A 55,585-nucleotide genomic window follows, 5' to 3' on the forward strand; every position below is an offset into this window, starting at 1 on the left:
GCTGAACGTGAACGACAGTCCTCGCAGTTCGAGGCCGAACGTGCGCGTTACGCAATGGCCGCGACCGAGGACTCCCCCGGCCGACGGGCAGCGATGGCAGCTGTTCCGGATGCTGCGGAAGTCCGCCGCCGCAGACAGATCGCTGAGCGGAGAACTGCTGCTGACGCGCGCGCAGAACTGTGCGCTCGTCAGCGCGGCATCGACAACTGGTGAAAAGCTACGAATCCGCAGCAGCGCGGACCATGACCAGACCGGCGGTGGTGTGCTGGTCGAGCATCATCAATGTCGCCCGCACATTACAGGCTTTCCACTTCCCGTCGAGCTGTCTGAACCGGACGGTGCCTTGCGTTTTGCCCCGCGCCAAACCCGCAGACATCTCTAGTGCCACAGGCAAGTCCTCTGGATGCATACCAGGTTTAACCTGGTCATCCACCGATTCCCACGCCAAGTCTGGCATCGGATCGCCTACCCACCGAATGAGTTGCAGCGTCTTGAGATTGACGATCGCTCGGTACTCCCCCTCCTCCGTCGCAGCCTCGAGGACCCTGTACTCGAGAACCACAGGGGGCGGAGCCGCCGCAACGTCGATCGCGGGGCCGATGTCTTGCGTTATTCCTCGCAAAATGACTTCTGGTCTGCCTGTCACAGGATCGATTTCTTCAAGCATTCGGCAAGAGAAGTGGGCGGCGCGCAGCTCGTCGTCATCTCGCCTCACTGTCCACACCGCTTGATGAATAGTTCCGGGAGCCGAGTGGATGATCTTCGACAATGCTTCGCCCTCATCGCGATTGGTCACGAGACGGGTGAAGGCGCCGGCCATCGCTTTCTCGGTATGTCTCTCATCCTCCGGAACGCCGTACAAGTCGAGCAGATCGTTGCTTCCGCTGGCTTTGCTAGCCGTCAGGTTGAACAACCAGGCTCCGGCCGGGTCCCTGTCGGGAACGACTTCGTCCGGTCCGCCAGTCCATAGGTACATGCCATGCAGGCGTCCTGAAAACGTCACCAGGGGCTCTACAACGACACGCCGGCGTCCATCAGCCGTGACCCTATCTACGCGGTCAGGCGATGCCATGACCTCGGCAATTACGCTGTAAACCTCGTCGAGGGAATCCTTGCTTTTGAAGAATTTGTCCAACGGTGTGAACTTTCGAGGAGTGCTTCCCAGACCGATGATCGACGGTGTCGCGCCGCCAACCGATTCAATCAACAACCATTTTGTTGCCACTACGTAGTTCCTCTCCCCGCGGATGCGAACAGAGGAACACTACCCGACAAAACAGACTTAATGTTACTGTCCGTTACAGGTATTAAGTCCTTCGGCGGGCGGCGCTGACCTGGGTGTCCGCCAAAAGTGCTAGCCGGACTTGAGGGCTGGAATGATCCGCTGATAACCCGAACTGGCAACCCTAGTAAGTACGTCGACGATGCGGGCATCATTACCGATCAGCACTCGAGGTCGGCGACGTTCCACGCCACGCAAGATTGTCTTGGCAGCGTCCGCTGGATCCGTTCTTGCGATGGAACTCTCAAAGGATTCGACGACCTCTGAATGGTCGAGAGTTGTCGCCACACGCGCTGTACGTGCAATCGAGGTCTTGATTCCTCCGGGAAACACACAAGTCACAGCTACTTGGCGGTGATGAAGAAGCATCTCTTGGCGGAGCGACTCGGTGAACCCTCGGACTGCGAACTTCGCGGAGTTGTAGGCCGAGTAGCCAGGTGCGGCCATGAGGCCGAAGGCCGATGAGATGTTGACGATGGACCCACGATCCGACGCAATAATGCACGGCAAGAAGGCTTTCGACCCGTTGACTACGCCCCAGAAGTCGACATTCATCACGTGCTCGATGTCTGAGTAGTCGGAATCCTCCACGGTTCCGGAGTACAGAACGCCAGCGTTATTGAAGATCGCATCAACATGGCCGAACTGGGCCAGCGTTGCCGCGGCACACTCCCCCATTGCCTCTCGGTCCGTGACATCCCTCGCCGAGATCATCACCGAGTTGGCACTGATTCCGGCCAGTTCGACCGTCTCCTCCAGGCCACCTTGGTCGATATCGATCAGTGCGAGCTTTGCGCCTTGGGTGGCCAGTTGAATGGCTAGTTGCCGGCCGATGCCCGCGCCGGCGCCGGTAACGACCACAACGCGTCCTTTGAAATACCCCATTCCGCAAGTATTCCCTGCGAGAAGGCTGCCTCTTGGAACGCGCCTAGTTGTACCCGGCCATCAGGTTGGTGACAGCCTGGCCCGCACAGTCAACGTCGTGCAGCAAACACCGCCGCCCGGACAGATCGTCTCGGATGAAGAGCGACTCCGCGGCATGACTTACCTGTGAGTACTTGACCCCGTCGTGATGTGGGAGGCTACGACCGCCTTGACGGCCACTACCGAACCACCAACTCTGACTACGAGAGAGAGCTGTAAAAGGTGCGAGCAGATATCGAACGCGCTGCCCAGGCGGTGCGCGCGGCCGCTGAGTTCGACTGGACGTGGACCGTCCATGACCTGCCGCCGTTCTGCGGTCAGGTCGGTTGGCAGTTCAGCGGCCTCGATGAGCAGGTGCCAGCAGCCGTGACCGATCTCGAAGTCAATCGCCCTGATGTGTCGGTGTTCGTCGCGGACATATCGACAACCGAATTGTCGCGAGCGATCAATATGATCTCCTTCCGTGCCAGTGATGTGGTTCTCGGTCAGAGCGACTTGGAGCCTGAGCTGGATGAAGTTTTCGATGCACTGGTGCAGCGGATGTTCGAACTGCTCGGGCAGCGGCCCACGGATTGGTGGATCGAACCGACCCGCGGCCTGCGCTGGGACCTTCCGGGCCTGGTGGTTAGGGCCCAGATCGGCGTCTCATCGGTCTGTTTGTATCTGCTCAGTCCTGCGTACCAACAATGGTGCGACGAAATCGAGCAGAGCGCCGAAGACGAGTAGACGTGAGGTCGGTTGAGGCATGCCCATGTGGAAGAGACCGCCACCTACGCCTACGACCAACGACCGTGCACTCCCCCAGGGTCAAGCCTCACTGCACACAACAGACCGCAATCGCTGCCGACCACCAGCTCAGCCGAAGTCGAACATGAAGTGATATTTTTCGGGCCGTCACTGCGCAACGTCTCGGATACGGGCACTTGTCGAAGACATGGTGGACAGTCTTGCGTCAGTTTCCGAACGGAGTCCTCCGCGACGCAAAATGCGCGATGGGACGCAAAGTCGCCATCCAAGATGGAGCAACAACGCCAACGGAACGGGCAAACCAAGGACCGGACCCCGTCGTACTGCGGATGCCGAATGTCGAGTTCTCCCATCTCTCCACTCCCCTGCCAATCCTAGAAGTCCCTCTGAGCTGGCATTTTGCACGAATTTCATTTCGAAAAAACAGTTATACAGCTTTACGGCTAAGTGGGTAAATGGCTTCGCGGAAAACCGGAAAGCTGTAAAACTGTATAGACAGCTATCAGGCAAACCGGTATGCTGCTCTTACAGGTAGACGGCAAGCCGGTTGCCTGGCAAACCGGCTAAGTGGGTATGCAGCTAAATGGCAAGCCGGAAACCTGTTTTACAGGTAACTGTTTTTACAGCTTTTCGGAAAGCTGCAAACTGTAAAACTGGCAAGCTGTAAACGAGCGAAAGGGCGCTTCTCGATGATCATCAGTCTGGTCAACACCAAAGGCGGAACGGCCAAGACGACGAGCGCGATCTACCTTGCGCTCGCGTTTCATAATCGGGGGAGGAAGGTTGTCGTCCTCGACTTGGACAAGCAGGGTTCAGCAACCGACTGGGCCGATCGCGCTACGGAGGCCGGAGATCCGCTCCCGTTCCCTGTGCACGTCGTGAACATGAAACGCCTGGTGAAGTACGCCACCGATGGTGACGATCAGGTCGTGATCATCGACACTCCGCCTGGTGACGGGCAAGTTATCGACGCCGCAATCGGAGCGTCCCACTTCGTCATCATGCCCACTGCCGCTACTGGACTCGACACTGCACGAGTCTGGGAAACACTGCCTTCGGTGCAGGGGCGCTTGCCGTACGGCATCCTCATCACCTCCGCTCGTCTCGGAACGAACCTACTCGAAGATGCCAAGGCAGCGTTCGACAGCAACGATGCAGCCCGATTCGACACCGTCATCCCCATGCGCGAGCGCATCCGGTCGACATTCGGCACTACCCCCAAGCACGACGAAGGGTATTCCGACGTCGTCGACGAAATCACAGAGGCGCTGACAGCATGAGCATCCCCAAGGCAAAGACGACACCGACGCTCGGGCCTCGCAAGTCCGCGCCACCGATCGCAACGCCCTCAGTGACGGCCAGTTTCGTTGAACCGGACGCAGACCGCACAAAACTCACTGTTCAAATCGACGCTGAGCTGCATCGGCGCTTTAAGGCTGCCGTTGCGGGAAGCGGCAAGAAGATGCGTGACGTCGTCGAGGAAATGATCGAGCAGTGGACCGACACGAACAGTGGTCGCTCATAACCCTGTGACGCTGTTGCGCAAAAACAAAGGGAGCCTCGACGGTTGCACCCGACGAGGCTCCAGACCGGGAAACCCCTGGAAGGAAAAAACCCAGTCATGACTGACTTTAGCCTCAGAGCTGCCCGTGTTCAGCTGGGCGCATTGCTTGCTGCGCTCGCACTCGCGATCGTCATTGCGCTCGGTATCACTACCGGCGCATTCGTGCTTTCCTTCGCCGTGCAACGAGACCTTGCCAGGCAAGCACTGATCCCCGAACACCTGACCTGGATCTTCCCGGCGATCGTCGACAGCGCCATCCTCGGCGCCACCATCGCCATCGTCATCATCAGCAAGCTCAGCATGAACAAACGCGACAGAGGCTTCTACATCGCACTCGCCGTCAGCGTCGTCGTGATCAGCATCCTCGGAAACGCCTACCACGCCTATCACGCAGCAATTGCTGCACAGGAGTCGATCGACGGTGGGGGAGACCTCGGGTTCATTCCACTCGCGCCGGCCATTGCAGCGGCCATTGCGATCATTCCGCCGGCCCTGGTCTTGGCGTTCACGCACGGAATCACGATCCTGGTGAAGGCAGTCGGAATGGCCTACGCCGCTTACCGCGCGATCGTCGAAAACGCTACCGACAGCGAGGAAGCAACGAGTATTGCGTCTGACATCACCGTAGGCCGGGGACCGATCCGCGACCCTCGTTCCGGCGAAAAGATTGCCCACAATGTGGCGTACCTGGTGGAAGTGGAACGCAACGAGGACGCCACAACGGCGGACATGCAGACCGACCAGGGGGAGCTTATTGCGGACTTTGCGGAGCCGTTTTTCGTCGACGAAATGACGGATGACGGCCTCGACGACATTGACACCCAAGACACCATTGCGGAGTTCCCTCACCGCCAAGACGCCGAAGAAGCCCATGCCGATATCGACCCCGGCATAGACGACCTCATGGCGTTCATTGCCAGCTCGGATCTGGCGAAGAACGTGAAAGACACAGCGGTCCGCAAGCTGACGAACCAGAACCTCACATGGGAAACCATCGCTTTGGAGTCGAAGCCCCCCGTCGCAATATCGACTGCATGGCGCCGGTACGTGAAGTTCGATAACGCAGCACGAGAAGCGGGATTCACGAGCCCACCACTGCCCGACCTCCGGTCCGCCGAGAGCCCCGCCGACCACGAACTCACCACCGTCTGACCCACACCCACCAACAAATGGGTGGCCCCGACAGTGCTACGAACACCGTCAGGGCCGATGACCACAGAAAGCACCTGTGACCATGAACAATCATACCGACCGCTCCGAAGGCATCGACCACGGCAAAACCGGCCGACCACCTATGCAGCCACGAGCGAAAATCACCCGAGAAGCGATCCTCGAGATGTCCGCCACCCTGTTCAGCCGGACCGGGTACGCAGGCACCAGCATCAATGACATCCTGGCGATCTCCGAGACCACCAAAGGAGCGCTGTACTTCCACTTCTCGAAGAAAGAATCCATCGCGAGCGAGATGCTCCGCCGCTGGTCCGCCGCAATCTCCGAGACAGTCGAGAAAGCCGCAGCGACAGGGCAACCCGCCGATCGGCAAGTGATCATGATCTACCGCGAACTCGCCCGCCGCACCCAAACAGAAGCGATCACCCGCGCCGGCCTCATCCTGTCCGTCGACAAATCGCTCAGTGATGCGTGCGCCACCTACGAATCGTGGACCGACGCAATCACGCCGATCGTCGTCGACTCGATCCGGTCCGGCGCCCTCGACTGCGCGGAAAGCATGTCCAGGCTCGCAGACACACTCTGCGCCGGATTCGTCGGCGCTGTACAGGTTGCAGCTAGCCTCGACGAGAACCACACCATCACCAGACGAGTCGACGATCTGCTGCTGATGTGGCGCGGAACCGACCCGGCTGCCGTCCGCATGGTCGAAGGAGCATCCCTGTGAACAGCCCCAACGAACCGGTACCCACGCCGGAAAGCACTGCCACCACGCCAACCCGACCCCGGATCGGCCGCGCCGTCGGCAGCAAGAACTCAGCAATGCAGGACCGCGCAGTGCGAACACGAGAAGCGATCATCGCGGTTGCGGCCCGGCACTTCGACACCGACGGATACGGCCACACCAGCATCAACACCATCAGTGGTTCCGGAAAATTCGCCAAAGGTGCGATGTACTACCACTTCCCATCCAAAGAAGCGATCGCCGAACACCTCATCTCGGACTGGAACCACACCCTCACCGAAACCATCAGCGAAGCACTGGCGGCCAGTTCGAGCATCACAGCCGGGGAGAAGCTGACAGCGATCTTCATGTCGCTCGCACAGCGCATCGGCGAAGACACCAACCTCCGCGCCGGCATGAAACTCACCCTCGAACCCACCATCGACAACGGCGCAGCATTCGCACGCTGGGTCGACGCCATCAGCGACATCATCGAAACAGCCATCACCACCTGCGAACTCGCCGACACCCCCACAACACACCGACTCGCATGGAACCTCTGCGCCGGCACCCTCGGAGCCGCCAATGCATCAGGAACCCTACGAGAAGACATCGACCTTGCAACCCGCATCGAAGACACCGTCACGGCCCATCTGAAATCCACCACCGCATGAAGCGCGACGGAAAACTGTCACCGGACGCTGCAATACTCGAAAGCAATCGGAGCGAGCTGCACAACCACAGCACCACCAGGGGGAAGAAGACACCATGAGCCGAAAGAACGAGATCCAGATCCGACTGATCGCACTACTCGCCGCCGTCGGCCTCGCATTCGTCGCCGGAATCATGATCGGTACCGTATTCCGGCCTCAAACCGGTAGCGGGGGAATGGAAATCTCGATACCCGACTCCCTCGTCATCCCCGACTCCATCGCAACATGGCAGATAGGCCTCGCATTCGCCGCCATCCCCCTTGTAGTGGCCGGCCTCGCCGCCGCGCTACGCCCCTGGGCAAGGCACAAGTCCGAGACAAACATCCAGCGCTACAAACTGGCGCGATTCGAGGGCGAACAACGCCAGGCGAACGTGAACCCCACGCCCATCACACAAGCCCGGCGCGCAAACCGTCGCACATAACGCGAAGACGCCCACCGGACCCCGATTTGATTGAGGTCATCGGACCTCGAACGCCCTCACCAAATGTCAGACCCCCGAACTACCATCAACACCGCGACGAGCATCAGGTCGCCACACTGACCAGACCGAAGCGAAAGCCGAAGTCCTGACCTGCAACAACCCTTGCAGATCGGTCACACGTGGCGACCTGATCCTCATTCACCACCACAAACCAGAGCTACCGCGACACCACCCGTGGTCCAGCTTGCGCAGCTCCCGCACAATCACCCCGCCAGCGCACCGAGCGGGAGGTGCCCACCACCACACACACCCACCGCCGGTCACACACCAACAACCGAACGCCATCTCCGGTGCCGTTGCCGCTACGCAGCCCCGAGTGGTCAAGAAAGTCGTCGTACAAGTCGCCCCAGAACACCATGCCGGGGACCCGACCCGTCAACCCACGCTTCGCTCTACGGGGTTGACAGCCCACCCTCGACATGGTGACAGGGGAGCGACTCTACCGACTCGCAGGAAGGCATCACCATGACCGAAACATCCGCTCCCACACGCTTTGTCGTAATACCCCGCACCGAAGAACACTGCGGGCACGAAAACAAGTGCTACACCCACTACGTCCAAGACAACAGCGGCCGCTACAGCCTGCAAGGCCCATGGGTCGAAACAGACGCAGAATGGTTCGCGAACAAGATGAACACACAGTTGGGATAACCAACAGGCGAGGCCCGCACCGGATTCGGTGCGGGCCTCACTGCTGTACTCCTACGCCGGATCCGGGCGCTCCGGCATCCTCATGAAGATCGGAACCACACCTTTTTTGTATCGGTACGCCCACCTGCCACTCTTGAGGATGACGGCGCCGGCCTGCCCCACATCCGGAGCCGGACTCCACCCCTGACCCTCGCCCGGTTCTGCAGTCCCACTCATCTCACTATTGTCTCAACCTCGGAAAACCGGCCGAAACCAGTGCAAACCCGCGCACAGTAGAGCAATGAGCGCCGCCACAGGAAAGCCAGTGCCGCCGATGCTCGCCACACTCGGGCACCCACCAACCGGGGAGCGCTGGGCCTTCGAATCGAAATGGGATGGCCAAAGAGCCATCGTGACAACAGGATCCGCGCCGCCGATGCTCTGGTCGCGCAACGGTAACAACATCAGCGCATCATTCCCCGAGATTGTCGATGCACTCCGCTCTGTGCTCGACCACCGCGAAACCGTCCTCGACGGCGAAATCGTCGCACTCGGACCCGACGGTGTCCCGTCCTTCTCCTTGTTGCAACGCCGAATGCACGTCCTGCGGCCCACTGCTCAGCTCCGCAACGAGGCCGTGACCTCGTACTACGTGTTCGACGTCCTCGACGTCGACGGCGCATCGACCACCGATCTGCCCTACCTCGAACGCCGCGAAGCGCTCGCCAACCTCAGCCTCGAGCACCCGCGCATCAAAGTCCCACCGCACTGGCTCAATGTGGACGGGCCGACCATGCTCGAGGTAGCCCGCAAACACCATCTGGAAGGTATTGTCGCCAAGAATATTGTTTCGAACTACCAGCCCGGCAAGCGATCTCGTGACTGGATCAAAACGCCTCTGAGAGCTAATGCCGAGGCCGTATTGTGCGGCTTCCTTCCGGGATCGGGTGGCGCAGCTGGGGGAGTCGGATCACTGATCCTCGGCGCCAACGACGACGACGGCAACCTCGTCTATCTCGGAAACGTCGGTACGGGCCTGACCGACCGACAGCGCCGCGAACTGCGAGACAAGCTCGTCGAGCTCGAACAGTCGATCAGCCCGTTCGCCGTCGAGCCGCCGAGAGCTGTCACCCGCAATGCGACCTGGTCGAGTCCCGTCCTCGTCTGCGACGTGGAATACAGGGAGTACACCGGCGGCAGCCTTCGGCACCCGTCCTTTCGAGGGCTGCGTAACGACAAGACCGCCGATGAAGTCAAGATGCCATTATCCGATTCGGATGCAACATAGGTCCTACGTTGCGGCTGCCGTTCGCGCAGGAATCCTGAGCTGGCTGAGGCCGTGCCGAGTGCATTCGAACTGCGATCGGCGATGCCGAAGTGCAGATGCATCAATGTTGCATCCGATGCAACGTCGCATGTGGTGGGTGTGGTGTACAGATCGGTGACACCGGACGTCGCCGAAAACCAGAGACCCTGTTCGAGATGAGAGCGATGGCCTGTGGCTGTGATGTGGTTGCGTGTCAGAGCGTTTCGCCGAAAACATCCTCATACCCGTGAAGGTGTGTGGTCGAGGTGGGGTTTACGTTCGTCGTGTGAGGGATATCTGTGGAGTGCGGCGCTGGGAACACGCTCGAAAGAGATTTCGGGGAAGCCGCACAGACGACCTGCCTTCCGGCTGTCCATTCGCCGGGGGTGGGTCACCGTCGAAGGGCGGGCGTCCTGCACGGGCAGTGCATCAAATAGGGCGCACGGGTTCACCGGCGTCGGCGCTCACACCTCGACGCCGGTGAACCCCCCTTTTTTCTCAGGCGTGGGTCCCTGTCGGGTTTGCAGCTGCGGTGTTCGGGCATTCGCTTGGTGTTGACAACTGGAGATCCCCTGCTCATGTCGTTGTGCGCCGTTCGTGGTCTCTCGAACCGGGTGAGGTGTGAGATGGATGTCGTGCGAAGCGCCGGTGTCGGTGATCGGTGGTTTCCTCCGCTCGATGCTGCTGCGGAGGCGTTGCAGGATCTGTATCGGGCGTTGAACCCTGCCGAGCACATCGACAAGTATCTGAATCGGTTGTGTGAGCATGCTGTCGAGTTGATCGACGATGCGGACATGGCGGGGGTGACGATCCTTGGTGACGAAGGGACACCGTCGACGGCGGCGCGAACTTCTCGCGAGGTCGCACTGGTGGACGAGCTTCAATACAGGTCCGGAGATGGGCCGTGTATCGAGGCTGCGGAGAGTTCGGAGATCGTGGTGGCGGATCGGATCGCTGCCAGTGAGCGGTGGCCGGGTCTTGCGTCCGAGGCGCGGCGGTTCGGGGTTCAGAGTTTCTTGTCGATCCCGCTGCCGCCGCTCGAGCCCGGAGCGAGGGCAGGTGCGGTGAACGTGTACGGGAGTCGTTCGGACGGGTTCGCTCGGTCGGAGGTGGCGTTGATGAATTTGTTCACCACTGCTGCGGGGTATGCGATCGGCAGTACGGAACGTTATCGGGGTGCTCGTCAGTTGGCGTTACAGCTCGAGCAGGCGCTCGAGTCGCGGGCGGTGATCGATCAGGCGAAGGGGGTGTTGATGGCGGTGCATGGTGTCGATGCGGATGCGGCGTTCGAGATGTTGGTCGACAAGTCCCAGCGCTCCAATACGAAACTGCGGGTGGTGGCGGAACATTTGTTGGCCAGTGTGCGCATCACCGAGACCTGAGGACGGGCTCGCCGATGGAGCTAGCTGACAGGCACGCATCGCGCATTCGTCGCGGGCGGGAACTTCTGGCTTTCCGCGACTACGAGAGCGGCACTGCAAGGGAATGTTTCGCACCTTCACGCGCGGGAGGGCTGGTACTTTCGGCGGATCGGGTGCATGGTGAGAATAGTTCCGGTCTGTGCTGGCTCGGGACTGTTGTTCTGCCGGACGCCGACTCCCATCCCCGTCCGGCAGAGCCCGTTCGTAGCGTCCCCGAACCGTTCGGTGCGGGACGATTCCGAACTCGAGCGGGGCTATAGGTCGTCGTCGAGGTGCACGGGTATCGACTGTTCGATCAGGTCTGATTCGGGCGCGGGCCATGGTGTGTCGAGTTCGGCTGCGAGGGCTTCGACGTCGACGGAATCCACCGCATTGGGGTCGGCGGGGATGGTGTGGTCGATGTAGTCGGCGCCCGGTGCCGCGTCGAGCGCTGCGTGGGTGTGGTCGTATTTCATGGCGACTTTCCTTTCTCTGTCGGGCGTTGATCGTTTCTATGTGGTGTGGTCGTTTCTCTGGCGGAGGTGGGCGTTGTCTGCGCGTAGTCGGGTGTTGTCTCGGCGTAGTAGCGCTGTGCTGTCTTCGAGTTCGAGGACCCTTTTGATGCCGACGAGATTGATGCCGTCGGCGATGAGTTCGGTGATGCGGCCCAGGCGGGTGAGGTCCTCGTCGCTGTAGCGGCGTGTGCCGCCGCGGGTGCGGGTGGGGGTGATCAGTCCGTACTGTTCGTAGAGTCTCAGGGTGCCGGGGGTGAATCCGGAGAGTTCCGATGTCACCGAGATCGCGTACAGGCCAGGGGGTTCGGCGATAGCCGCTTTGCGCGCCATGGTGGTCCTCCCATCCGAGGAACGTCCGAAATCAGCTCAGAATCTGCCGGAAATTTCTCTTGATCCGATGTGTGTTTAATGATATACCAAATCTACAGCATCTACTGTAGAAGTTCGGTGGATGTGGTGGTGGTAGTCAGTGAACGGTTCCAGTGACTTTTCCTGGAGGTGACCGAAAATGTTGATGCGCACCGATCCTTTCCGTGACTTCGACCGTCTGACCCGGCAGCTGTTGGGTACTGCCTCGCAGCCGGCGGTGATGCCGATGGATGCCTGGCAGGAAGGTGAGCAGTTCGTCGTCGAGTTCGATCTTCCCGGCATGGATCCGGATTCACTCGACCTCGATGTGGATCGCAACGTGGTGACGGTGCACGCCGAGCGGCCGGTTCGGGGCGGGGAGGAGGAGATGATCGCGGCCGAGCGGCCCCGCGGGGTGTTCAGTCGTCAACTGTTTCTGGGTGAGAACCTCGACACCGAGAACATCGAGGCCGGTTACGACGCGGGGGTGCTGAGGTTGACGATCCCGCTCGCGGAGCGGGCCAAGCCTCGCAAGATCGAGATCACCGGCGCCGGAAGTAACGGGAGCAGCAAGGAGGTGGGACACAAGCTCGAGAGCAAGCAGATCGATGCGTGAACAGCAGTCCAGAGCAGCACGGTTCGAGAGGATGCAGCGAAAATGGTTCGGGTCGATGACATCGAGACCGCCCGCACCGCCGAGGGCGGGTGTGCGGTAGCCGGTGCGGGTCGGCGCGGGGACTCGGGGTGGGAGAGGCTGGGTAACTGGCCCTGGCACGAGTTGGATTATGCTGCTGTGGTGGAGGATTCGGATCGGATCCTCGCCGATGCTCTCACTCCGGCAGCGTTGGTGTTGCTCACCGGGCTCGCGGCGGGCATTCTCGAACCTGCAGCGCGGGTGCCGCCGATCGTGGTGCCCTGCTCCTCGTATCGGGTTCCGGTGATGCGGCCCCGCGCCACCCAACGCTCCCCTCCGCAGTGACAGGGAGTGTGGCGTTAGGGGGCGTGGGCGGGTTCCTCGTTGCCCGGCCCCCGACGGCGCAACAAGGGACCCTCGGACACAGCGCGTCCGGGCGCTGCCGTGCTTGTTCTGTGGTGGTTGCCGAGACGCTCACACGCTGCGGATGTTCCTTCGAGTACCCGAGCAACGTGTGGGTACAGGCCTTGGACGGCGGAAAGCGCGAAAAAGTGTGACCGGCTCGGCAATCACCCTTTTCCATGTTTGTCCGAATGCTCTGTCTACGAATTGGTTTCGACTGACGATGAGGTCGTGTCATGGAGCGGTACAAGTTCACGTTCGCGGACGGATCGAGCACCGAAGAACTTTTCGATTCGGACAACGAGGCGATCGTGGCGGCGACGGCCGCCAACGGCGGCAGCAGTGGGGGTTGTACGTCCAGCGCTACGACCATCGCGGGTCGTTGCTGCCCACGAAACTTCCTCCCGGTGGGCACCGCGGAACATGGTGCCCGAAGATCCCCGCCACGAGTGCAGTAGATCGGGTAGCGCACGTGTCCACGGTGGCCGAACCGGCTGCGGGACTGTAGGACTGCGGGGCAGTGAGGAGGACTGCGGGGCAGTGAGGAGGACTGCGGGGCAGTGAGGAGGACTGCGGGGCAGTGAGGAGGACTGCGGGGCACTGAGGCGTTTACAGGACTGCGAGCTGGGTAAAAGCTGTGCAGATGACCTGAAGGAGTAAGCGTATGGATACCGGCGACGTCGATGTGGTGGTGTGGCCCGAATCCGCCGAACGTGAAGCGTGGTGGCGTCAAGTCGTCACAGGCGGCAGCGCGGACGCGTCGCCGGCGCCGAATCGGAGTGCGCCGGACGCGCCCCCTCGTATTCTGCATGCGGCGTAGATGCGGAGAGCGCATCCGCCCCTGATGGCGGTGGCGAACCCTGTGTCCGCCGGCGGGTCGATAGTTCCCATCCGGAATCTGTCGACACCGCTGGCCGGAGTTGAGTTGTGTGTCCTTTCCTGCCGGCAAAGGGCATGCGCGGCCCGTCTGGTCGTTACTGACGAACGACCACACGGGCCATCCGCCTTTCCCGGAGCCCTCGTTTTGTCGGGCGGATCCCGAAGTCGTGGCAAGACAGTTCGTGACAATTCCCGCAACACAATTCGTGGCAATAGGCGATCGTCGCGCTAGTACGGCACGTATCGCGCACAGGGCGGAATACGCGGCGCTGACCCACCCGGAGCCCTCACCGGGTGCCCTCGTCGTTCGGCTATACCGCATTCAATCTGATCAGCGCTCTCGAAAGTCGAGGCGCGCAACAACAGCCAAAGCCGCACATAACAGAATTATGAGGATTGCAATATTGATCATCGTGATCTCCCGTCCGATAATCCTGGCGAGCTGGACTGCACGCGCAGCGCAGAGACCTCACGTAGCGGCCGGCACCATCCTGTCGAGAAGCAACTTCTTCCCGATCTCCGCACCCGTGCCTTTCTCGGTCTGGGCTGTGCTCGACAGATCGGTCACTCTACCGTCACAGATTGGAGGGTCAGGTTTCGTCGGGGCGAATCTGTTCTGGGCGTTCGATGTTCCCGCGCCAGGCGCCTGTTTCGTGTCCGCGGGACTCGATGAACTCTTTGAAGTTCTTCATGTCGTTTTTGACGCGATGGGTGAGAATTCCGAATTTGTCGGCGACGTTCTCGACGAAGCCGTCGGGGTCGATGTCCATCTGCGCTGTCACTCTGGTGTGGGAATCGTCCAATCGGTGGAAGGTGATCACGCCTGCATGGTTGGGGCCTGCGTCGGATTTCCATGCCACGCGCTCGTCGGGGTGTTGTTCGGTGATGGTGGCATCGAATTCTCTGACTTGTCCGGCTATCTCGACGGTCCAATGTGTGTGGACGTCGTCGGTTTGTCGGATTTCGCGCACTCCTGACATGAAGTGCGGGAACGACTCGAATTGGGTCCACTGGTCGTAGACGGTGCGTAGGGGGACGTTGACATCGATGGATTCGGTCACGGTACTCATGTGGTTCGGGCTACCCGCCCTGTCGGCGACTACACATCGGGTGTGGTCGCGGGCGTCCGTGCGACCCATGTTGTCGCTCGCGATGTCGACGAAGGAATGTGTCATGGGCAGAGGGGGGTCACCATCTGGTAGATGTGTTGTGCATCCGTTTCGTTGGGTTCGGTGCCGTCGTGGGAGGCCAGTGATCGGATGTCGTTGGCGAGGCGTTGTTCGTCGAGGCCGTGGGTGATGTCTTCGCACGTGCGTACTGCGATGGTTTCGATACTGGGGTCCTCGCGCTCTCGCGCCAGTTCGGGGTAGCGGGCGCGGAAGGCTGCGACGAACGCGGCGAGTTTCGCTTCGTCGAGGCGGTGCGGCTCGGTCGATGGAGCAGCGGACGTTGAAGTGGCTGCGGTCGTGGTTGTTTCGGTGATCATTCCGGTGGGCGGTGTCACGAGTCCGTTGGTGGTGTCCTGGGTGGAGGTACTGCTGCAAGCGATCAATGCGATGGCTGTACCGGTCAGGGCGGTCGCGACACAGACTTTGTTCATCTCGGGCGCTCCTTTACCTGCGTTCTTCTTTATCTGCGTTGCTGCCCGGCGGGTGGTGGCGATTGCCGCCACCGGAGGGTCAGTGGCGGATGAGGTCGTCGTGTTTCGTCGCCGGGACGTAGGCGGTTCGTTCGTGTCGGCGTTCCGTGAGACGGCGGAAACGGAGAACTCGTGTGGTGCTCTCGTTTCGGGAGCAGGCGACCCACCGCCGTGAGTGACCAGCGTGCTGGTGGGTGCCTGTTCGCGACTCACCCGAACCGTTCGCCGCGACAGGAATTTACCTCGCGGCCGACGGTCTCAAACGTCAGCGGTGCGAGCAGTACGGCGATGGAGTGACGGCCTGGCTGTGGAGGAGTGCCTTTTCGTGGGTACACCGATCCGAATGAGTGCGGATCGGAAGGGGTGTACACGATGCAGGATGTCAGACGGGCAATGAGCGATCAGGACCTGATCGAGGAACGCGACCGGCTGGCGAATCTGGGCGAGATGAGCCGATGCGAGGAGATACGACTCGAGATCGTGCAGGACGAATGGGAGCGTCGGCAGGCGCTCGTTGATCGTGAGAGTTCCGATGGCGTTAGTAGGTCCGGCAAAACGACGAAGTGACCCGACGAACCGCCGAGCGGCGCAGGATTACCAGTGGGTATCGATATGATTCGATCTCGATACATACCGGGTATGCGGTTTATAATCGAGGGCGTGTGGTCGCACGGGTAACGGACCGCGCATCGAAAGAGGGCCATCTGGGTTGTGTGCTCGACGCAGATGGCGTTGTCCAGCCCCGGCTCGACGTGCAGAGCCGGGTGCCGGGTGTGATGCTGTCGGAAACCGCCGCGATGTGACCGTTCTGCCGAGGCCCGGGTGAACTCGTGGTCGCGATGGTGTGGGTGGCTCATCGGGTGGGCGTGTGAGTGCTGCGCCGATGAGCCATGTGCCCGTACCTGACAAGGAGCGAGCACTCCGACAGTGTAGAGGTTGGTCGACGATGGTCCGCCGCGTCGACGCCGTCGAGGTGCCGGGCTGTGTTGTGCAGCCTGCGAAGTGAACGCATCGATACTTCTGCCTCGTGGAATGCTTGACCGGTGGTGCGTGCCGCGGGGTTGGTGAGGGCGTGGAGTGGACGATTCGCCGGCTGCTGGTGACGGCAGTCGGCGAATCGGGCGGATCGCCTTGTGCTCGGGTTCTGAGGGATCCGCGTAGGCCGTTGCCGGTTGGTGCTCACCGGGAAGGGCCCTGATCGGCGGCTCGTCGCCGTTGCAGCGTTCCGCCGTCATGGTGGGTTACCCGGTGGGGCAGGTACCGAAACCGGGCGTCACGATTATTGATCTACCAGGTGGTCGCAGTGATGCGCGATTGCAGGCACCGTGTAGATCCTGGCAGACGTTTGTTTCGCCTTGTGTCAGATATCGCGGTTTCTTCCCGACGTCCTGCCATCGTGTAGTGACTGTCCTGTCCGTGACGGACTGTCGATCCCTGTGGTTGTTGCCGGAAGCCGTGTCCGCCTGCAGGTCCCTGACAACGGTCGGCTCGCAGGTGGGTGATCGCCCGGACCTCCTGGTGGGGGTGATGCATTGTCGCGGACTCTTCCCCGGGTGTGTGAATGGCCCACGTGCAGTGGGTGATTCGGGAATCTATATCTGGCGGGCGGTGGATGAGACCGTCGTGTAACCCGCTTATCGTTCGTTCTATCCTGGAGATGATTCCTGAAATCGGTTGTGCCACTGGGTAAATACCCCTGGTGAACGGTGTCTGTCACGTAGGTGTCGCCCCTGAGGGAATCGGAGGAGAATGATCAATTCCGTTCCGGAGCCGCATCTCGAACCGTACGAAGTTTCGACTGCTGTGAACTCTCCGAGGAACAACACTCCGAGTTTGCTCGAGCCGGCGGCCTGACCGTAGCGATCCGGACTCTTTTTCGATCGATTCTTATCGAACCTATGTTCGAGTATCCTGGGTGTGCGGGAAGTGCGCGCGGATCCAGGAAAGCGGGGCGACGATGAACCAACAGCCCCACTCATCAGCAACGACAGTGCTGACCAAGGCAGAAAAGCTCGAACAGCTACGCCGCAAGATGGCCTCGATTCCCGCCCGCTCGGACGGCACCGAACCAGCCACGCCGTCGGTGATGCTCAAACCCGTCGGCGAGCGCGAGCCGACTCCGATCGTGGCCACCGCGCAATCAACCCTCCGGATGCTTCCCGTCCCTACTCCGATCGGTGCCCTGCTCCCACGCGGCGGGTTGGCCCGAGGAACCGTCGTCAGCGTCGACGGCGCAGCCTCGGTCCTCATCGGACTACTCGCCACCGTCACCGCCGCCGGCGGCCACGTGGCGGTGATCGGAATGCCCGGTCTCGGACTTCTCGCCTTCCACGAGCAAGGTGGCGACTTGGCGAAAGTCGCGCTGGTGGCCCAGCCGAAGGACGCTGCAATCGACTGCGCCGCAATTTTGCTGGAGGGCTTCGACGTGGTTGTCCTGGGACTCTCTGGTGGCGCTGTAACGCCCTCTCGCGGACGAGCTGTGGCCGCTCGCGCCAGGAGTAAGGGATCGCTGTTGATAGTCACAGAAGGGCAGTGGGACGGCCCGGATCTGCGGATCTCGTCGCGGGTGGCCGGATATACAGGATTATCAGCGGGGAGAGGGCGTGTGACGGGGGTTCGGCTCGACGTCGCGGCCGTCGGCAAAGGATTCCAACAACGCACCGGGAGCCTGGAGATCCGCGACGAGAGCGGAGAGCTCCGCTGGGCGGCCGTCGACGGCAACACCGTCACAGCTACGCGACCATTGAGAGCAGCACTGTGATCAACACCGACCATTGGACCGAACGATGGCCCGATCACCCCGTGATCAGGACATTCGACGAGCCGAGGGCAGTGAAAGTCGACATCGGCCGGGCGCTCCCGCTCGGACGCGGAGGGGCATCACGCGCCGATCACGTGAGCATGCGCGTGAAAACATCCGCGCTCTACATGTCCGGATACCTCGACGGGGCCTTGAAATTCTGGGCGAAAATGCACGACGGCCAATGGCTGGCCGGAGTAACCGTGCGAGTCAACGACGCCGGCGGAACCAACCTCGTCGAGATCGACATGCTGGTGACCGCCGACGCTGTCACCGAAGCGCCGACGTGAATGCCTTCTGGGTACACATGCATTTCGGTTGGGAATGTCGGCCCTGACGCAGGGCCTGGGGCTCACCGACAAAGCGAGACTGTGAGCGCACTGTCGGTGAGCCGTGCGCACCGAACCGTTGCAGTCTGACAGTGCGCAGTTCAGGTGACCCACCCCCGGGGGAAATGACACCCGGTAGGCGGGTCCGCGCGGCGGATCGTGTGTCCGAGATCAACCGCCGCGATGTGGGTGTTGCACTCTCGTTCACTGTTCAAACCCCCGACCGGGGAAGGCGATGGGTCGGGGGTGTCGAACGTCGTCCGCTCGCGATGCGGAGACCCATTTGCCGTGTCGAACCACGTGAGGTGGCCCGACGGAATCCACTTTAGAACCGCGCCACGCCTGCGTACAGGGATCAAGGGGCTCGTCACGGCAAGCCGGTAGCTCACGTACTGCATCCGCCTGCCCGGCGGCCCGGCCACCTGCGGTGTCCCCCGAAGAGAACTCCGCTTCGCTCCGTTCCGGAAAAGCGTTCTATTTGTTTTCCCTTCTGGCCTTCCGATTTTGACCGGCGGTGACCTGCGCGCAACCGCTGACTCCGCTTCGCTCCGGCCTTCGGCTCGAAAGACTTTTTCAACCCGCACTCGCAAGCTCGCAGAAAAACTCTTCCGCTCACCAGTTGCACTCCGGCCCCCTCATGCCGGTCCAACTCTCCTATGCCAGAAGGGCAAAAAAATTGGCGGGGCACGGGATTGGTCCCCAGCCACGAACGGAAGGTCACCGATGAGCGACGACTACGAGTACACCGAGGGCGACGACTACAACGCGGCAACCATCCATTACGCCGGACTCAGTTGTGGGTGCGGTGACTACTCCTGCCCTCGCATGCACGACGACGCTGCGCAGTGCGTCAACGCCGAGTAATGACACAGCCCACGAACCTCGAGAGCAAAGGAAAACCGACGAGCAACGAGACGAACTGCGACTGCGGCCAAACCTCCTGCCCTGCAATGACAGACGACACGCAGATGTGCAGCTACCCGGACCCCGGCGACTACGCCTGCACCGCGCAACGATCCGGCGACGAGGACTGCATCTGCGGTTGAGCGACCCCCCGCAAAGGAGAACCACATGACCGAGAACGTCAACCCGACCGAAAGGGACCACTATGTACGGCTACGACCTGCACAACATCTGCGAGAAAGCAGATGCCTGGGCGAAGTTGTTCGAGACAGCCGAATATCTCGACAGCGTCGTCGAGCACAACTGCTGCCCCGAAATCGACGTTTTCGTGGAGTTGCTCATCGCACTCGACTACCACGGCCACGCCTCCGCCCTGATGGACGCACACATCGAGGCCGATAACTGCCGAGACCGCCACCCCACGGCCGATCAAGTGATCTTGGAACCGGCCACCGCGTGAGATCGAAAACCCCACGGAAACAACACAACACCGGGCAGCTGATATCTGCCCGGTGTCGTGTCCCGAAGTCTACGAGAGGAATCGCGATGACCGCAACACACACCACCCCCGCCGCAGCACTCGAGGTCGCGCAGCTGCACCCCGACGCCCTCGACATCGGCGAGAACGTCCGCGACAGCGTCGATCTGGCGCAGACCCCCGACTTCGTCGAATCCATCCGCGAAAACGGAGTACTCGAAGCGATCAGCGCAGTCCGGACCGCAGACGGAACGATCGTCGTCCGCGACGGCCAGCGCCGAACCCTCGCCGCCCGCGAAACCGGCCTGACCACCATCCCCGTCGTGATCTACCCCGACACCGAAGGAAGCGACAAGGCCCGCGCCGTCGACCGGATCGGCAAGCAGATCACCGCCAACCGGCACCGCGAAGGGTTGACCGCAGCTCAGCACACCCGAGGAGTTGCGCAGATGCTCGAATTCGGCGCATCCATCACGAAGGTGTCCAAGACTCTCGCGATGGACAAAAGGGATGTGAAAGCCCAGGCAGCGGTAGGGAAAGCCGAGGCAGCCCGCACTGCCCTCGATGCCGGACAGCTCGACCTCGAGCAAGCCGCAGTAGTGGCCGAGTTCGAGGAAGCCGGAGATACCGAAGCCGTCGAGATGCTTCTGAACACCGGACCGTACAACTTCACCTACACAGCCCAACGCATCCGGGACCGCCGCGAAGAGGAAGCGGCGTACGCGCAGACCGCCGCCCCCTACGCCGAGAAAGGATTCACCATCCTCACAGCCGCACCGGACCACAGGTCCGCGCTGGCCCCGGAAGATCTACTGACCACAGACGGCAACGAGGTCACACAGGAGTTGATCGACGCCACACCGCAATTCTGGTCCGTGGTTCTGGTCTACGCGGACGTGCTGTGCGACACCGCGACCGGAAACCCGGTGGACGAGGACGATATCGATTGGGACACCGCCGAGGACGACGACGCCGTACCCGCGCAAGGACTCCGGCACGCCAACGGTGTCGAGTGGCGCGAAGAGTGGACAGCGGAGTACTTCTGCCACGACCACAAGGGCGCAGGGTTGGCACTGACGCCGGTCATGGAAGCAGTCCGCAGCGCTGCCCCCGAAGCCGAAGAGGCAGCCGAGGACGCACTCACCGACGAGGAACGCGCCGCCGAGGCAGCCCGCCGCGAACGCGAGCGGGAAGCGGCCGAGAAGCAGGAACGGCGACGAGTCCGAGAGCTGAACAAGCAGGCCGAGTCCGCGACCACCGTCCGGCGCGAGTTTCTGCGCACGAGCTTGCTCGCCCGCAAGACCCCGCCAGGGGCCGCAGCGGCCTACGTTGCAGCGACCATCGCGCAAGACCCACACCTGTTGACCGAACACAAGGCCGGAGAAGTCCTCGCGGAACTGATGGGCTTGCCGAGTGTCTACCCAGGCAAGGACATCGCAGCGATGGCAGCGAAAGCGACCGAAGCCCGCGCGCGGTCCTCACCCTCGCGCTGGTGCTGGCCGCGCAAGAGTCCCGCATGGTCAAAGACGCATGGCGATCCAAGCCGCGAGGCGCCGACCGGTACCTCAGTTTCCTGATGGGGCAGGGCTACACCCCCGCTGCCGTCGAGGAAATCATCACCGGACAGCTCACATCCGACGAGGTCGCGATCGACTGACCCGATGTTGCGGCGATCCCCGACCCGACAGGGTGGGGGATCGTCCGCCCTTCCGCCCCGCACCTTCCATTTCCGGCCGGCGGTCAGAGCCACCGGCGGACCGGAAGGGCGGAATGCGGACACCACCACAGGCACACCAGAGAGCGCCCGGCAGCCGGACCCTAACCGCGATAAAAGCGCAAAGAAAAGGAACCGACCCGCCCCGGTGTGAACATTCTTCTATCCCGACACTCGCGCGTCAAGGCCGCTCCAGAAATAATATCCACACGCGCCACTCGCACGCTCGAACAAAGGCGCTAGGATGTTTTTTCCTACGCTCACCTTGGCTCACTCCCGCCGAGACCAGAATATCGGCACATACCAGGGGAAGGGGAGAAAGTGCCGGTAGAACGAATGCAAGTAGCTGCGTATGTCACGGTTCAGCATTAGAGAAAGAATGTGAAAATGATTGAAGATGTCATTAAATAAATCGGAAACTAATCGAAGAAATGCCGCGAAAGTATTGTTCTATATCGCATTATTCGATAGAATGAAATCAATAAAGAATCACCGACAAGGGGGAATGAAAATGACGATCGCCGTATACACCAAGCCCGCATGTGTGCAATGCAATGCCACTTACCGCGCACTCGACAAAGCGGGAATCGAATATGACGTCATCGACATCACCGAAAACGCGCAAGCCCGCGATTACGTCATGAGTCTCGGATACCTGCAAGCCCCCGTCGTCGTCGCAGGAGAAAACCACTGGAGTGGATTCCGCCCCGACGAAATCAAGAAGCTCACCACGGCCGCCTGACCACACACTTTCACCAGCGAAGCGAGGACACCATGACCGCAGCAGCATTCACCTTCACCCCCGGCGCAGACTTCGTCGACCGCGCACTCGACGCCGAGCTCCGCCGCGACAGCGAATCCGTCGACCGGAAACTGCGCACCATGCTCGCCGCCCTCGACGACTCCCTCGCCGGAATCAGTGATGCACGCGAAGAACTGCACACCCTCTACACCGCCCCCGGCACGGACACCGCCGAAGACGTTGCCGGCCATGACCAGGACATCGCAACCCACCTCGCCGAGGCCGCCCGCAACCTCCGCGCGGCCGCCGAGATCCTCCGCAGCCACCGGCAACTCACCTCACCGCGACCCTGACCTCCCATGCCCACCGGCGACAGCAAGGACCCCGACGTGACACTCTCACTGGCCACCGCCCCCGACTTCGACGACCTCACCGACAACGACAGTGAGATCGACGAATACAGCACCGCCCTCGACGTCGAAGCTCAACTCCTGTGCTCACTGCTCTGGGCACCCGCCGAAAGCGCGAAACGCGCCGTCGCAGCCCTGACCAGTGCAGACTTCTACCGGCCCGTGAATGCGGCACTGTTCACCGCCATCTCCGAACTCGCTCTGGCCGGCAAACCGCACAACAGTGCCCACGTCTTCACCACCTTGCAGCAAGAAGGACGCACCAGCGGGCACCTCGGGAAACAGCTCACCAAAGCACTCACCGACATCACCACCATCGGCGTCCCCTCCGCCGAACTCGAGCACAACATCGCCGCCGTCCTCACCCAGGCCTACCGCCGCGGATTCCGCGAAGCAGCACGATCCCTCGCCCAAGCCGCGGAAGAGCTCCCCGAAGATCAACTGTTCGAGCACCTACTCAGCATCGGCCGCGAACGCCGCGCCGCCTCCCAACGTCTCGCCGCTATCCGCGAAGGTCGAGCATGACCAACAAGCCAAGGGTGTTGAAACACAGCATCTTCGGAGTCCTCGCGCTCGCCGTCGCGGCCTTGGACTTCACGATCGGCACCAAACACATGATCACCGCCGGAATCATCGCCCTCACCGCCTCCGCCTACAGCTTCACCAAAGCCAACAGCCTCCGAAAAGCTCCAAACGACAAGGAGAATCGACCATGACGACCGAAAAAGACACCAGCAAACCCGGCTGGAAAACGCACGCCGTTGTCGCGCTGATCAGCCTCGCCGTAGGCATCATCTTCCTCAGCGTAGGAACAACCGTTTCCCTCATCGCCGGAACAAGCCTCCTCGGACTCGCGGTCTACCACTACGTCTTAGCTCTACGTCTCCGACGAGAACTCAACACACCCACCGAAGAGGAGGGTTGAACGTGAGCGACGACGAACACGACGCCTGGCAACTACACCACCATCACGGAGCCAGCTGGGAAGACATCGGCACCGAAATGGGATGCAGCCCCACCACCGCGCAAACCCTCGCAGCCGCCTACGAGAAACGCACCGACACAGCAGCCCACGACGCGCAAAACGCCCTGTTCTGACCCGTCGACACTGCAATCCCTGTCGGACCGAACGGCACCCCTCGGCATCTCGCCGAAGAGACACTCGCCGCCGGAAACAGCCAAGCCTCAGAGACTTTGAATCCAAAGCATGATTCGGGTGAGGATAGCTATCCAACGGTATTAGGTTGTCACAGCGACCGTTCCTCAGAATGCGCTGTCACACCCCTATAACCTCATCTCCGTGAAGAATCTCGTGGTTGAGGGCGCTCAGATACAGCTCGGGCAGCGATGGACTATTGGAGATCGCATCGGTTCCGGGGGGTTCGGACAGGTCTTTGCCGTCAGAGGTGATGAGGGGGATGAAGCGGTGGCAAAATTCGTGCCTCAAGTGCCAGGAGCAGGTCGTGAACTACTTTTCGTCAATCCGACTGATGTCCGTAACGTAGTGCCTGTCATTGATTGTGGAGAATACGCAGACAATTTTGTGCTTGTGATGCCCCGAGCCGATCTGTCGCTACGCGAACACTTGGATCACTCAGGAGGCACCCTTTCGATTGACGAGACTGTCGGCATCCTCGGCGATATCGCCGATGCCTTAGCTGATCTGGATGGCAAAGTTGTCCATCGCGACCTCAAACCCGAGAACGTGCTCCGGCTCGGCGGCCAGTGGTGTCTCGCCGACTTCGGCATTTCTCGATATGCAGAGGCTTCCACAGCACCGGACACACACAAATTCGCAATGACGCCGCATTATGCAGCTCCGGAACGTTGGCGAAACGAACATGCCACCATAGCGGCTGACATGTACGCACTGGGCGTGATTGCCTACGAGATGCTCGCTGGCGGCTACCCTTTTGCGGCGAACACGGTCGAGGATCTGCGTAATGCCCATTTGCACAGCGACCCCAAAGACCTTGTGGGCGTTCCAACCGTTCTTGCCACGCTGGTCGAGGAATGCTTGTACAAAGCTCCCGCCGCACGGCCGTCCCCGGAAAATTTTCGTGCGCGTTTGAATCGTCACCGCCAGCAGGTGAGCTCTTCACCTGGCCTTATGCAGTTGCAGGAGGCAAACCACGCGGAAGTGCGCCAGCGCGCAGAAGCGGCACGAAGAGCATCGGAAGCGAAAACGGCTGACGAGACACGATCCGAGCTTGTGAGTACCGCGAAGCGGAGCCTCCTCCGTCTGTCGCATCAACTGCGAGATGAGTTGATGGACTCGGCTCCTTCGGGAGACTGGAAGAGCGAGAGTGACGCGAGTTGGAGGGTACGGCTCGGCCAGGCAACCCTCACCTTCAACTCGATTCGTCGACAGACCGGGGCGCCCTGGGGTGGGTGGCAAGCGCCCGCATTCGACGTTGCCGCGTTTGCCTCTCTCAGTCTGCGGGTGCCAGCCGATCAATACGCGTACGAAGGCCGCTCGCATTCACTGTGGTTCGGAGACATCCAGAAAACTGGCGAATACGGCTGGTATGAAACGGCATTCATGATCTCACCCATGGCGAACAAGCAGGGAAGACAAGATCCGTTCACCCTCGACCCAGGCGAGGAGTCAGCAAAAGCGGTGTGGACCGGAATGGCGGAGTACCAGGTCGCATGGCCGTTCACGCGGCTCCACTTGGAGGATCTTGATGAATTCATCGGCAGATGGGCCAGTTGGTTGGGACAAGCCGCAACCGGTTCGCTGAACCGTCCCTCAACTATGCCTGAGCGTCCCGCGGAAGGAACTTGGCGGCGATCGTAAGGGAAGTTGATCTGTTGATGCCTGGTCGGCGGGCATCAGTAGTTCAGCCATCGAGAGGGCCCCGAAACGCCGACGAAAGTCACAGCAGCAAAGTGGGATCCCGGCCTACGAGTCGTCGTCGGTCTTCGTCCTCCGTGGTGGTAGGCCAGACTTGAAGTAGAAACCGCTCCTCAGTGGGAGGATCGTTGTCATCGCGATGCTCGCCGAGATTCTTTCCTCGATTCAATTCGTGAGCGCGCACCCGATAGAAGCCCGCGCCGGCCGGTGTCACCGATCGTTCAAACATTCCGGGCGATGTCGCGGCGAAGGGGTAGTAGTTTCCAGCCGCCGCATGCGTGTACGCGCTCAACGCCCGAAAACCTAACTCTTCTACTGTTTCCCAGTCGCCTTCGGCTAGCTCGCGCGGTTCGCTGTCGAGGACGTGAACAGTCAGATGAACTCTGCCGCGCATCACGCCGGTAGATACGGCGACGACCCCCGGGGCTGCGGTCAACAGATCGAATCCATCCGGGGCATCCGGAGGTGGGAGGTAGTCGTCGACGTCCTCGGCGGATGTGACGTCCAGGTCGGCAGGCGGGTCGTCGAGCAGGCAGATTGATCTGTACTCCGCCATGACCCAGCCGCTCATTTCGTCCATCCGCCGAGAACTCCTAATCAGGATTGGTGTCGACTTACTCAGCTAACGTGCCATGTCAGGGATGGTACGCGTTGACGTAGTAGGTGTCAGTGCCCTCGAGGATCCTGTTCTTCCGATGGAAGGCCGGCATGATCCCACCTCCGCTCGAGTTTTGTTTCGCTGGAACCATGCAGATGCTGTACCCAAGCGGATTGATAACACCCGTTGGGCGCGAGTCGATTTGGCACCACCAATGAGTGCGAGGGTACGACGGATTGAGGCCGTATGCTGCGCCTTCACGGGTGGACTTGAACGGGTACTCGTCGCATTCGTAACCGGCGGGGCGCGGAAGCGTCGGATCAGTTGTTTTCGACGGGCAGGCCTTTCGTGTGTTCTGTCCGGTTTGAGGGTTCGTGTCGTAGATTCGGTGGAGACCGTATCCACTATTGGGTCTGCCGGGAAGACCTGAATTCTGGGCCCAGAGAACATGATCGAGAAGCTGCGGCTTCGATACTGCACCGGCATTCATCTCGAGGATGGCGCGGCCGGCGGGAAGGACGCAGCCGATGTTCTTGATGCCGGTGTCCCCGTAGCCGCCGTCACAGCGGACTTGCGGATACACGAACGTCTCGGTGGTCGTCTCGTAGGTGACCAGGATGTTTGGTGTGTCGAACATGCCCTGGAGGTCCAAGGCTAGAGCTGAGCTGACAGCGGCGGTGCCGTTGCTGATGTTTTTGAACTTCTGATCGATTACGAACATCTGTTCGCCGTTGGGGGCGAGAGAGATGTAGGTGTCGGGCGTGTACTCGTCGGTGCGGTTCACGTCCTTGTAGAACTTCGTATCGAAGGTGGCCGGCTTGGCCGCATTGTCCAAGATCTTGAAGCTGAAATTGCGGTTCGAGAATATGCCACTGGCATACAGGTATTGGACCCGGAGGGAGCCGATTCCGGTCACGGACGGATCTTTGGCGGTAGTACGCATCCCGATTTCGACCTTGGCGAATGCTGTGCCGATCACGTCCTTCTCGCCATCGAAGTTGAGGTCGGCGTTGACTTCGGCATCGAACTGGGTGTTGGACTGCGAACAGGCGTAATGCCGTTCGCCCCGTACGTCTTCGGGCGTATCGTCACACCACAGGCGAGGGATTGCATTGGGGATCGGATCCTGCCTCATCGGCCGGGTGAGATTCTTGGGCGCGAAGCCGGTGAAGGATTCCGATTCCGTGGTTGTTGTGGGCGCTGTGGTGGTCGGTGAGGTTTCCGATTTGGGGGATGCAGGAAGGCACGTGGGTGCCGTGGGGGTGACGGTTGTCGGAGTAGTCGTGGATGGGGGTGTGGTCGAGGTTCCCTCTGCCGGGACACAGGGGTCAGTGTTAGCAGGTGTTGTGGTCGACGGTGCAGGGGAAGTAGTCGTTCCGGGCGTTTCGGTGGTAGAAGTTGGCCCCTCGGGGTCCATCGGTACAGGTCCGGGAGCCGTTTGCTGCTCTTCTGGGATTCGGAGCACCGTTGGGTCGGGGGTCGTCGGACCGGGGTTCACGCCGGTTCCGCGTTTGGTGCAGATCCGATATTCACCTTGCCAGGGCCCACACGTTCGTGCGATGTCGGCGATCCTGCCGATGACCTCACCCGGGTAACTGTTGCTGGGGTCGTCCACCCCGATCGTCGGGCTCGTGTCGTTCGGGTCCAAGTCGAGTTCCGGCGAGGTATTCAGTTGAAGATTCCCACCCTCGAAATCTTGGCGAATTCCGCCGTTGTAGGCGTACTCATCTCCCACTGGGTAGCCGAGTGAGCCGTTTTCCCATCCTTGCTCGGCCCAGCGGTCGCGCATCCAACCCAAAACCATCTGTGCACCTGTTGCTTGGCTCCAGTAGATGGACCCGCCCTGGAAGTTGTTGAGGCGGCCGTTGTTCTTGGACAGGAAAATCTCTCGGGTTGTAGGGAATCCCAGCGTCCCGTTCTCCCACCCGGTCTGTCCCCATTTGGTGCGGATATTGCCCCCGATTTGGTGGGCTCCGACGCCATTCTTCCAATAGATCGAGCTCGATCCGAACTCTTGCCAACGGCCTCCAGTGGCGTCCAACTCCGGTGTAGTTGGATTTCCGAGTGGACGGCCGAGGTCGATCATGGCTTGGTATTCGTTTTCGATCTCACCGTAGATGTCGATGCCGTTGACGTTGCGGAGTGCGGTCGCAGGAGGGGCGGCGAGGAGACCGATCGTCATCACGAATACTGCGGTAAGTCCCACTGCGCGGGCTGCGGATTGCAAACCGTAACGCGGGCGCGATTTCCATTTTTGGACAGCGTTGTGCCTGAGACGTTTCTTCACGAGAAATCACCCTCCGAGTAACCCACATGGGCGCAACGACGTTCGATTCGGCGCTGCGGATCGAACCAGTAACTAGCGAATAGTCCGGTCGGTACGGAACCTAACACGGTGCCGATAAATGCGCATCGTCTACTGGGGAGTATCTGAGAAATATCAAAACCATTGCCTGTAAGTAAGATTCATCGAGATTTCGCATTTGTCGGTTTTGTCCTATTTGTCACAATGTAAATAATGGGAGTAGTAAGAACCCCGTCGGATCTCTAAAGTTCAGTCCGAACATCGCCTGACGGAAAAATTGATTGATCGGCACGGTGGATGCCGGCAACTGAAATGGGGCACCCGGAAACCGATTTTGTGAGTAATATGCTGCGGCATGGATATTCAAGTACCCTCATCCGCCAGCGCGGGCACAAACCTGCCGTCCGGGAGTATTCGGTGAACTCTGCACTCGGCAGAACCGTCCTGCTTCCCGTCGCTGTGACCTTCGGAATCATCATAACTGTCGTAGGTTTCGGCCCTGATGCGGTGGCCTCGGGAGGCGGGAGCTCCTTCGTCTTCGTGGCCATCATGCTCGTGGTCGCAATAGCTCAAGGACTTATCATCGGGCTCATCGCAGTTCTAGCAACCAAACTTGCATACCGGGCGACTGCTGGACCAGCGGCGGCTTCGCGGTCCCGTATGCGAATCAGCCTCGCAGCCCTTCTATCCAGTGGGGCCGTCGCCGCCGCAGTGCTGCTGTACATGTCTGTAGCCCCCCAGCGAGTCGATCATCCGTCCATTGCCGTTCCTGTAATCGTCATCGCACTTGTTGCCGGCCTATCCGCAGCGATCGCCGTATTGAGGCGAGGGGCTGGAGATAATCCAGATACAAACGTATGAACCGTGCCGCCGTGTTCCGCATCCAAGCGGACATCCTCTACCTTGACAAGATTCCATGCCGAGGGGCGAGGGTCAGCATCTTTCCGTTGTGTTCGAAACCCCTACAGTCCAACAGCTAGAGATAACATCATCTAGTACTTTTGGTGGGTAAAACAGGGGCGATGTTAGTACTTTCGAATGAGAAGTTGATTTCAAAATCTGAGCTCGCACCGAATTCGGTCCCGCTCGCGACGGTCGATAAAGATCGATCACTTCACCTCTTTGTGAGCCGATCCTGGAGCAGCGTTCAAGTCAGAGGCTCATACAGTTAGGTGTTTGTTCATCTGATGGTGCCTGTTCTGCACGTTTCTTGTGGAGTTAGTCGCGGGTTCTATGCCGCGCGGGAATCGAGCTCGTCCCGTACCAGCGCCAATCGAATTTCGTCGTATCGACTCAATTCCTTCAGTCCGCAGAGCCGGGCTGCCTCATCGACCAGCTCCGAGTCCGTCATTCCTCGCCTGCCACCCTTCGCTACGAAACCTACTTATTGGTTTGTTTCGGTGGGGTGCCGATCCCCTCGGCGATCAACAGACGCTGACCGCAAACGGTCGTTACTGGGCGATCGAGCTGAGGATATTGATGGCGACCTGAAGTGTCCGCGAGACCGTGTCGAATTCGGCGTGGCTGGCGGAAACGCTAGTTAGCGCGTCAGGGAGACTCGGGTTATGTCCCTAGAGTCTGTCCAAGCTTCCTACGGAGCGAGAGTGAGTGAGTACATCGAGGTAGTTGGCCGCATTGAGCACGTGGACGCCCCCGACTTGGCTCTCGTCGAGCGTTGGGCGCGAAGCATCGAAGGGCCGGTGCTTGACGTTGGGTGCGGCCCCGGCCAGTGGACGCACTATCTCGCCGGCCTTGGTATGGATGCCGAGGGAGTCGATCCTGTCCCTGAATTCGTCGAGAGCGCGCAGGCTAGCTATCCCGATGGACGCTACCGGATCGGCCAGGCCGAAGCGTTGGGCGTCGATGACGGATCGCTTGGCGGTGTGCTCGCTTGGTACTCACTCATCCATACCGACCCCGAGCAGGTCGACACTGCACTCACCGAGTTCGCTCGTTGCATCCGTCCAGGAGGTGGCCTCGCGCTTGGGTTCTTCACCAGCTCGACGCTGGGACCATTCGAGCACGCGATCACAACGGCGTATTACTGGCCTGTTGATCAACTCACGTTCAAGGTTGAGGCGGCAGGGTTCACCGTCACACACACCGAGTCGCGAACGGATCGATCGCACGGAGCGATCCTCGCAACACGCACTTGACTCGGTCGGCCGGAAACGAACGTATTAGGCCCACGAATCGATCGGAATCGGCGCGATCGAGCGACCATGCGAAACCGTCGACCGAAACTCATCCCGAAACCAAATCGGCCGAAACGGCCGAGTAAACCGTTTTCGGTCGTTCGATTGATTTGCTCATGCGAGGTTCTGGATCTCACATTTAGTCAGCTGCTGGGCGCGGCGAGGTGGCGGTACAAGGTCGCACGGCCTATCCCGAGTACGGCCGCGATCTCGCTCTTGGGAGTTCCGTCTTCGATCATGCGCTGAATTTGGCGTGCCTTCGCTGCGTCGATTCGCTTCGGTTGACCGCCGATACGACCGCGTGCGCGGGCAGCGGCAAGGCCGGCGACTGTGCGTTCCTGAATGAGAGCGCGCTCGAATTGTGCTAGGGCGCCGAATATTTGGAAGACGAGCATCCCACCGGGAGATGAAGTGTCGATCGTTTCCGTCAAGGATTTGAACGACACCCCACGAGACTGGAGATCTTCGACTGTCTCGATCAGATGCGTCAACGAACGACCTAGTCGATCGAGTCGCCATACGATCAATGTGTCGCCGGGCCGAAGATGGTCAAGTAGGTCGATCAGTTCGGGGCGATCGTTCTTTGCGCCGCTCGCCACTTCCTCCCAGACTCGATCGCAGCCGGCCTTCGCCAGAGCGTCTCTCTGTAAATCCAACACCTGATCGGTGCCACTAACCCTCAGATATCCATAAACGGCGCTCACAAGGGATGACTGTCTCAGAAACGTCAGACACGCTCCAGTGGGCGCAACAGAAGGTGAGACGGGTTTCTGAGACATATCACAGTTCGGTAACGGAAGTTAAGGATTCAGGTCCGACACCTACACGGAGCGGCGGAAGCTTCATGCGCGACTTTCCGCCTCCGGATGGCGGCGGGGAGTGGCGGTGTCTCAGCTTCCGGTGTCTTAGAAACGGACGATTCAGAGACATGGAAGAAAACAGAGAGCTCCTCACCGTTGTGGACGATCACGCTCAGGGAGGGGGACGACTCGCCCTCGTAGAAGCTCACAAAACTGTTGAGTAACCATCGATCCGTCATCTGCCCAACCCGACAAGGTCAGTGAGAACCGGACGCTTCCAGACTCACCGGCCCAGCACCCTGCCTCGCCAACCATGTCCGACGGATGCTGAACACCTGCAGCACAATCGCTAGCAACACCGCCAACAACGCAACCGGGAAACTACCCACCACCAACGACAGCAACGCCGGCGAGGACGACGTGAACGCCGAAAAGAAACCCACCACCGATATCACCAGCAGCAATCCCGCGACAACCCACCCGGCCCAAGGCTGCGGCACCACGGCTGGAACCAAGCACAGCAACACCGGCACCGCCAGAACAGGAATAACCGACCACCCGAAATAGTCCCAGATCGACTGATCACACACCGCCTGAGGCAGAGAGAGCCCGATCTCGCAATCGGTGATCTCAAGTATCGACCACGACGCCACGAACACACCCAGAGCGGTAGCGATGATCGCCGCCACGATCCACAACAACCGGATTACCGTCATCACCCGAGCATGCCATCCGCCGCCGCTCTTGAAGGACGTCGTTTCCTCACTTGAGCCTGGACACCCTTGTCGAGGTTGGGCTCCAGGTATCGACGAAGGTTGGCTGCACTGGGAATTCCCCTAGGCCTTCAACATGTCTCACGTGACACTGTCTCGGCAACGGTCGTTTCTGGGGCACAGGTTCCGCGTTGAGGCTCTTGCCTCAGATGCGGGCAAGAGTCTCACTAGCTGCCCTCATTGCATTGATTGCCTGATAGAAGGCCGAGCGATCGTCTGTCTGGCTCGAACCATCGCGGCCCACCGGATCGAAGATCTTTCCGTCCCGTGAATGTCAACCAGAGTTGATCGTAGAGTGCGGCCAGCGGAAATCCGGGGCGGTGCTGCAATGCGATGGGACGCGTCTTGGTGAAAGTATTGCAGGGATCTCTTCGTGTAGTTTCAACGAAACATGTTTGGGTAGTAGCTCTTTCGAGTACAGTTCGGATGTGTTACAGGCTGAATGGGGGAGGGTCATTCGCACCAAAGTTGGCGGGTGCCCTGAGATAGGCACTCAACTTGGAGGATAGTGAATTGGTGGAGAGGCTGATCCGGCATCGTGTTGATGATCTCGACGGGTTGCCTGTCGCTGATGATCTCAACCAGAGGATTGAATTCTCATTCCGTGGAACGGACTATGTAATCGATCTCAGACCAGCGAATGCGAAGAAGATGAAAATGGTTCTGCGCCAATACATTAAAGTCGCCCGGAAGGTCGAAGTTGTGACGACCGACCAGGCGACAGGTGTTGAGGAGTCGTTTAATTCTCCGTGTACTGAGGACCACCTGGAGGTAATCCTTCGGTGGGCCAAGATGCACAATTACGCACCGTCTCCGTCCGGGAACGTCACAAAACAGATAGTTCAGGCATTCAACGCCGCACACCGTTGATTCACTCGACAAGACAAACAATAGAGCCGCAGGACCCGAAGGGGCTGCGGGGAGTGGTTCTTCACCTTTGATTTCGGGGTCGTTAGGTCCGTTCGCCCTAGCTGAATCCACCGGTCGCTGGCATGTACCGAACGTATTTCGATGGGGCCTACGGCCAAGGAACGGGACAGCGTCCTCAGTGGCTGACTAGTTCAAAATCGGTCGCTGGCAGTGGATTTGACCCATTCTTATGCCGTCGTGGCCCCGTCCTCCGGAACGTCACGCCGGTGTCGACCGGAAGTGGAGGCGCCCCACCGTTCGAGGTGGTCCAGGAGATTGCGCCGGACGATCCCAATCCCGAAAGTTGACTGGGATGCCGGCGTACTCGCCCTCGCCGTCAGACACCCGGAACCCCTGTCTTGCTCGGGGATCCGGGTGTTTGACTCAAGCGGACTGGTCGCCGAGGCTTTGCAAGCCACCGCCCTCCATGGAGGCCGTGAGGAGGCCTCCGAGGACGACATTGCCCAGGCTCGTGATGAGCAGGTCGACCATGCTGTCGAAGTATTTTCCTAGCATTGTGTCTCCTTACGAGAGGGCTTTGAGGAAGGTGGGCAAGAGTTTTCCGAGGCCGTTTGGCCCTCCCCATGATCCGGATGCGACCATGAGCAAGTCTACGAAGAATTTCTGTAAATCCACGTCGGTAGTCCCTTTCTGTCGTGGAGTGTAGTTCTGCTAAAGAGGGGTACCTATGGAATACGATACGGGCTGTTTTATCAGGAGGGTGTAGAGGATTGGCAGCATCTGGGTGATGGTCTGTCCGAGTGAACTGGTGGCATTTTGGATTGACAACATGATGTCTCCCTCAATTGTGATTTCTGTCGATTGTGGCGGTTATGAGTACTCGTTTCCGGACATCGTGTTCAGTCCGGTCAGAGAGCCTCCGATCAAGGTTGCGAGGCCACTGATGAATGGGGTGAGGGCTTTGAACAAGTCGACGGACATGTCCGTCCTTTCATAATCCGGAGTGGAGAGGGAGGAATGGAGATGTGAACCGAGGGTTGCCCTCGGCAGGGAGATGCCGAGGGCAACCAGAGCGGATCAACGGGTCAGTAGACTCCGTCAAACCCATAGGCAGACTGCAGTGGGAACGCCCACTGGGAGAAGAAGTCCGAGAGATAGATGCCGGACGATTCCCATGTTCCGAAATTGACCGGTGTACCGGCCTTGGTGCCGTGCAGCTTTACCCAACCACCGTTGTTTTGGATGACATTGACCAATGACGAGGCACCCTGAAGGCAGTAGCCTCCATCAGCCGCGGTGGTCACCGTGGCGGGAGGAATCGGGTAGCTCGCGACCGGCACTGTCGAGGAGACGGTGGGGTCGTACAAATCGCCGGAGATCGAAACACCGCCGACACCTGCACCTCCACTGTCCCGGACGTTTCCGCAGAGTTGGTAATTCGCGGACGGCCACTGCGGGTCCGCGGCCTGGGCTACACCTGTTCCCAGGACGGTCATTGCTGCTGCGCCGGCGAGTACGCCAGCGACCATTGCCTTGTTCTTGACCTTCATGCAGATACCTCAGGTTCTCTATTGCGACCCTGGATGGAGAACTGCTGGCCACGGGAGGCAGGTCGCCGGAATCAGCCTGTGGCCCAAATCACGATTTCAGGAATCGTGTACGAACAATAACCTGTTTCAGTTTTTTGTCGACTCAAACGGAAATATTTCCAAAAGAACCGCTGAACTGGCTTGATTTTGGGGGGCCTACCAGGTTCGGCTATCGATATTTACGTGTTACCTGTCGTATACGTGAAACATTTATCTACGATTGACCTGTGACGATTTTCAGGTTTTAGTACTTTTGAATTAGTTCTTTGTGACTAATAATTCTTGTGTTGAGTTTCTCCTCGGGATCGTGCGGAGGTTCAAGATCAATGTTGAATGCGGTCGAACTGGAAGTAACTGCCCACGGATGGTCGGCCTTGCGGTCTTCGAAGGCGAAGAGGTGCCAGGACCGGTACGTCGGGGCCATCGATTTCATGGATTCGATGTGGCCCGGTCGAGGTGGGAAAGCATGGATTTTGTTGTAAGTTTGTCCGGATTGCAGGCAGTGATGAAGTTGTCCGAGGAATTTGTTGAACATGGGACGTTTGGCTTTAGAGAGCCAGTTCCCTTTGGCTACGCGCACCTCGCGGTGTCGCTGCACTCAGGGCGAAGATTTCAGTGATGCCATCACGCAGGTCAAACCGGCGACGGCGAGACGACGGTTCTTGATGTGGCCGGTGCATTTGGCCGGTCCTCTTGCCACTGGCGTGGGTGGGCGGGGCGGATCCGGCGAGATCCAATGCAGTTTCTGTCGGCCATTCTCAGTACAAGGAATAGTGCCGATAACATTTATTATGTCATTCTATGGTCGAAATGTGCTGTTCAGCAACGAAATACATTCACCTTGAACGTGCATCGTCAGTGTCGCTACCAGAGTGAGAGCGGACGTCCTGCGGCCTCGGCCGCAGCGATGCGCTCCTCGATGACGTCGACTCCTACGTTCTGTTCGACCCCGATACGGATCGCGGCAGCGATGGCGCGAGTGCGACCCGCGGGTCCTCGAACATCGGCGAGTGGACTGGCGATGTTGCGTCGCCGAAGCTCGTATTCACTGCGGTTGCTGCGATTGGTGCCCAACCGCATGTGTGCCGGATTGGTGCAGCCGGCGAAGTCACATTGATGGCACAGCACCGCGTCGTCGGTGTCGGACCAGCCCAACCTTGAGATGACACCGTATTCGAGCTGGTACGCGAACAAATGCGCCGGCACGGTCCCGCGCCGAGACGGCCCGGGCAGACTCGCCGCCCGGAACGAACCATGCCCGGTTGAGGACACACCGCCGATCCACGGCCAGCACTGCTCCCGGCGCCGTCGGAAACGCTTGGACTCGAAACGAGAAAGGACGGCAGGATCGTCGAGCCAGGAACGCCACAGACGCTCCGGAATGCGTACAGGCTGGGGCCGCCCGATCAACGTCATCTGGAACGCCGGTGGCGCGGGAGTGCTGTCGGGCATGCCGGGCAGCGGCGATGGAGCATCGTTGACGAACGTCATCCCTGCTCCTGGCACTCGATCCGGACTGTTACCCGAGTTGACTGTAAGAAGGTGCACCGACAGAACCTTGTCCCGCAGTGACGTTCGGTAACAGCTCCAGGGGAGATAACGGCATCCACCAGACCTCATCCAACTGCGCCCGTAGTGGCGAAGGCTAAGGTCCGCAGCGGTAGCCATGATGTTGCTCTGCCAGAATCAGGTAGATGACCGACAAAAACGGCAAAAGCGAAGACGTGACCGCAGTGGGTTCGCGAGTGCGAATCGCGGTGCCAGGTGCCGATGTCAGCGTGACATCCACGGGTGTGGTGATCGAGGACTACGCGGACATGGTCATCGACCGCGGTTCGGTGGGGCGGGACTGGGCACCGGTACATCGATGGGCGATCGCACTTGACGACGGACGACTGATCTTCGCGAACGACGAAGACCTGGCAGCTACAGACTAGGTCGGGTGGGCTGCGAGTCAGCGGAAGCTATTTTGAACTCGAACGGAACCTGAGCGGTAGCAGCCTCACGCGCTGCTACGGAACGACCGCGTTCGGCGGCTCAAACCGATCCATACAGAAGAACGCCGCCGATACGCCCGCCATGGGAGAGCACTCCCCCTTGTTCAAACGGATCATGCCTAACTAGCTGCCGGAAGAACTCCCGACAGCAATCCATGCCTTGTGCGATTCTCAGTGGAATCCGTAATTGCAAATGCAGCGTCAGTGATCGTGATCGATTGCCTCGGCGGGCGCGAATCCCAGATGTGTCCTCGCGAGGATTGGTGAAGGGACTAGTCAGAACGAGTCGGCTGCCGCTCGGGCTGGAGGTCGTCAAGAGTCAGGTCATGGGGTAGGCCAGCGGCATGCGCGATATCAGCGATTCGAAGAAGGTCCGCGTTGTCCTCGAGTAGCATTTCCAATGCAGTCTTGGCGAGCACTGCCGACCACCCGAGAGCCATCTCGAAGTCGTTCGGAGGAGTTTCCGAGCGAGGGTGAGGATGCAATGTGATTGCTCCGGTCTTTGCGTCAACTGATGCGTGCTCCGCGATAGTTGCGCCCGAGATGTGCACTGCGACAGTTAGACCGCGGTACACCGTGTATAACAACCCGCTCTTGTCGAACCTCTTGCAAATTGACTCGAACGAGGGCAACAACTCTGCTTTAGGAAGTTCAAGCAAGGGACGGAGCTCGGCGGGAATCTCAGCAGCGTGCGGTTTCAGTCCCTTCAGCATGCGGCTATGCGATTTGTCGATGGTATTGCTGATGATGACTTCAGAGCCTTCGGTCAGAACTATCCACTGTGAAATCAATGCATGTTCGAACGCCACACGGACATTCGCCAAAGCGGCAAAGCTGTGTCCACGATCGTGTAGCAACAAACTTGCGCCGACCTGAGTCAGCGAATACCGCGCGAACGAGTAGACCGCTTGGAAGCGCGGACTGTCGCGGGAAGGCACCGCCAATGTCTTCCGGGCCCGCTTATCCAAATCCAGTGTCCTACGCGCTGCCTCCAACCACCGATCGGTGTCGTCCATAGGTTTCGTCTCCCGAGAAGCGCTGTCGAGGTTAAGCCGAACCCAACGGATGGAAGGTCGACGATTCGAAGTGACAATGTTGACACACCCTCTCCAGATTGAGATCAAGCGTCCCCGTCCCTGACCAAAGCGCTCCGCGGCACAGTCGACCGAGATCCGACCAACGCCCACACCAGTCGCTCTCGAGCAAAACCCCGAACTGCAGCAGCACGCACTCCGCCAAGCCGGCGCGATCCGCATCTTCACCGACTACGAATCCGGCTCGAAGACGCAGCGCACCCAGCTCACCGAATGCCTGAACTACCTCCGCGAGAACGACAGTGATGTCCTCGTCGTCTGGAAACTCGATCGCCTCGGGCGATCCGTCCGCCACGTCATCGATACCGTCCACAACCTCGGCGAACGCGGCATCGCGTTCCGTTCCCTCGCAGAAGGATTCGACACCACCACCGCTGGCGGTGAATTCCTCTTCCACATCATGGCCGCCCTCGTCCAGATGGAACGCCGCATGATCGTCGAACGCACCCACGCCGGCCTCGAAGCGGCCCGTCGGCAAGGCCGACACGGCGGTCGGCCGACCGTCATGACACCCGAACGCACCGAACTCGCCCGCACCCTTCGCGAGCAGGGAAAAAGCCTCGCCGCCATCGCGTCGACACTCGGCGTCGGTCGATCCTCAATCAGCCGGGCTCTCTCGTCGACGAGCGGAGCTGCAACTTCGTAGCCGCGTACCGGAGCCTGGTACCAGAAATTCTCTCCTGGTCGTAGGTTGGTCCTCGATCAGCGGAGCACCTGTCAGCCCAAGCAACGACGCAGGCCCGTTGCTCTGCACCGCGATCAAAACCGAAAACTTTGAAGGCCGTTCGATCGGCTTCGCCTCCGGCCTGTGCTGGCACCGGGCGATTCTCTCGGCATCAGTCTGCGACGCACGCAGCAGTTCACTCACTTAAACCGCGCCGCGAATTGGCTCCCGAGTGAGTCTCTCCCTGATCTGTGTCGGTAGTACTCGATGTTCCCAGAAGATTCGCGCGGCACTATCGTGCAGTGCTTCGGGATCGACACCGAATGCCACACCGCGCAGTTCGTTCCATGCCCGGACAACATCGTGAGCAATCTCTGCAATGAGTTGTGTGGGCACGAGATACAGATGCGGTCGTGCTATGTCGACGGCGTCAGGATCCACCACGCGGCGAGTCGAGACGATGAACGAGACGCTGCCGGAAGGAGGCTCGTCATGAGCACGGTCGCCCGCAACCGAGTCCAGCTGAGTGTTGGCCTGCCGTACGTAGTCCATGCTCAGCAGCCCATGATCCTCCGACTCGCTCTTTGCCTCGACCGTGATCCAAGCCGAATCCCAGATCCACACGGTGTCTGCACGGCCTTTTCCTTGCGGCTTGAAGGACTCGGATGCTCCGATGAGGAGGCCCAGTTCAGCCAATGCCTGCTCATATGGGGGCGCGCTCTTCTTCGATAGGTTCGACAGCATCGTCGACGACCGATTTGCAAACTTGCCGGGTGATGCGAGCCCTCCCTTCGTTACCCTGGACACAATGTTTCCGATGCTCTGGGCGTCTAGCGGGTCTTCGTCGATAGGCGCCGACGGCAAAGGCTGTACTTCTTTTAGCCAAGTAGTGCCCTCTGCCTCTTTGTGAGCGTCCCGCAGAAGCTGTGTAGCACGTGCTACGGCGGCCGAATTCCCGTTCTCCTCAGCCGCAAGAGTGGACCACGCGCTGCCGAGATACGCCCACAAGGCTCTGTATGGTCGCAACGAAGTTGGTGGCAGATTGTTGAGGACATCGATGGCTGCTCTGGCCGCGCCTTCCCAGTCTTGTTTCCAGGCGTGCGACCATGCACGGACTTCGCGGGGCGCACTGGAGGTCAGAACCGCAACATTCGTCGCAGGTTTCCGGACTGCGTCTTTTCGCAACTGAACTAGATCGGGTTCAGCATCTGCTTGCCAGATCTCATCCTGCTTAAGAGCACTCTCCGCCAGAAGCACCAGATCGTCAGCGGCAGTTTCGCTGACCTCGAGCCCGAACTTGATCTCGGCTTGGAGCTCTACCGGTAGGGACTCCCGAACTTCCCGCCGCGATAAGAATCTCAAGAGGTCATCCCCTTGGACGACAACCACTGCCCAATCGCTTGGGCCGCGAGTGCACCGGCCTACCCCTTGAAGCACTCGTGTGCGGATACGCTCATGGAGCACCTCGCCGGCTCGCAGTTTGCTCTCAAGAAATCGATCCTGAAGATGTGAGGCGGTGGGTAGTCCAGCCATCAACATCAACCGACAGGACTCTGCAGCGAGGTCCATTCCGTCATATCGGTTGGGGGCGAGAAGAGTGCCGGTCTCAGCTTGTAGGAAGGGCTCAAGACCTGCGTCCGTCTTAGCATCGAAACGCTCAGCGTGCGGTACCTGCATGGCATTCGCGATGTCAACAGCGCTCTGGTCATCGGGAGTTAGAACAAGCCTCTTCTTTGACAGATTCAGTAAGGCTGCCGTGACGTTGCTGACACGATCCTGGCTGCCGGAGGTATATGGATCTTCCGCATCGACGGGCTTAGTTGCATCAGGTGAGACGGGTATTGGTGCGCTAGGTGCAGATAATGAGGCATTTAGCATGGTCGGGTCGACGGGTGCGAGTGCAAGCTCCGGAAACACGAAGAACCGTCGACCACTGCCTGTCCGATCCCAAGCCGGAGGTACAGGGACACGCTCGATCGGGGTTCGCCCGAATGCTCGCTCAAGCTCGCCGGCATCACCGAGGCTGGCGGACAGATAGACGCGTTGCGTTGGGTCAGTGAATGCATCGTGCGCGAAAGTTGGCGGAATCATCGGACGGATGTAGACGCCACTCCGAGCCACATAAAATAGACATGAGCTGAGACGTGCTCGCAGCATGCCAAACGCGAACTTGCGGTTATCTCCAATTGTGGCAAGCACCGCTTCGATGTCGGAGATGTTCTTCGCGACTGCTTCGATAGGTAGTAGCCGAACCTCGGCGCCGTCCGCCGCTGCATCCTCGGACGCCATCCGAGCGAGGAAACCTGCGTCGACTGCACCTTGGAATGCATCGAGCAACAGTGTGTACTCCGCATCTCCGCGTTTTATGAGTACCGACCATGCTTCAGCGACATAGCTCTCAGCCGCGTGCGCGTCGTCGAAGAGCACAGTTTGGGCATCGCCGAGGTGAGGGCGGCTGTTGAAAATCGAGCTGTATGTAGTGATGGCAATCGCAGATCCGTTGGTGTACCGAGTGAGATCTGCGGCGGCCCACTTCCGGTGCGTGCCAACTAGTAGTGCTGGTTGAATGCCTTGCTGTTGTGCTTTGAGTTGAACCTGGCGCGCCAGCTGAGTCGTTGGGCATGCATAGAGCACTCGTTGACCTAGCGCACGCCGACGCCATTCAGCTATCAGCAATCCGACTAGTGTCTTGCCTGATCCCGTCGGCAATTCAAGCGCGACGTCGGGCGTTTCCCGGTGTTTCGTCGAATAGGTTCGTAGCTGGTCGGCTTGGTGGGACCAAAGTGCGCCGACCCCATGTGGCGTGCGCGGAAGGTCACCAAACAAGCTCTCTGGATCAACCGAGTTAGTTGCCGCTTCTTGCTTCCGCTTGAATCGAGGTCTCGGTCGGCTCACAGGATCTGGTGACGTCATGAAATGTAGTCTCCCTCTTGTTGGGATAGCGGGGGGTGGGATCAGTATTCGCCAGTACGGGAATCCTTCTCACCATGCTCCGCGCACTCGTGCACCAGCACTCGCTTTGCAAGGAGTTGCAATCGGACGCGGCAGCCAGATCGGGATTGCATCTCATCTTCCGTAGCCAGAGTTTGCGTGGACTGTAGGGTCAAATACCCAACTGCGTTGTCGAGCCGGAAGTTCAACATGTCGATAACATCATTATGTTATTTCTTCGATGAAATACTTTGCGCGGCAACATAATATGTTGAAAGTGGACGGGCAGCATCAGTATCGCAGTGCGGTACCCGAGTGAGAGAAGGCGTCCTGCAGCCTCGGCCATAGCGGTCCGCTCGATCGTCTTGAGTGGCTGTAAGATCTCCGTCTAATCAGATTTATTACTGGCAAGCTGAGAGGTTGACTGTGACAGCGCTCTGGCAAGCGATGGACCGGTACTTGGAAGAGCGTGCGCCAACGGACACTCACAAAATTGAGGTACGGCGCTACCGGCAGCGGCTACACGATATATTCTCAAGCGAATACAACATGTTGGCCTTCTTCCAGAGTGGCTCATTCCAGCATGGAACCGCCGTCATGCCTCACAGCGACGTCGACTACATCGTCCGAATCCATTTCGAAGACCGCCCGTCATCTTCGACCACCATTCTCAACAGAATGCGAGATCTACTTACTCGCGAACTTACGGAGGCCACTTCGGTCTCAGTGAGCCGTCCGGCCGTGACTGTTAAGTTCCCGAGTATCGTCGCTGACTACGAGATCACGCCTGCGTACCTAGTCCGAGGGTCCACAGATGAAGACCGAGTTGTCGTCATCCCAGCATCCGAAGGCCAATGGCGGGAGGCGGCCCCTCAAGCTCACAACAAATTCGTTGCGGAGATCGACCGCAAGCACAAGGGGGACGCCCGGGAACTGGCTCGCCTGCTCAAAGCATGGAAATATCAGCATTCCGTCCCGATCTCTTCGTTCTACCTTGAGATGCGTAGTGCTGAGTATGGCAAGAACAATTCCAGCATTTGGGCGTTAGCATCCTTGCGTTCGATCGTCACGAAACTGATCAGCACAGAACTCGCCGCGATGAACGACCCGACACTTCTTGTCTCTCGTATCACTGCATGTTCGGCGGAATCTAGTCGTCGCGTGTCGATGATGAAGCTCCGAACACTGAAGTCAAACCTCGACATAGTTTACGATGAATGGTCGAAAAAGGTTCCTGACATGACCAGAGCCAATGGAGCGCTCCGAGATATTTGGGGTTACAGCTTTCCCTACTGCACTACGATCTCGGCCTGACGAGATGGAACCTATCGATGCGCCGTTGACGCAACCTCCCATCTCAGTTGCGCAGAACAGTGAACACTGCCAACGTCTGCTCGCCGCGCAATCTCGCCTTTATACCGATGCGAAGCACAGCCATGATGTGCGGATCCTGATCATCGGTGTCGTTGCAGCGCTCACTATCGCGGCAGCCCTGGTGTTTCCTGAGGCAAGGCAGATCCTCGGCGGTATCGGGGGCGGCGCGACTTTTGTGGCATCGCTCTGGGCCAGCAGACGCGAGAAGCAACGAAGACGAGTGGCCGCCTGCGTCCAGGAGGAATTTGACACGCACGTCTTCAAAATGTCCTGGAACTCAATTTTTGCGGATCACCCATCGCCAACCGTGATCGCTGAATCAGCAAGACGGTATAAGGGGAATCGAACGCGAGACTGGTACCCAGATACGGGCCAGATTGCCCGACCTCTCGATGTATTGATATGTCAGCGAAGCAATCTCGGCTGGGGATCGTCCGTCCATCGATTCTATGCAGGGTGTCTGACGGCCGTTGGCGCGGTGACTGGGATGGCTTGTCTCGGCATCGGGTTGGCTGCGGGATTTACTATCCCCGAATGGCTTTTTGCGATGGTGGTTCCGCTACTGGGGCCCGCGCGTGAGCTAATCGATATGGTCCGTGCTCACACCGAGAGTGCAGAGACCAAAACGAAGGCGGAGGCTCAAGTTCTCGAACTTTGGCGTCGAGGCAAGCAAGCCGGCGAAAATGTTTCAATCCGAGACTGTCGAGAAATGCAAGACCGAATCCTGACTATTCGTCAGAGTAACGCGCACATCCCCGACTGGATCGACAACATTCGCCGTGGCCGCAATGAAGAGGCGATGCAGGAGGCTGCCCGACACATGATTGATGAGGCGCAGTAAGGCGGCGAACTCCCCGAATGCGAGGGACGGCAGATCCCTTGGGCGAGAACAAAAGAAGGTGAGGTTCATAGTCCCACCCGCGCAAAGGTGGCCGATGCGTAGCTTCTGGCTCAGAGGCCGTTGGCGTGGTTCTCGGCGGCTGGCTCCTGTGCTCGGCAGTTGCAAGCGAAGCTAAGATCGCCGCCAAACATTACCGCTCTCCACGCTCATATGCCGCCACCGCCGACGCGATGCACGCGTAAGCATTTTTCATCGCGGCCACCGCAGACTCTTACATGTCCCAGCTCTCGCCGATATACACCGGCCTCCGGCTGCCGAAAATCGGCAACAACTTCTTGGGATCTGGAAACCGCGTCACTGCAACAACATTCCGATCCGCGGATTCAATCTCGGTCTCGTGTGGAACGTCCACCACAGACCCATCGCCGAGAAGAAACACAGTCCTACCCGACCCACGAGCATCGCCCGAAATCTTCAACTTCCAACACCGCTGCTCGGACACCATCCGATAGTTGGCCCCTCTCGCCGCCCGCGCCGGATTGTGCGCGGCAGCGGACCCGCACCACTGCGACGCCATGATCGGAATCGTCACGATCAGTTATGACGCCCGAACGCACCGAACTTGCCCGCACCCTCCGCGAGCAGGGAAAGAGTCTCGCGATCGCCTCGACACTCGGCGTCGGAAGATCCTCCGTCAGTCGAGCGCTGTCCGCAGTGGATTCCGAGAAGTAACAAGTGGAGTGGATTTTCAGCCGAAGTTTCCGGAGTGACCAGAGACACAATCGACCTAATTGCGGTCCATGACCTGCCTGTTAGTAGATCCATAAGTGTCGGGGATTGGATGCTCAGACCTGGTGTCCTGGGCGGGGAAACGGCAATGTCGACCACATGAATCCATTCCTCATCGCCGTTCTGGCGCTCACACCCGCAACGATCACCTCAATCAGTCGATTCCTCCTTGTCACCGCCGTGACGAGCGGCCGAAAGGATGGTCGGCGCCGCCGCGATGCACTCGAGGCCCTGAAAATCCTCGACCGCCCCCAGGGCGCATGAGAGTCTCTCTGCCTGAGAAACTTCGACGTTCACCGACGAAACTGCTGATCGTCGCATATGTCGCAGCACATACCCCCGTCGGTTACACCACCCTTCGCCGCGACTGTGCAAGTTCGCGCGCACGCGCGGCATTGAACCGATTCGACGGCATCATGAGAGAACTCGAGAATGAAAACTTCTTGTGGATCGGCCACGACGAACGCGGCTGGCGTACGGTCGGAATCACCCAGACCGGTCGCCGAGCTCTTGCTCGATCCCGAATTCCTAAGTAGGGACCAGGCGTCCTCCGATCTGCAAAAAACCGGACCTCAATCGGACAAGAGCAACGATCGGGGACCTCGGGCCCGCTCCAAACTACATCCGTAACTGGACGATCAGAACGCACACGGCCACCACTACTCCCAGCGCACACAGGGGTACCCCGGTTCCCACTGAACTTGCCTTTCCTAGCCGGCCATTCGCCGACAGGTATCCCCCGAACGCGGCCAATAGACCAAACAAAAACACAAACAACCCCAGCCAAGTGTGTCGAACCGAATCCACAAGTGGTTGGAATGAGAGCCAATCCACTTCGTCCCCGGGATCGGAAGACGAGACGGACGAGACGGACGAGACGGACGAGACGGACGAGTGTGAGAAAAGATGTGTCATAGGAAGGACGCTAGAACAGAAAACCGATGCCTAAGAGCAAATTTCGAGCCCCGCCAACCTTGTGCCCACCCCCTGTCGGGGGTGGGCACACCTTAACAAAAGTCCTTGATTCTCGCGCGTGTCGACACGCGCGAGAAGAAGTGCGGCACCTAGGCCCGCTGTTCGCCAAGCATGACCATCGGAGGTCAAAGGATCATCCCTCAGCGTGAGTGACCGACAGCTTCGGCCCACGAACTAAGAACGGGCGGGTCTTTCCCCAACTCAGCATCTTGCACAGATCCTGAGGCGCATCATGGAAACCGAACTTGCGAATGTAGCTATCGCGCAACCTTTCCGAAGCGGCCAATGCCAGCAATGACACACCATATTTGTCGGCAAGAGCACCGACATCGCGTGCCAACGCGTCCGACGACTTCCCCGACGCGTCAGTCATAGGCCACCGAGAAAAACTCCGCACCTCGAAAACTCCCGGTACGGATCGTCGCGCCACCACCCGCAACGACGCACAACCATCGGGACTCTCCACCCGATAACCCGGTGCGAACAAAAAAATCAACGGACAGCCCACAAGCACGAGCACTATGCCAACCGAAATCCCAATGACGCTCCATTTAACTCCCGCCGCGATGAAAAGCGGAACATATATGGCCAGAATCAGCAGCAACAGCAGCGTTTTGGCGCGCTTCTGACGCTCGAAAGGATGCTGGGCGACCCCCCACGTCCCTGCAACGAACTCCCGCCAACACATCTGAAACTGACGCTCCGGGCCGACGCTCCGTTGATCGATCGCCATCTCGAACACCGCAAAATAGATGGACCGGCCCAGCCGAAACTCTTGACGCTGGATACGCGCCGCGTCGGACGGATGGAAGAAACCAGGACCCGCACCAGCTGGAGCGACCCGGAACCACTCCACCATCGCGCTTACACCAGCCACATCCGCAGCCACATCATCAGCGCGGAACTCACGCCGGTGGAAAACCGGCGTCAATACCGCCACCGCAGCGAACACTGCGCCGGCAGGGGGCCACACACCGTCCGCGAACCAGACCGCCGATAAAAATCCAACACCCCAGACTGACACCAGTGCTATCGAAAATGCGACGAACCGACGATCCACCTTGTGTCCCAACTCATGCGACAACAGCGCGGTCGCCGCCTGCGAGTAAGGATCACCACCCGCCGCAGCGATCCATTGCACCCGAATCTTCAGCTGATCCGAAAACGGATGATAAGACGCGCCGGCAATCTTGCCGGAACGAACAAACTCAACGCGTGGGCACGACACCCCGAGCTGCGTCGACAACTCCCTAACCCGCTCTTGCCACGCAGTCTCCTGCGCTGATGACAAAGGTTCAACCCAACGCATCATCGTCAACTCAACCGCGCCTTCGCGATCCTCGTCGACGCAAAGATTCCCAGCCCCACACCAGCAATCAACGCAGCCACGAAAATCAGCGAAACCGCCGAATCCAGCAATGACAACGACGTATCGACCCGATCAAAGGCAAGGACCCCCGTGATCAACGCACCGACCAACGCAACCAACGTCGCAACCCCACCCACAACGACTGACCCCGCCGGCACGCCGTAACCACCCCGTCGACGCACTTCCTGAGTCACTGACCAGACACCCGACACCACAACCACAAACGCCAACAACGACGCCACCACGATGTAGAAGAAAGCCTCACGTGGTGATCGCGTGGCCGCATCCATCTCAACCACCGCCGACTGCGCAAAAATCGAAACAGAGACCATGCCGCAAAACCTTCCGAATTGTGGACCAGAAACGGACTAGACGAATTCTTCACCTACACAAAACAATCGAGTCATTCGACCGCTTGTGTATGACCCAGTATGCACACAAATGCGCGAAAATGCGCAACCTGCCAACCCCCCCACCTGGACCAAGTTGGTGAACCAGTTTGTGGTGTAACCACCACCGCCACATAACTATTCAAGTCTAGTGGGGTTGCCAGGTCGCTTAAAATCTCCAAATACTCGGCGTGGATGAAGCTTTCAGCAAAATCGGCGAAAACAACGGACCATGCGCGAGGAAATGAGAACGACGTTAAACAACCGAGCGAGTGGTCGAGAGCAACCCTCCCGCGTCGGGAAACAACACAGCTCCAGCAGATCGGCGACCCCTCACCGACTGCCGCGATCGCGCAACACCGCGGCCCAAGTGGGGTGAAGGGCTCAGTTCGATGAGGTGATTCCGCTGTCGATTCGTCGAGGTAGGTGACTGGTTCCCTATCTGGGAAGGTGTAGGTCGACGAGAGTCCTATCGCGCCGGCCAATCGGCCGCGTACTGGTCCGATACTTCGTCATGGTCGCGATAAAGCTGCTTGCGGTTGCGCGTCGAAAGCCGGTCGCCGAAGACAATGCCGTTGATGTGGTCAGTCTCGTGTTGGAAGCAACGCCCAAGGGTGCCACCAGCGGAGATTTCGATCGGGTTGCCGTACTGATCGTGTCCACGACAAGTAGAGAACGCGGGGCGCGCGAGGTCAGTGAAGGCGCCAGGGAGGGACAGACAGCCTTCGCCATACTCGACTAACTGCCGGTCTATTCCTTCAGGAAGGTCGACACTCGGATTGCAGACGACGCCGGTACGCCGTGTCCCTTCCTCGTCGGTGCAGTCGTAGATGAACACCGCAAGGCCAACGCCTATCTGTTGAGCTGCCAGTCCAGCACCATCCGCGGCAATGTTGGTAGCGAACATATCCGCCAACAGTTCTTGGAGATCGCTGCCGAAATCCGCCACCGGCCGCGCAGGCGCATGAAGGACAGGGGCGCCCCAGCGAATTATCGGTCGCGCGGTACCCAGGCGGAGAAGTTCAGAGACAGGCATGACAGCCATATTCCGCTCAACTTGTGCGGGATACCAACGTGAAAGCGGAACTGCCTGATCGACGATGCAGGCTGCAACATTCAAAGATTATGTGACGGGCGGCACGCCGACGCGCCGAGGGAAAGGTGCGCTGAACTGGGGCGACCTGGGAATTTCAACGATGTGACTCACAACATCTCGCGATATGTGACCGTGTCGGCAACAGGCTGTAGTGTTTTGAGCACTGAGAGACCACAACGCGGAACGTCTTCGAACTATCTGCCGAGAAGTTGATCAGCGCTGAATGCAGAGGAGAGTCGCTTTCGCGCCCTTTCCACCCTTTGATAGTGATCCGCCCAGAACTGAGCCGGCCCCACCCTGGGGAACGGCGAAAGGGAAGGGAGGAAAGACCTTGAACCCGCATTCAGGAAGAGACTCAGACGAGCCTCGAACCGACAGCAACCTGATCAAGTTTTTGAATCAGACTGCTGTCATGCTCACCGCAGTATCCATGTACTGCGACGCTACAAACAGCAATGCCACCTTGATGCTTGGCACCAAGATGGCCGCTGGGATGCTTCAGATGATCGTTATCGTTTTGCGGCGACCGATCACCAGAAGGTGAAGACGCAGGCGGTTCCTCAGGTGTTACAGCACCGTGGAGCCGCCTGTTTTCAGTTGTACAACGAACGAACCTGCTTAAAAGTGCCTAACAAGCCCGTCCGCAGACTCTAACCCCATCACGGCCCGTGACGGAAGCTCTGACCCACAATCGGCCCGGCAAACCAGCAACAACCGCCGCTGCGAAGCATGTGGACTCCGCACAAAATAAGCTCGACCAGCGCAAAGGCAACATCCTGAACCGCGCGGCTGCATTACATCTCACAATCTGCCACAGGCCACCGACAAAGACATCAGCGCTACCGCGACACCAAGCGCGATTGAGCTCCGTCGCTCCCGCGCAATCACCCCGTCAGCCACCGAGTGGGAGGTGCGAACGCCTGTTGCGGAGGCGGATTGACCAGACATCGATGGCCGGACCTTCTCCAGGATCGGCTGGCCTGGCACGAGGTGCATTCCGTTCGTCACGGAATCTAAATCACTATATGTTGGGGTGTGTCCGATCGTATGCCTGTACATCTAGCTATAGACTCTGCGTCAGCAGGTTCCTGGCTACAGAGAGGAAGGGCGACGGCGATGCCCCCAGCGAGAGGTCAGTCTCCGAGAGCGATAACCGGAGGTGCGGTGCCGCGAATGGATTCACGGCGCGGAACGCATGGTGCGCGGCCTGTGCCGCGACAGGTTGCTCCACCACCCCCTCCGCCTCCCCCACCTCGCGGTGGTAGCGGTGAAGCCACAGCTCAATAACTCACGCCCATCCTTGGTAGCTTCGGAGTAGTCGCATGGCTCGCCGGAGATCTACGGGGGTGTTGTGGGAGACTGCCCGGGCGATATCCATTCGACTCTCTCGGAACCGGTTAGTGGAACGTACACTCCGAGAGTGCCTTCTACCTGGGATAAGAACTCCCCGGTGGGTGACATATTGAACTGCTGAGGGATGAAGATGTCTCTGGGTTCTGGATAGGTTGCGACAAATCCATACTCCCTGTGTACGTATCCGCCAACCCATTTTCCGTCGCTTGTGCGGACCCGAACATAGCAGTCGGCGATGGTAGGAGCTGCGTAGTCCCAGGCGCTAGGTAGGCGATGGCGTCTTTCAGCAAGTATGAAAGGCCACCGTTTCTTCTGAATTCGTACATGCCAGAGCCCTGCTGCCAACAACGGAATCAGAACCGTAAGCACTAGAACTGCGACACCAGCTGCACGCGGGCTTTCTAGAGCGACGGGCCGCGCGCCCTCGACTCCTATGAACGTCTCAACAAGCCAGGGTCCTGCCACCAGCAGGTATAGACAATCGAAGCCAACGCTGGCTGCTATGGCGTGAATAAGGCGGACACTGAAATCCTTCTCGTCAGGTCCAGGCCCGCGTAGAGATCGGCGAGCTGCGGTGAACACAATTCCAGGAATGACCAACAGCAGGAGGGCTATCAGTTGGAAGAGCGTTTGGGGCAACGCCATACCTAGGTCAGCTCACTATCGGAAACGCCTTGCTTGGCGACTTCCGTTGAGGCGATGTTAGAGGCGCGTCGCAGATACTTCTCCAGTGTTGGAAGTTCGTCGACGAGAGGGAAGCGCTTCTTTCCGAGGACGTCGATCATCAGATCGAGTTGCAAGTGGATCAACTTGGCAACGTCAGCGGCAAGCTCAAGGTGTGCGGGCTGTTCCAGGGCCGAGCTGTACGCGACAAGGTGTCCGTGGTCTTTGCGAAGTAGTGCAGGGACGCCCGCCCATGGTGCGTGATGGGCGCGCCCGCTCCATCTGGAATAGAGACGCAGGCCGTCTGGTCCGAGAGAATCTTTGATTATCGTGGTTTGCGTTAGCTTTGGGATAGCCCCAACATTTGCTGCTTTTCCACGCCGTCGCGCGTCTTCTTCCAAGGTAGAACCGTTTGCTCTGTCTGCGAAATGTGCGGACCAGATCGAGATGGATGCGGTACGGCGCAACCTTTCATCCTGGTCAGAGTCCAAGCCTGCGACCCAAGCGAACATACTTACGCCTTCCAGAATGCCGCGGGCGAGAGTAAATGCGGCAGAGCGTGGCGAGCGTTGGTTCTCGGCGTCCTGCACAATCGGATGGTCGCGGTAGACACCCTCGGGGCTCGGCAGGTAAAGGGAAGAGAGTGCAGCCAGATGTTCGCCGATCCGGGCAGCAGTGTGTCCAATGATGTCGTTCAAATCTTCAACAAGCGTCTCCCGCGCGACCGCTTGCTCTGATCCCTCCACTGCGCCCAGCACAACAGGGGAATAAGCCGCCTTCGATCGATCCGTGGTTTGATCCTCTCCTATCTGGCGGTAGGCCAGATTCAGGCTTCGATATGCTTCATGCACCACATCGGTGACTGACCCAACTTCTGAGCGCGCGATCATGAATCGATTATGTCTGCCCTGTCCTCCAGCCAGGCATGTCTCCCCCGACAAACTACTTTGTAGTTGATCGAATCGGAAAGTTCGAGCAGGTTCCGGAATAGGTCCCTGAGCATAATCTCGGCCTGGTCTGAGTCGACGAATTCTGTTCCACCAAAACGAAGTACCTCGTAACCTGCCAGACGCAGTTTGCGGGCCTTCCGCGCCATTTTTGCGTAGAGCACCGGTTCTGCACGATTCTGTGAGTCGGAATAGTGTTGCTTTCCGTCAAGCTCAAGGGAAACGCTCCGCCGATTCGGTAGGGGCAGAAGGAAGTCCGTACGTTGTTTCAGCAACGTCGCCCCGACTGTTTCTTGCGTTGGCGGCGTAGGGCATGCCGACATCGGTACGAGCGACACTCGTGCGTGAAGTCGTCCGGGCGGGACCGTCATCGTAGCCACTCGAGGGACTGCCCGTGGCCTCGCGCCAGCGCCTTTGGGCGCCCATCGAGTGAGACCACGAATTTTCCGGTCCGCTGTTCATTCGGTGTGGCCAAAACAGCGTCGATCTTGGGTATGACCCCGACGCCCTCGTTCGCTATCCAGTGACACGGCAGAGATCGGACAGTTTGTATGAACTCCTCTCGTGCTGTGGGGGCGAGGTAGTTGAGAACGGCACTGTGGAAAACCACGTTGGTCGCGTCCTGAGGTACCTGCTCGACTAGGTCGGCGACGGCGGAATTGAGATCACCGCGGATCAAATGGGGAGGGTTCGTTCGGGCTATGTCGACCGCGGCGCGGAGTCTTTGTCGTCGCTGTTCTTGTTCAGGCCACACAAGACTTTCCAACCATCGCACGTCGTCTGCATCGCTGACATTGAGTGGATTGAGATCGATACCTGCCCGGTGCACTACCGCTGGAATCCTGTCGGGAAGCGGCGGATGGCCCGTTGTTGTGCACTCCAGGAGAACCGTGGACGGTCCGTCCTCAGGGTGTAGATATCGGCGTCCGTCGTAGAGGTAGCTATAGCGGTCGGGGTAGAGGCACAGACCCGCAGAGGCGCCGACTTCGATCAAGGAAATCGGGCCCGTCAACAGTCCGAGGAGGGGAAGTAGCACAGCAGTGCGGCCCGCTTCATTTGTCTGTGTGGTTCGTGTTCGTGCGAGCTGTTCAATCTTGGGCCAGTTCACGATCGCCCATTGACGAAATGACTTGTAGGAACCAGGTGGAACACCTAAGTACTGGCTGGCGCCAAAGACAAGATTGGGTTGGCGCCGCGTTTCGGGTAGTCGATCGATGAGTGCGAGCACTTCGAGATCGTCAGCGACTCCATTGCCCCATTCCTCGTAGATTTCGGAATTCCCCTGCGCTTCAACTTCTGCAAAGGTCCGGTACTTCGAAGATGTGTCCACTTCGGTTGTCTACCGAATTTGCGTCGTAGTTGGAATAGTTTCAGTCGTCTTCGTCCGGGTGCGACTGTTATAGGTGCTGGACAGACCCTTCGGGCCTGCATCGCCTGCGGCTCTGTCGAACGGAACGGCCTGCGGCCGCACTATTGACAAAACCAATTGTGATTCTCCTTCTGGCCTTCCGATTCTCGTCGGCGGTGACCTGCGCGCAACCCCTGGCGGCGCAAGCGCCGGCCGGTGGCTCCGAGAAATTTTCGCCACTCGCAAGCTCCCGTCAAAATTTTCTCGGCCCAGGGGTGGCACTCCGGCCCCCTCATGCCGACGCGATTCTCCTTTGCCAGAAGGCGAAAAGAATTGGCGGGGCACGAGGCCCGGTCACTTTCACAGCAAGGGGAACGACATGCAGAACATCCGTTTGAGGACCGCCACCGACGTTTTGGCCGCAATCCCGGCATTGCTCGGATTCGTCCCCGTCAATTCCGTCGTGATGATCGCTCTCACCGGATCACCGGCCACGCTCGCGTTCGTTGCGCGCACCGATGTCATCGGTGCCGATGCGGCAGCCGACTACAGCACTGCACTCGAGCAAGCCGCAGTCACGTCCGTTATCTGGGTTGTCGTCGGCGCCGGTCCGGTAGCCGCCGCCGGACTCGATCAGATCGAGGCAGCGCAGCGAGAGCTCGACAGCAGGGGAATCGGCAGCGTCCGCACTCTTGTCGCCGAGTCTCTCGAAATCGGAGCGGAGTGGTTCGACACCAACGGCGAGGAGAGCGGACGCACCGCCGACCCGATCCTGTCGGACGTCAGCATGAACCGAATCATGAGCGGACGTCAGACGTCGAGCAGCCGCGCCGAGATCGAAGCCCGTTACCGCGAGGACACGGCCGCCGACATGGACGCAGCCCGCGCCGCCGCAGCCGAGCAGGGCGAGGACTTCGCACGAAACACGATCACGGAAATCGCCGCAGTCGTGCGCAATTTCGAGGTTCCCAGTCTCGACCTCGCCGCCCGCGCCGGATTGTGCGCGGCAGCGGACCCGCACTACCGCGATGCCATGATCGGAATCGTCACGATCAGCCCGCAAGCCGCAGCGGACGCCTTCGGAACCATCGCCGCGCACCTACGCGGAAACTACCGGGTCCAGATTCTCACCCTTGCCGGGTTGGCCGCATACGTCGACGGCGAGGGAGCCACCGCCGGAATTGCGCTCGACGCTGCTAGCGCCATCGGCGTCGACCCCAGCCTCACGACGTTGCTCAAGCTGCTCGACGCGTCCCGCACGGCCGGAATCAAGCCGGAGGCGATCGCCGAACTTGCCACCATCGGCGTCGAGGTGGCGCGTTCGATGGGAATCGACCTCGACACCGAATAGCCGAACGGACAAAAACGCGGCCCCGACTCAACTCGAGAGAGTCGGGGCCGCCCCCGCACGTGGTGGTTGCTCGGGCATCGAGCCCTTACAACCACTGCGCCGCACTGCGCGGACCGGCGAACCGAGCCGCGTCGTGCGTCGGTCAGTGGAAGAGCTCGTCCGAATCGCCCGCCGCCGGAAACGCGATGTCGATACGCGGAGTCTGCGCAACCGACGTTCCGGTCAAACCTTCGACGACCGCAACGAGATCCGCGTCGGTGATCTTTTGCGTGTGCTTCGTTGCCTGGTATGCCGCCGCTTCCACTGCGGACCGCTCCCGCGGAGTGAAGTTCTCGCTCATCTTCTCGTGCCTTTCGCTCGTCAAAAAAGTGTCGGAGTGTCCGTGCGAAGCAACGCGGATTCCACCGCGTCTGCGTCCCATCCATTGCGCAACGCATCCCGCAGAGCCTTCGATCGCGCCGCACGGGCGGCGCGATCCGGGCCGTACCAATGCCAGCTCTGCCCCCGGCCGCCGCCGCGCCCCTTCGCGCTCATCCCTGCAAGATTCTGCGATTGCGTACCCGCAACGACATGTGGACGTCCGGCGATGCTCGTCGTGGCCCGTACACAGATCGGGTTGTCGCACACTTCGTGGATCGCGAACTCGGAATCGGTCAACGGCCGACCGAGTTCGAGCATCAATGCGTACCGATGCGGGCGCACGACTCGCTGCCGGCCATCGCGCATCAGCCAAAATCTTCCGTACCCGTCATCGGAGATGCTGCCGGTCCAAAAATGGCAATCTCGCTCGCCCGGGCCGCGCACGATGAACCGCTCGAATCGTTCCCGTTCCGGGTCTCCGAGCGCCGGAAGCGTTAGGACGTCCGCCATCAGAACGAACTCCTAACGCTTGTGAGAGTTGCCGACGAGTCGGCCGCGGTTTCCCCCAACCGGGGACAGCGATATCCCTCATGTGGATGCCCGAGATTTCTGTTCCCGCTCCGCTCGATCTCAGGCAACGCACAATCGGTCGCTGACACCCAACCGGGGAAAACCGCGAAGGCCGACATTGATTCGCTGGTCGCTTCTACGACGCCAGCGCGGCAGGATCAGTCGACGAAGCCGGTGCCGGTGCCGGTGCCGGTGACGAATCTTCCTTCGACGCAGTCTTGTCAGCGGGAGCCTTTTCCGATTTCTGTTTCGGTTTGGTCGACCGCAGCAATTTGTTGACCTCAGTTGTCGTCAGGCCGGTCAGCTGCGCGATGCTCGCCACCGTTTCGCCGCGAGATTTGAGATCCGCAATCGCAGCCGCACCGGAACGATCCGCGTCGGCGATCTTGGTGTCGGTTTCTTCGCGAATGCGCTCGATACGCACTCGCGCATCGTCCGCGATCTTCTCTCGCGACTCCTGCGCCTTGAAGAATCGGACGAGATCGTCCTCGACCTTCTTCAATCGCTCTTGCTCTTCCGCGAGACGGGCGGCATTCGCTGCGCGTGCCCGTTCCCTCGCGCTGATCGTGGATGTGTTTGAGGACGCCATGCCGCAAACCTTACCGCCGGCAGCGGCGATCGGCCATCAATTGTTCCCCGTCCACCTAACGCTTCCCGGCTCAAAAACTCGGGCCAACCATCACAACTCCACTGAACCTTTTCACACATCACCATGTCAAACCATCTATCCATCCAGCTCATCCATATTTT

The 55,585-nt window shown here is 59.6% G+C and carries 62 protein-coding genes and 3 pseudogenes; 40 read left to right on the plus strand and 25 right to left on the minus strand.

Translation table 11 applies throughout. The features are described from left to right. Positions 1–213: pseudogene (locus tag ABIE52_RS33515) on the plus strand (replication protein); the annotation flags it as partial. A 4-nt stretch (positions 214–217) separates the two neighbouring features. Here ABIE52_RS33515 and ABIE52_RS33520 read toward each other — a convergent pair. Both ABIE52_RS33520 and ABIE52_RS33525 read right to left on the minus strand, forming a co-directional pair. Then, complete coding sequence (locus tag ABIE52_RS33520) at positions 218–1,225, minus strand: GAF domain-containing protein (protein ID WP_192713719.1); 1,008 nt, start codon at positions 1,223–1,225, stop codon at positions 218–220. A gap of 129 nt (positions 1,226–1,354) precedes the next feature. Next, on the minus strand, positions 1,355–2,167 hold the full coding sequence (locus ABIE52_RS33525; RefSeq protein ID WP_192713720.1) for an SDR family NAD(P)-dependent oxidoreductase: 813 nt from the start codon (positions 2,165–2,167) through the stop codon (positions 1,355–1,357). A 261-nt stretch (positions 2,168–2,428) separates the two neighbouring features. On the opposite strand from ABIE52_RS33525, the gene ABIE52_RS33530 reads away from it, so the two are divergent. From ABIE52_RS33530 to ABIE52_RS33565, 8 genes are all read left to right on the plus strand, one after another. Continuing rightward, entirely contained in the window at positions 2,429–2,932 is a 504-nt protein-coding gene (locus ABIE52_RS33530; protein WP_192713721.1) for a DUF6301 family protein, read from the plus strand. A 710-nt stretch (positions 2,933–3,642) separates the two neighbouring features. After that, entirely contained in the window at positions 3,643–4,233 is a 591-nt protein-coding gene (locus ABIE52_RS33535; RefSeq protein ID WP_054828182.1) for an AAA family ATPase, read from the plus strand. Then, entirely contained in the window at positions 4,230–4,478 is a 249-nt protein-coding gene (locus tag ABIE52_RS33540) for a plasmid partition protein ParG (RefSeq protein WP_054828181.1), read from the plus strand. Before ABIE52_RS33535 ends, ABIE52_RS33540 begins: the two co-directional genes overlap by 4 nt. Before the next feature lie 96 nt (positions 4,479–4,574). Further along, on the plus strand, positions 4,575–5,669 hold the full coding sequence (locus ABIE52_RS33545) for a DUF2637 domain-containing protein (protein ID WP_192713722.1): 1,095 nt from the start codon (positions 4,575–4,577) through the stop codon (positions 5,667–5,669). Positions 5,670–5,751: 82 nt separating this feature from the next. Further along, a complete protein-coding gene (locus ABIE52_RS33550; protein WP_192713739.1) occupies positions 5,752–6,414 on the plus strand; it encodes a TetR family transcriptional regulator in 663 nt (220 codons plus the stop codon). Then, positions 6,411–7,085, plus strand: coding sequence for a TetR family transcriptional regulator (locus tag ABIE52_RS33555; RefSeq protein WP_192713723.1), 675 nt, complete (start codon positions 6,411–6,413; stop codon positions 7,083–7,085). The genes ABIE52_RS33550 and ABIE52_RS33555 overlap by 4 nt, the downstream gene beginning before the upstream one ends. A gap of 94 nt (positions 7,086–7,179) precedes the next feature. Then, the gene (locus ABIE52_RS33560; RefSeq protein ID WP_192713724.1) at positions 7,180–7,548 is read left to right on the plus strand and encodes a hypothetical protein; all 369 of its coding nucleotides are present in this window, start codon (positions 7,180–7,182) and stop codon (positions 7,546–7,548) included. Between the two features lie 525 nt (positions 7,549–8,073). Continuing rightward, positions 8,074–8,259 (plus strand): hypothetical protein, encoded by a 186-nt coding sequence (locus ABIE52_RS33565; RefSeq protein ID WP_192713725.1) that lies wholly within the window; start codon positions 8,074–8,076, stop codon positions 8,257–8,259. A 51-nt stretch (positions 8,260–8,310) separates the two neighbouring features. On the opposite strand, the gene ABIE52_RS33570 is transcribed toward ABIE52_RS33565, so the two are convergent. After that, positions 8,311–8,475 (minus strand): hypothetical protein, encoded by a 165-nt coding sequence (locus ABIE52_RS33570; RefSeq protein WP_192713726.1) that lies wholly within the window; start codon positions 8,473–8,475, stop codon positions 8,311–8,313. Positions 8,476–8,539: 64 nt separating this feature from the next. Here ABIE52_RS33570 and ligD point away from each other — a divergent pair, with 64 nt between their 5' ends. Both ligD and ABIE52_RS33580 read left to right on the plus strand, forming a co-directional pair. After that, positions 8,540–9,526, plus strand: coding sequence for a non-homologous end-joining DNA ligase (ligD, locus tag ABIE52_RS33575; protein ID WP_192713727.1), 987 nt, complete (start codon positions 8,540–8,542; stop codon positions 9,524–9,526). A gap of 644 nt (positions 9,527–10,170) precedes the next feature. Beyond that, positions 10,171–10,926, plus strand: a complete 756-nt coding sequence (locus ABIE52_RS33580; RefSeq protein ID WP_192713728.1) for an ANTAR domain-containing response regulator — start codon at positions 10,171–10,173, stop codon at positions 10,924–10,926. A gap of 293 nt (positions 10,927–11,219) precedes the next feature. On the opposite strand, the gene ABIE52_RS33585 is transcribed toward ABIE52_RS33580, so the two are convergent. Together ABIE52_RS33585 and ABIE52_RS33590 are read right to left on the minus strand one after the other, a co-directional pair. Continuing rightward, positions 11,220–11,420 (minus strand): Rv3202a family protein, encoded by a 201-nt coding sequence (locus ABIE52_RS33585; RefSeq protein WP_192713729.1) that lies wholly within the window; start codon positions 11,418–11,420, stop codon positions 11,220–11,222. 36 nt (positions 11,421–11,456) lie between these two features. Then, entirely contained in the window at positions 11,457–11,789 is a 333-nt protein-coding gene (locus ABIE52_RS33590) for a MerR family transcriptional regulator (protein ID WP_192713730.1), read from the minus strand. A 178-nt stretch (positions 11,790–11,967) separates the two neighbouring features. Between ABIE52_RS33590 and ABIE52_RS33595 the strand changes: the two genes are divergently transcribed. From ABIE52_RS33595 to ABIE52_RS33610, 4 genes are all read left to right on the plus strand, one after another. Further along, a complete protein-coding gene (locus tag ABIE52_RS33595) occupies positions 11,968–12,423 on the plus strand; it encodes an Hsp20/alpha crystallin family protein (protein ID WP_192713731.1) in 456 nt (151 codons plus the stop codon). A gap of 42 nt (positions 12,424–12,465) precedes the next feature. Continuing rightward, positions 12,466–12,786 carry a hypothetical protein gene (locus tag ABIE52_RS33600; protein WP_354541606.1) on the plus strand — a complete coding sequence of 107 codons (321 nt, stop codon included), beginning with the start codon at positions 12,466–12,468 and terminating at the stop codon, positions 12,784–12,786. A gap of 293 nt (positions 12,787–13,079) precedes the next feature. After that, the gene (locus ABIE52_RS33605) at positions 13,080–13,301 is read left to right on the plus strand and encodes a hypothetical protein (protein WP_354541607.1); all 222 of its coding nucleotides are present in this window, start codon (positions 13,080–13,082) and stop codon (positions 13,299–13,301) included. Between the two features lie 206 nt (positions 13,302–13,507). Further along, on the plus strand, positions 13,508–13,663 hold the full coding sequence (locus ABIE52_RS33610) for a hypothetical protein (RefSeq protein ID WP_192713732.1): 156 nt from the start codon (positions 13,508–13,510) through the stop codon (positions 13,661–13,663). A 649-nt stretch (positions 13,664–14,312) separates the two neighbouring features. Here the strand turns inward: ABIE52_RS33610 and ABIE52_RS33615 are convergent. After that, entirely contained in the window at positions 14,313–14,792 is a 480-nt protein-coding gene (locus ABIE52_RS33615; RefSeq protein WP_192713733.1) for an SRPBCC family protein, read from the minus strand. A gap of 101 nt (positions 14,793–14,893) precedes the next feature. Beyond that, positions 14,894–15,322, minus strand: a complete 429-nt coding sequence (locus tag ABIE52_RS33620; RefSeq protein WP_192713734.1) for a hypothetical protein — start codon at positions 15,320–15,322, stop codon at positions 14,894–14,896. Positions 15,323–15,754: 432 nt separating this feature from the next. Here ABIE52_RS33620 and ABIE52_RS33625 point away from each other — a divergent pair, with 432 nt between their 5' ends. From ABIE52_RS33625 to ABIE52_RS33690, 14 genes and pseudogenes are all read left to right on the plus strand, one after another. After that, the gene (locus tag ABIE52_RS33625) at positions 15,755–15,928 is read left to right on the plus strand and encodes a hypothetical protein (RefSeq protein ID WP_192713735.1); all 174 of its coding nucleotides are present in this window, start codon (positions 15,755–15,757) and stop codon (positions 15,926–15,928) included. A gap of 1,182 nt (positions 15,929–17,110) precedes the next feature. After that, positions 17,111–17,215, plus strand: a pseudogene (locus ABIE52_RS33630) (SOS response-associated peptidase); the annotation flags it as partial. Between the two features lie 103 nt (positions 17,216–17,318). Beyond that, the gene (gene imuA', locus ABIE52_RS33635) at positions 17,319–18,122 is read left to right on the plus strand and encodes a DnaE2-dependent mutagenesis accessory factor ImuA' (RefSeq protein WP_192713667.1); all 804 of its coding nucleotides are present in this window, start codon (positions 17,319–17,321) and stop codon (positions 18,120–18,122) included. Next, positions 18,119–18,451 carry a hypothetical protein gene (locus tag ABIE52_RS33640; RefSeq protein WP_192713668.1) on the plus strand — a complete coding sequence of 111 codons (333 nt, stop codon included), beginning with the start codon at positions 18,119–18,121 and terminating at the stop codon, positions 18,449–18,451. The genes imuA' and ABIE52_RS33640 overlap by 4 nt, the downstream gene beginning before the upstream one ends. 762 nt (positions 18,452–19,213) lie before the next feature. Continuing rightward, a complete protein-coding gene (locus ABIE52_RS33645; RefSeq protein ID WP_192713669.1) occupies positions 19,214–19,354 on the plus strand; it encodes a hypothetical protein in 141 nt (46 codons plus the stop codon). A gap of 244 nt (positions 19,355–19,598) precedes the next feature. Further along, on the plus strand, positions 19,599–19,853 hold the full coding sequence (locus ABIE52_RS33650; RefSeq protein ID WP_192713670.1) for a hypothetical protein: 255 nt from the start codon (positions 19,599–19,601) through the stop codon (positions 19,851–19,853). A gap of 86 nt (positions 19,854–19,939) precedes the next feature. Then, positions 19,940–21,448 (plus strand): ParB/RepB/Spo0J family partition protein, encoded by a 1,509-nt coding sequence (locus tag ABIE52_RS33655; RefSeq protein ID WP_354541608.1) that lies wholly within the window; start codon positions 19,940–19,942, stop codon positions 21,446–21,448. A gap of 648 nt (positions 21,449–22,096) precedes the next feature. Beyond that, positions 22,097–22,327 carry a glutaredoxin-like protein NrdH gene (gene nrdH, locus ABIE52_RS33660; RefSeq protein WP_192713671.1) on the plus strand — a complete coding sequence of 77 codons (231 nt, stop codon included), beginning with the start codon at positions 22,097–22,099 and terminating at the stop codon, positions 22,325–22,327. Between the two features lie 32 nt (positions 22,328–22,359). Further along, positions 22,360–22,680, plus strand: coding sequence for a hypothetical protein (locus tag ABIE52_RS33665; protein WP_192713672.1), 321 nt, complete (start codon positions 22,360–22,362; stop codon positions 22,678–22,680). Positions 22,681–22,686: 6 nt separating this feature from the next. Next, on the plus strand, positions 22,687–23,262 hold the full coding sequence (locus ABIE52_RS33670) for a DnaB-like helicase N-terminal domain-containing protein (RefSeq protein WP_192713673.1): 576 nt from the start codon (positions 22,687–22,689) through the stop codon (positions 23,260–23,262). After that, entirely contained in the window at positions 23,259–23,453 is a 195-nt protein-coding gene (locus ABIE52_RS33675) for a hypothetical protein (RefSeq protein ID WP_192713741.1), read from the plus strand. The genes ABIE52_RS33670 and ABIE52_RS33675 overlap by 4 nt, the downstream gene beginning before the upstream one ends. Then, positions 23,450–23,662 carry a hypothetical protein gene (locus tag ABIE52_RS33680; RefSeq protein ID WP_192713674.1) on the plus strand — a complete coding sequence of 71 codons (213 nt, stop codon included), beginning with the start codon at positions 23,450–23,452 and terminating at the stop codon, positions 23,660–23,662. Before ABIE52_RS33675 ends, ABIE52_RS33680 begins: the two co-directional genes overlap by 4 nt. Before the next feature lie 2 nt (positions 23,663–23,664). Continuing rightward, complete coding sequence (locus ABIE52_RS33685) at positions 23,665–23,835, plus strand: hypothetical protein (protein WP_192713675.1); 171 nt, start codon at positions 23,665–23,667, stop codon at positions 23,833–23,835. Positions 23,836–24,037: 202 nt separating this feature from the next. Then, positions 24,038–25,537: a serine/threonine-protein kinase gene (locus tag ABIE52_RS33690; protein ID WP_354541609.1), complete on the plus strand. Its 1,500-nt coding sequence runs from the start codon at positions 24,038–24,040 to the stop codon at positions 25,535–25,537. A gap of 79 nt (positions 25,538–25,616) precedes the next feature. On the opposite strand, the gene ABIE52_RS33695 is transcribed toward ABIE52_RS33690, so the two are convergent. After that, entirely contained in the window at positions 25,617–26,174 is a 558-nt protein-coding gene (locus tag ABIE52_RS33695; protein WP_192713676.1) for a hypothetical protein, read from the minus strand. A gap of 55 nt (positions 26,175–26,229) precedes the next feature. Further along, entirely contained in the window at positions 26,230–28,479 is a 2,250-nt protein-coding gene (locus ABIE52_RS33700; protein ID WP_192713677.1) for a NucA/NucB deoxyribonuclease domain-containing protein, read from the minus strand. 435 nt (positions 28,480–28,914) lie between these two features. On the opposite strand from ABIE52_RS33700, the gene ABIE52_RS33705 reads away from it, so the two are divergent. Next, the gene (locus ABIE52_RS33705) at positions 28,915–29,358 is read left to right on the plus strand and encodes a hypothetical protein (protein WP_192713678.1); all 444 of its coding nucleotides are present in this window, start codon (positions 28,915–28,917) and stop codon (positions 29,356–29,358) included. Positions 29,359–30,101: 743 nt separating this feature from the next. Further along, the gene (locus ABIE52_RS33710) at positions 30,102–30,653 is read left to right on the plus strand and encodes a class I SAM-dependent methyltransferase (protein WP_354541610.1); all 552 of its coding nucleotides are present in this window, start codon (positions 30,102–30,104) and stop codon (positions 30,651–30,653) included. A 182-nt stretch (positions 30,654–30,835) separates the two neighbouring features. Here ABIE52_RS33710 and ABIE52_RS33715 read toward each other — a convergent pair whose 3' ends face one another. Both ABIE52_RS33715 and ABIE52_RS33720 read right to left on the minus strand, forming a co-directional pair. Further along, entirely contained in the window at positions 30,836–31,396 is a 561-nt protein-coding gene (locus tag ABIE52_RS33715; protein WP_354541611.1) for a recombinase family protein, read from the minus strand. 353 nt (positions 31,397–31,749) lie between these two features. Then, positions 31,750–32,208 carry a hypothetical protein gene (locus ABIE52_RS33720; protein WP_354541612.1) on the minus strand — a complete coding sequence of 153 codons (459 nt, stop codon included), beginning with the start codon at positions 32,206–32,208 and terminating at the stop codon, positions 31,750–31,752. Between the two features lie 573 nt (positions 32,209–32,781). Here ABIE52_RS33720 and ABIE52_RS33725 point away from each other — a divergent pair. Continuing rightward, positions 32,782–33,135 carry an Lsr2 dimerization domain-containing protein gene (locus ABIE52_RS33725; RefSeq protein ID WP_192713682.1) on the plus strand — a complete coding sequence of 118 codons (354 nt, stop codon included), beginning with the start codon at positions 32,782–32,784 and terminating at the stop codon, positions 33,133–33,135. A 423-nt stretch (positions 33,136–33,558) separates the two neighbouring features. Here the strand turns inward: ABIE52_RS33725 and ABIE52_RS33730 are convergent, their stop codons facing one another. The 3 genes from ABIE52_RS33730 to ABIE52_RS33740 form a co-directional block, all read right to left on the minus strand. Then, the gene (locus tag ABIE52_RS33730) at positions 33,559–33,690 is read right to left on the minus strand and encodes a hypothetical protein (RefSeq protein ID WP_354541613.1); all 132 of its coding nucleotides are present in this window, start codon (positions 33,688–33,690) and stop codon (positions 33,559–33,561) included. Positions 33,691–34,220: 530 nt separating this feature from the next. Next, on the minus strand, positions 34,221–34,685 hold the full coding sequence (locus ABIE52_RS33735; RefSeq protein ID WP_064689787.1) for a hypothetical protein: 465 nt from the start codon (positions 34,683–34,685) through the stop codon (positions 34,221–34,223). A 903-nt stretch (positions 34,686–35,588) separates the two neighbouring features. After that, positions 35,589–36,215 (minus strand): hypothetical protein, encoded by a 627-nt coding sequence (locus tag ABIE52_RS33740; protein WP_192713683.1) that lies wholly within the window; start codon positions 36,213–36,215, stop codon positions 35,589–35,591. Positions 36,216–36,418: 203 nt separating this feature from the next. On the opposite strand from ABIE52_RS33740, the gene ABIE52_RS33745 reads away from it, so the two are divergent. Further along, a complete protein-coding gene (locus ABIE52_RS33745) occupies positions 36,419–36,661 on the plus strand; it encodes a hypothetical protein (RefSeq protein ID WP_192713684.1) in 243 nt (80 codons plus the stop codon). Between the two features lie 332 nt (positions 36,662–36,993). On the opposite strand, the gene ABIE52_RS33750 is transcribed toward ABIE52_RS33745, so the two are convergent. Further along, a complete protein-coding gene (locus ABIE52_RS33750; RefSeq protein WP_192713685.1) occupies positions 36,994–37,737 on the minus strand; it encodes a hypothetical protein in 744 nt (247 codons plus the stop codon). Between the two features lie 238 nt (positions 37,738–37,975). On the opposite strand from ABIE52_RS33750, the pseudogene ABIE52_RS33755 reads away from it, so the two are divergent. After that, positions 37,976–38,239: pseudogene (locus ABIE52_RS33755) on the plus strand (recombinase family protein); the annotation flags it as partial. Positions 38,240–38,245: 6 nt separating this feature from the next. Then, entirely contained in the window at positions 38,246–38,461 is a 216-nt protein-coding gene (locus ABIE52_RS33760; RefSeq protein ID WP_354541614.1) for a helix-turn-helix domain-containing protein, read from the plus strand. 222 nt (positions 38,462–38,683) lie between these two features. On the opposite strand, the gene ABIE52_RS33765 is transcribed toward ABIE52_RS33760, so the two are convergent. After that, positions 38,684–41,392: a DEAD/DEAH box helicase gene (locus ABIE52_RS33765; RefSeq protein ID WP_192713686.1), complete on the minus strand. Its 2,709-nt coding sequence runs from the start codon at positions 41,390–41,392 to the stop codon at positions 38,684–38,686. A 444-nt stretch (positions 41,393–41,836) separates the two neighbouring features. Here ABIE52_RS33765 and ABIE52_RS33770 point away from each other — a divergent pair, with 444 nt between their 5' ends. The 4 genes from ABIE52_RS33770 (at position 41,837) to ABIE52_RS33785 (ending at position 44,678) form a co-directional block, all read left to right on the plus strand. Then, a complete protein-coding gene (locus tag ABIE52_RS33770) occupies positions 41,837–42,724 on the plus strand; it encodes a nucleotidyltransferase domain-containing protein (protein WP_192713687.1) in 888 nt (295 codons plus the stop codon). Between the two features lie 4 nt (positions 42,725–42,728). Then, positions 42,729–43,625 carry an S-4TM family putative pore-forming effector gene (locus ABIE52_RS33775; RefSeq protein ID WP_192713688.1) on the plus strand — a complete coding sequence of 299 codons (897 nt, stop codon included), beginning with the start codon at positions 42,729–42,731 and terminating at the stop codon, positions 43,623–43,625. A gap of 600 nt (positions 43,626–44,225) precedes the next feature. Next, the gene (locus ABIE52_RS33780; RefSeq protein WP_354541615.1) at positions 44,226–44,357 is read left to right on the plus strand and encodes a hypothetical protein; all 132 of its coding nucleotides are present in this window, start codon (positions 44,226–44,228) and stop codon (positions 44,355–44,357) included. Positions 44,358–44,513: 156 nt separating this feature from the next. After that, entirely contained in the window at positions 44,514–44,678 is a 165-nt protein-coding gene (locus ABIE52_RS33785; RefSeq protein WP_192713689.1) for a hypothetical protein, read from the plus strand. Positions 44,679–45,522: 844 nt separating this feature from the next. Here the strand turns inward: ABIE52_RS33785 and ABIE52_RS33790 are convergent. The 6 genes from ABIE52_RS33790 to ABIE52_RS33815 all read right to left on the minus strand — a co-directional run bounded on the left by ABIE52_RS33790 (position 45,523) and on the right by ABIE52_RS33815 (position 52,536). After that, the gene (locus ABIE52_RS33790; RefSeq protein WP_354541616.1) at positions 45,523–46,707 is read right to left on the minus strand and encodes a hypothetical protein; all 1,185 of its coding nucleotides are present in this window, start codon (positions 46,705–46,707) and stop codon (positions 45,523–45,525) included. Further along, a complete protein-coding gene (locus ABIE52_RS33795) occupies positions 46,704–47,090 on the minus strand; it encodes a hypothetical protein (protein WP_192713691.1) in 387 nt (128 codons plus the stop codon). Before ABIE52_RS33795 ends, ABIE52_RS33790 begins: the two co-directional genes overlap by 4 nt. Before the next feature lie 526 nt (positions 47,091–47,616). After that, positions 47,617–48,183, minus strand: coding sequence for a peptide deformylase (gene def, locus ABIE52_RS33800; RefSeq protein WP_192713692.1), 567 nt, complete (start codon positions 48,181–48,183; stop codon positions 47,617–47,619). Between the two features lie 1,398 nt (positions 48,184–49,581). After that, positions 49,582–50,241: a DUF6338 family protein gene (locus tag ABIE52_RS33805; protein WP_354541617.1), complete on the minus strand. Its 660-nt coding sequence runs from the start codon at positions 50,239–50,241 to the stop codon at positions 49,582–49,584. A gap of 2 nt (positions 50,242–50,243) precedes the next feature. Then, positions 50,244–51,149 (minus strand): hypothetical protein, encoded by a 906-nt coding sequence (locus ABIE52_RS33810; protein WP_192713693.1) that lies wholly within the window; start codon positions 51,147–51,149, stop codon positions 50,244–50,246. Between the two features lie 424 nt (positions 51,150–51,573). Continuing rightward, positions 51,574–52,536, minus strand: coding sequence for a DUF2332 domain-containing protein (locus ABIE52_RS33815; RefSeq protein WP_192713694.1), 963 nt, complete (start codon positions 52,534–52,536; stop codon positions 51,574–51,576). 397 nt (positions 52,537–52,933) lie between these two features. Between ABIE52_RS33815 and ABIE52_RS33820 the strand changes: the two genes are divergently transcribed. After that, positions 52,934–53,905, plus strand: a complete 972-nt coding sequence (locus tag ABIE52_RS33820) for a DUF4192 domain-containing protein (RefSeq protein ID WP_192713695.1) — start codon at positions 52,934–52,936, stop codon at positions 53,903–53,905. 142 nt (positions 53,906–54,047) lie between these two features. Here the strand turns inward: ABIE52_RS33820 and ABIE52_RS33825 are convergent, their stop codons facing one another. The 3 genes from ABIE52_RS33825 to ABIE52_RS33835 form a co-directional block, all read right to left on the minus strand. Beyond that, on the minus strand, positions 54,048–54,245 hold the full coding sequence (locus ABIE52_RS33825; RefSeq protein WP_192713696.1) for a hypothetical protein: 198 nt from the start codon (positions 54,243–54,245) through the stop codon (positions 54,048–54,050). Positions 54,246–54,265: 20 nt separating this feature from the next. Then, the gene (locus tag ABIE52_RS33830) at positions 54,266–54,775 is read right to left on the minus strand and encodes a hypothetical protein (RefSeq protein ID WP_230091278.1); all 510 of its coding nucleotides are present in this window, start codon (positions 54,773–54,775) and stop codon (positions 54,266–54,268) included. Positions 54,776–54,971: 196 nt separating this feature from the next. Continuing rightward, positions 54,972–55,424, minus strand: coding sequence for a hypothetical protein (locus tag ABIE52_RS33835; RefSeq protein ID WP_192713697.1), 453 nt, complete (start codon positions 55,422–55,424; stop codon positions 54,972–54,974). Positions 55,425–55,585: the final 161 nt, after the last annotated feature.

Origin of the sequence: Rhodococcus sp. OAS809 (assembly GCF_040546695.1) — a bacterium.
GTDB classification, from domain to species: domain Bacteria; phylum Actinomycetota; class Actinomycetes; order Mycobacteriales; family Mycobacteriaceae; genus Rhodococcus_F; species Rhodococcus_F qingshengii.

Excerpts from the sequence above, each read along its gene's own strand:
- ABIE52_RS33665 (WP_192713672.1), top strand. The coding sequence starts at position 22,360 with ATGACCGCAGCAGCATTCACCTTCACCCCCGGCGCAGACTTCGTCGAC.
- ABIE52_RS33695 (WP_192713676.1), bottom strand. The coding sequence starts at position 26,174 with ATGGACGAAATGAGCGGCTGGGTCATGGCGGAGTACAGATCAATCTGC.
- ABIE52_RS33675 (WP_192713741.1), top strand. The coding sequence starts at position 23,259 with ATGACCAACAAGCCAAGGGTGTTGAAACACAGCATCTTCGGAGTCCTC.
- ABIE52_RS33600 (WP_354541606.1), top strand. The coding sequence starts at position 12,466 with ATGGTTCGGGTCGATGACATCGAGACCGCCCGCACCGCCGAGGGCGGG.
- nrdH (WP_192713671.1), top strand. The coding sequence starts at position 22,097 with ATGACGATCGCCGTATACACCAAGCCCGCATGTGTGCAATGCAATGCC.
- ABIE52_RS33785 (WP_192713689.1), top strand. The coding sequence starts at position 44,514 with ATGAATCCATTCCTCATCGCCGTTCTGGCGCTCACACCCGCAACGATC.
- ABIE52_RS33740 (WP_192713683.1), bottom strand. The coding sequence starts at position 36,215 with ATGACGTTCGTCAACGATGCTCCATCGCCGCTGCCCGGCATGCCCGAC.
- ABIE52_RS33810 (WP_192713693.1), bottom strand. The coding sequence starts at position 51,149 with ATGATCGCGCGCTCAGAAGTTGGGTCAGTCACCGATGTGGTGCATGAA.
- ABIE52_RS33775 (WP_192713688.1), top strand. The coding sequence starts at position 42,729 with ATGGAACCTATCGATGCGCCGTTGACGCAACCTCCCATCTCAGTTGCG.
- ABIE52_RS33605 (WP_354541607.1), top strand. The coding sequence starts at position 13,080 with ATGGAGCGGTACAAGTTCACGTTCGCGGACGGATCGAGCACCGAAGAA.
- ABIE52_RS33760 (WP_354541614.1), top strand. The coding sequence starts at position 38,246 with ATGATCGTCGAACGCACCCACGCCGGCCTCGAAGCGGCCCGTCGGCAA.
- ABIE52_RS33750 (WP_192713685.1), bottom strand. The coding sequence starts at position 37,737 with ATGGACGACACCGATCGGTGGTTGGAGGCAGCGCGTAGGACACTGGAT.
- def (WP_192713692.1), bottom strand. The coding sequence starts at position 48,183 with ATGCCTGTCTCTGAACTTCTCCGCCTGGGTACCGCGCGACCGATAATT.
- ABIE52_RS33580 (WP_192713728.1), top strand. The coding sequence starts at position 10,171 with ATGGATGTCGTGCGAAGCGCCGGTGTCGGTGATCGGTGGTTTCCTCCG.
- ABIE52_RS33560 (WP_192713724.1), top strand. The coding sequence starts at position 7,180 with ATGAGCCGAAAGAACGAGATCCAGATCCGACTGATCGCACTACTCGCC.
- ABIE52_RS33765 (WP_192713686.1), bottom strand. The coding sequence starts at position 41,392 with ATGACGTCACCAGATCCTGTGAGCCGACCGAGACCTCGATTCAAGCGG.
- ABIE52_RS33550 (WP_192713739.1), top strand. The coding sequence starts at position 5,752 with ATGAACAATCATACCGACCGCTCCGAAGGCATCGACCACGGCAAAACC.
- ABIE52_RS33795 (WP_192713691.1), bottom strand. The coding sequence starts at position 47,090 with ATGGTCTCTGTTTCGATTTTTGCGCAGTCGGCGGTGGTTGAGATGGAT.
- ABIE52_RS33805 (WP_354541617.1), bottom strand. The coding sequence starts at position 50,241 with ATGGCGTTGCCCCAAACGCTCTTCCAACTGATAGCCCTCCTGCTGTTG.
- ABIE52_RS33620 (WP_192713734.1), bottom strand. The coding sequence starts at position 15,322 with ATGAACAAAGTCTGTGTCGCGACCGCCCTGACCGGTACAGCCATCGCA.
- ABIE52_RS33655 (WP_354541608.1), top strand. The coding sequence starts at position 19,940 with ATGACCGCAACACACACCACCCCCGCCGCAGCACTCGAGGTCGCGCAG.
- ABIE52_RS33625 (WP_192713735.1), top strand. The coding sequence starts at position 15,755 with ATGAGCGATCAGGACCTGATCGAGGAACGCGACCGGCTGGCGAATCTG.
- imuA' (WP_192713667.1), top strand. The coding sequence starts at position 17,319 with ATGAACCAACAGCCCCACTCATCAGCAACGACAGTGCTGACCAAGGCA.
- ABIE52_RS33615 (WP_192713733.1), bottom strand. The coding sequence starts at position 14,792 with ATGAGTACCGTGACCGAATCCATCGATGTCAACGTCCCCCTACGCACC.
- ABIE52_RS33535 (WP_054828182.1), top strand. The coding sequence starts at position 3,643 with ATGATCATCAGTCTGGTCAACACCAAAGGCGGAACGGCCAAGACGACG.
- ABIE52_RS33540 (WP_054828181.1), top strand. The coding sequence starts at position 4,230 with ATGAGCATCCCCAAGGCAAAGACGACACCGACGCTCGGGCCTCGCAAG.
- ABIE52_RS33835 (WP_192713697.1), bottom strand. The coding sequence starts at position 55,424 with ATGGCGTCCTCAAACACATCCACGATCAGCGCGAGGGAACGGGCACGC.
- ABIE52_RS33830 (WP_230091278.1), bottom strand. The coding sequence starts at position 54,775 with ATGGCGGACGTCCTAACGCTTCCGGCGCTCGGAGACCCGGAACGGGAA.
- ABIE52_RS33565 (WP_192713725.1), top strand. The coding sequence starts at position 8,074 with ATGACCGAAACATCCGCTCCCACACGCTTTGTCGTAATACCCCGCACC.
- ABIE52_RS33735 (WP_064689787.1), bottom strand. The coding sequence starts at position 34,685 with ATGAAGGTCAAGAACAAGGCAATGGTCGCTGGCGTACTCGCCGGCGCA.
- ABIE52_RS33610 (WP_192713732.1), top strand. The coding sequence starts at position 13,508 with ATGGATACCGGCGACGTCGATGTGGTGGTGTGGCCCGAATCCGCCGAA.
- ABIE52_RS33825 (WP_192713696.1), bottom strand. The coding sequence starts at position 54,245 with ATGAGCGAGAACTTCACTCCGCGGGAGCGGTCCGCAGTGGAAGCGGCG.
- ABIE52_RS33780 (WP_354541615.1), top strand. The coding sequence starts at position 44,226 with ATGACGCCCGAACGCACCGAACTTGCCCGCACCCTCCGCGAGCAGGGA.
- ABIE52_RS33525 (WP_192713720.1), bottom strand. The coding sequence starts at position 2,167 with ATGGGGTATTTCAAAGGACGCGTTGTGGTCGTTACCGGCGCCGGCGCG.
- ligD (WP_192713727.1), top strand. The coding sequence starts at position 8,540 with ATGAGCGCCGCCACAGGAAAGCCAGTGCCGCCGATGCTCGCCACACTC.
- ABIE52_RS33570 (WP_192713726.1), bottom strand. The coding sequence starts at position 8,475 with ATGAGTGGGACTGCAGAACCGGGCGAGGGTCAGGGGTGGAGTCCGGCT.
- ABIE52_RS33820 (WP_192713695.1), top strand. The coding sequence starts at position 52,934 with ATGCAGAACATCCGTTTGAGGACCGCCACCGACGTTTTGGCCGCAATC.
- ABIE52_RS33745 (WP_192713684.1), top strand. The coding sequence starts at position 36,419 with ATGACCGACAAAAACGGCAAAAGCGAAGACGTGACCGCAGTGGGTTCG.
- ABIE52_RS33670 (WP_192713673.1), top strand. The coding sequence starts at position 22,687 with ATGCCCACCGGCGACAGCAAGGACCCCGACGTGACACTCTCACTGGCC.
- ABIE52_RS33730 (WP_354541613.1), bottom strand. The coding sequence starts at position 33,690 with ATGCTAGGAAAATACTTCGACAGCATGGTCGACCTGCTCATCACGAGC.
- ABIE52_RS33585 (WP_192713729.1), bottom strand. The coding sequence starts at position 11,420 with ATGAAATACGACCACACCCACGCAGCGCTCGACGCGGCACCGGGCGCC.
- ABIE52_RS33645 (WP_192713669.1), top strand. The coding sequence starts at position 19,214 with ATGAGCGACGACTACGAGTACACCGAGGGCGACGACTACAACGCGGCA.
- ABIE52_RS33720 (WP_354541612.1), bottom strand. The coding sequence starts at position 32,208 with ATGACGGTAATCCGGTTGTTGTGGATCGTGGCGGCGATCATCGCTACC.
- ABIE52_RS33595 (WP_192713731.1), top strand. The coding sequence starts at position 11,968 with ATGTTGATGCGCACCGATCCTTTCCGTGACTTCGACCGTCTGACCCGG.
- ABIE52_RS33680 (WP_192713674.1), top strand. The coding sequence starts at position 23,450 with ATGACGACCGAAAAAGACACCAGCAAACCCGGCTGGAAAACGCACGCC.
- ABIE52_RS33590 (WP_192713730.1), bottom strand. The coding sequence starts at position 11,789 with ATGGCGCGCAAAGCGGCTATCGCCGAACCCCCTGGCCTGTACGCGATC.
- ABIE52_RS33545 (WP_192713722.1), top strand. The coding sequence starts at position 4,575 with ATGACTGACTTTAGCCTCAGAGCTGCCCGTGTTCAGCTGGGCGCATTG.
- ABIE52_RS33650 (WP_192713670.1), top strand. The coding sequence starts at position 19,599 with ATGTACGGCTACGACCTGCACAACATCTGCGAGAAAGCAGATGCCTGG.